At 62.5% G+C, this 57,671-nt stretch carries 51 protein-coding genes and 2 riboswitches (1 of these 53 running past the window's edge); of the genes, 26 read left to right on the top strand and 25 right to left on the bottom strand.

What is annotated here, in order from left to right:
* The 8 genes from AC07VF_RS03360 to AC07VF_RS03325 form a co-directional block, all read right to left on the bottom strand.
* On the bottom strand, positions 1-1,685 hold the 5' portion of the coding sequence (locus tag AC07VF_RS03360; RefSeq protein ID WP_495008062.1) for a PAS domain-containing hybrid sensor histidine kinase/response regulator. Its footprint begins 256 nt before the window's first position; 1,685 of the gene's 1,941 nt are visible here — the first part of the coding sequence; it begins with the start codon at positions 1,683-1,685; its stop codon lies beyond the left edge, outside the window.
* The gene (locus AC07VF_RS03355; protein WP_192172048.1) at positions 1,675-2,568 is read right to left on the bottom strand and encodes a sensor histidine kinase; all 894 of its coding nucleotides are present in this window, start codon (positions 2,566-2,568) and stop codon (positions 1,675-1,677) included. The genes AC07VF_RS03360 and AC07VF_RS03355 overlap by 11 nt, the downstream gene beginning before the upstream one ends.
* On the bottom strand, positions 2,561-3,598 hold the full coding sequence (locus AC07VF_RS03350; protein WP_282373119.1) for an ATP-binding protein: 1,038 nt from the start codon (positions 3,596-3,598) through the stop codon (positions 2,561-2,563). The genes AC07VF_RS03355 and AC07VF_RS03350 overlap by 8 nt, the downstream gene beginning before the upstream one ends.
* A complete protein-coding gene (locus AC07VF_RS03345) occupies positions 3,589-3,993 on the bottom strand; it encodes an anti-sigma regulatory factor (RefSeq protein ID WP_192172050.1) in 405 nt (134 codons plus the stop codon). The genes AC07VF_RS03350 and AC07VF_RS03345 overlap by 10 nt, the downstream gene beginning before the upstream one ends.
* Complete coding sequence (locus AC07VF_RS03340) at positions 3,990-4,352, bottom strand: STAS domain-containing protein (RefSeq protein WP_192172051.1); 363 nt, start codon at positions 4,350-4,352, stop codon at positions 3,990-3,992. The genes AC07VF_RS03345 and AC07VF_RS03340 overlap by 4 nt, the downstream gene beginning before the upstream one ends.
* A gap of 4 nt (positions 4,353-4,356) precedes the next feature.
* Positions 4,357-5,208 carry an STAS domain-containing protein gene (locus AC07VF_RS03335; protein ID WP_192172052.1) on the bottom strand — a complete coding sequence of 284 codons (852 nt, stop codon included), beginning with the start codon at positions 5,206-5,208 and terminating at the stop codon, positions 4,357-4,359.
* Positions 5,209-5,475: 267 nt separating this feature from the next.
* Positions 5,476-5,955: a hypothetical protein gene (locus AC07VF_RS03330; RefSeq protein WP_192172290.1), complete on the bottom strand. Its 480-nt coding sequence runs from the start codon at positions 5,953-5,955 to the stop codon at positions 5,476-5,478.
* A 156-nt stretch (positions 5,956-6,111) separates the two neighbouring features.
* Positions 6,112-7,233: a DUF1615 domain-containing protein gene (locus tag AC07VF_RS03325; RefSeq protein ID WP_495008061.1), complete on the bottom strand. Its 1,122-nt coding sequence runs from the start codon at positions 7,231-7,233 to the stop codon at positions 6,112-6,114.
* Positions 7,234-7,415: 182 nt separating this feature from the next.
* On the opposite strand from AC07VF_RS03325, the gene AC07VF_RS03320 reads away from it, so the two are divergent.
* The 5 genes from AC07VF_RS03320 (at position 7,416) to AC07VF_RS03300 (ending at position 11,998) form a co-directional block, all read left to right on the top strand.
* Positions 7,416-7,958: a cysteine hydrolase family protein gene (locus AC07VF_RS03320; protein WP_346626262.1), complete on the top strand. Its 543-nt coding sequence runs from the start codon at positions 7,416-7,418 to the stop codon at positions 7,956-7,958.
* Positions 7,959-7,972: 14 nt separating this feature from the next.
* Positions 7,973-8,926, top strand: a complete 954-nt coding sequence (locus tag AC07VF_RS03315; protein ID WP_495008060.1) for a 2-hydroxyacid dehydrogenase — start codon at positions 7,973-7,975, stop codon at positions 8,924-8,926.
* A 231-nt stretch (positions 8,927-9,157) separates the two neighbouring features.
* Complete coding sequence (locus AC07VF_RS03310; RefSeq protein ID WP_346626264.1) at positions 9,158-9,802, top strand: HAD family hydrolase; 645 nt, start codon at positions 9,158-9,160, stop codon at positions 9,800-9,802.
* 82 nt (positions 9,803-9,884) lie between these two features.
* The gene (locus AC07VF_RS03305) at positions 9,885-11,105 is read left to right on the top strand and encodes a putative DNA modification/repair radical SAM protein (protein WP_495008059.1); all 1,221 of its coding nucleotides are present in this window, start codon (positions 9,885-9,887) and stop codon (positions 11,103-11,105) included.
* Positions 11,102-11,998 (top strand): TIGR03915 family putative DNA repair protein, encoded by an 897-nt coding sequence (locus AC07VF_RS03300; RefSeq protein WP_495008058.1) that lies wholly within the window; start codon positions 11,102-11,104, stop codon positions 11,996-11,998. Before AC07VF_RS03305 ends, AC07VF_RS03300 begins: the two co-directional genes overlap by 4 nt.
* Before the next feature lie 33 nt (positions 11,999-12,031).
* Here AC07VF_RS03300 and AC07VF_RS03295 read toward each other — a convergent pair whose 3' ends face one another.
* From AC07VF_RS03295 to AC07VF_RS03285, 3 genes are all read right to left on the bottom strand, one after another.
* Entirely contained in the window at positions 12,032-13,099 is a 1,068-nt protein-coding gene (locus AC07VF_RS03295) for an alpha/beta hydrolase family protein (RefSeq protein WP_192172059.1), read from the bottom strand.
* A 396-nt stretch (positions 13,100-13,495) separates the two neighbouring features.
* The gene (locus AC07VF_RS03290) at positions 13,496-14,101 is read right to left on the bottom strand and encodes an FMN-dependent NADH-azoreductase (protein ID WP_495008057.1); all 606 of its coding nucleotides are present in this window, start codon (positions 14,099-14,101) and stop codon (positions 13,496-13,498) included.
* Between the two features lie 745 nt (positions 14,102-14,846).
* Positions 14,847-15,782 (bottom strand): LysR substrate-binding domain-containing protein, encoded by a 936-nt coding sequence (locus AC07VF_RS03285; RefSeq protein WP_495008264.1) that lies wholly within the window; start codon positions 15,780-15,782, stop codon positions 14,847-14,849.
* A 55-nt stretch (positions 15,783-15,837) separates the two neighbouring features.
* Here AC07VF_RS03285 and AC07VF_RS03280 point away from each other — a divergent pair, with 55 nt between their 5' ends.
* The 3 genes from AC07VF_RS03280 to AC07VF_RS03270 are packed head-to-tail and all read left to right on the top strand — an operon-like array spanning position 15,838 to position 19,003.
* Positions 15,838-18,210: a heavy metal translocating P-type ATPase gene (locus AC07VF_RS03280; protein ID WP_495008263.1), complete on the top strand. Its 2,373-nt coding sequence runs from the start codon at positions 15,838-15,840 to the stop codon at positions 18,208-18,210.
* On the top strand, positions 18,207-18,614 hold the full coding sequence (gene cueR, locus AC07VF_RS03275; RefSeq protein WP_282372326.1) for a Cu(I)-responsive transcriptional regulator: 408 nt from the start codon (positions 18,207-18,209) through the stop codon (positions 18,612-18,614). The genes AC07VF_RS03280 and cueR overlap by 4 nt, the downstream gene beginning before the upstream one ends.
* A 44-nt stretch (positions 18,615-18,658) precedes the next feature.
* Complete coding sequence (locus AC07VF_RS03270; protein ID WP_495008056.1) at positions 18,659-19,003, top strand: MmcQ/YjbR family DNA-binding protein; 345 nt, start codon at positions 18,659-18,661, stop codon at positions 19,001-19,003.
* A gap of 27 nt (positions 19,004-19,030) precedes the next feature.
* Here the strand turns inward: AC07VF_RS03270 and AC07VF_RS03265 are convergent, their stop codons facing one another.
* The gene (locus tag AC07VF_RS03265; RefSeq protein WP_495008055.1) at positions 19,031-19,474 is read right to left on the bottom strand and encodes a DUF1294 domain-containing protein; all 444 of its coding nucleotides are present in this window, start codon (positions 19,472-19,474) and stop codon (positions 19,031-19,033) included.
* A 7-nt stretch (positions 19,475-19,481) separates the two neighbouring features.
* Positions 19,482-20,312 (bottom strand): undecaprenyl-diphosphate phosphatase, encoded by an 831-nt coding sequence (locus AC07VF_RS03260; protein ID WP_192172066.1) that lies wholly within the window; start codon positions 20,310-20,312, stop codon positions 19,482-19,484.
* A gap of 356 nt (positions 20,313-20,668) precedes the next feature.
* On the opposite strand from AC07VF_RS03260, the gene pnuC reads away from it, so the two are divergent.
* Positions 20,669-21,232 (top strand): nicotinamide riboside transporter PnuC, encoded by a 564-nt coding sequence (pnuC, locus tag AC07VF_RS03255; protein WP_192172067.1) that lies wholly within the window; start codon positions 20,669-20,671, stop codon positions 21,230-21,232.
* Between the two features lie 5 nt (positions 21,233-21,237).
* Positions 21,238-21,762: an AAA family ATPase gene (locus AC07VF_RS03250; RefSeq protein ID WP_346629825.1), complete on the top strand. Its 525-nt coding sequence runs from the start codon at positions 21,238-21,240 to the stop codon at positions 21,760-21,762.
* A 51-nt stretch (positions 21,763-21,813) separates the two neighbouring features.
* On the opposite strand, the gene AC07VF_RS03245 is transcribed toward AC07VF_RS03250, so the two are convergent.
* Complete coding sequence (locus AC07VF_RS03245; RefSeq protein ID WP_495008054.1) at positions 21,814-23,151, bottom strand: sigma-54 dependent transcriptional regulator; 1,338 nt, start codon at positions 23,149-23,151, stop codon at positions 21,814-21,816.
* A gap of 398 nt (positions 23,152-23,549) precedes the next feature.
* Between AC07VF_RS03245 and AC07VF_RS03240 the strand changes: the two genes are divergently transcribed.
* Positions 23,550-23,816 (top strand): hypothetical protein, encoded by a 267-nt coding sequence (locus AC07VF_RS03240; RefSeq protein WP_062381945.1) that lies wholly within the window; start codon positions 23,550-23,552, stop codon positions 23,814-23,816.
* Between the two features lie 36 nt (positions 23,817-23,852).
* Here AC07VF_RS03240 and AC07VF_RS03235 read toward each other — a convergent pair whose 3' ends face one another.
* The 4 genes from AC07VF_RS03235 to cobW form a co-directional block, all read right to left on the bottom strand.
* The gene (locus AC07VF_RS03235) at positions 23,853-24,479 is read right to left on the bottom strand and encodes a vWA domain-containing protein (RefSeq protein WP_423574761.1); all 627 of its coding nucleotides are present in this window, start codon (positions 24,477-24,479) and stop codon (positions 23,853-23,855) included.
* 53 nt (positions 24,480-24,532) lie between these two features.
* The gene (locus tag AC07VF_RS03230) at positions 24,533-25,573 is read right to left on the bottom strand and encodes a magnesium chelatase ATPase subunit I (protein WP_495008053.1); all 1,041 of its coding nucleotides are present in this window, start codon (positions 25,571-25,573) and stop codon (positions 24,533-24,535) included.
* Positions 25,574-25,661: 88 nt separating this feature from the next.
* Complete coding sequence (cobN, locus tag AC07VF_RS03225; RefSeq protein WP_495008052.1) at positions 25,662-29,426, bottom strand: cobaltochelatase subunit CobN; 3,765 nt, start codon at positions 29,424-29,426, stop codon at positions 25,662-25,664.
* A 2-nt stretch (positions 29,427-29,428) separates the two neighbouring features.
* Positions 29,429-30,502 carry a cobalamin biosynthesis protein CobW gene (gene cobW, locus AC07VF_RS03220; protein ID WP_495008051.1) on the bottom strand — a complete coding sequence of 358 codons (1,074 nt, stop codon included), beginning with the start codon at positions 30,500-30,502 and terminating at the stop codon, positions 29,429-29,431.
* 127 nt (positions 30,503-30,629) lie between these two features.
* A riboswitch (cobalamin riboswitch) is annotated at positions 30,630-30,861 on the bottom strand.
* Between the two features lie 124 nt (positions 30,862-30,985).
* Positions 30,986-31,218: riboswitch (cobalamin riboswitch) on the top strand.
* Positions 31,219-31,315: 97 nt separating this feature from the next.
* Here cobW and AC07VF_RS03215 point away from each other — a divergent pair.
* From AC07VF_RS03215 to cobM, 4 genes are all read left to right on the top strand, one after another.
* The gene (locus tag AC07VF_RS03215; protein WP_282372316.1) at positions 31,316-31,525 is read left to right on the top strand and encodes a CbtB domain-containing protein; all 210 of its coding nucleotides are present in this window, start codon (positions 31,316-31,318) and stop codon (positions 31,523-31,525) included.
* A gap of 11 nt (positions 31,526-31,536) precedes the next feature.
* Positions 31,537-32,256 (top strand): CbtA family protein, encoded by a 720-nt coding sequence (locus AC07VF_RS03210; RefSeq protein WP_495008050.1) that lies wholly within the window; start codon positions 31,537-31,539, stop codon positions 32,254-32,256.
* Positions 32,253-32,669 carry a cobalamin biosynthesis protein gene (locus tag AC07VF_RS03205; protein WP_495008049.1) on the top strand — a complete coding sequence of 139 codons (417 nt, stop codon included), beginning with the start codon at positions 32,253-32,255 and terminating at the stop codon, positions 32,667-32,669. The genes AC07VF_RS03210 and AC07VF_RS03205 overlap by 4 nt, the downstream gene beginning before the upstream one ends.
* Positions 32,670-32,854: 185 nt before the next feature.
* Entirely contained in the window at positions 32,855-33,601 is a 747-nt protein-coding gene (gene cobM, locus AC07VF_RS03200; protein ID WP_495008048.1) for a precorrin-4 C(11)-methyltransferase, read from the top strand.
* Between the two features lie 95 nt (positions 33,602-33,696).
* On the opposite strand, the gene nfuA is transcribed toward cobM, so the two are convergent.
* The 3 genes from nfuA to AC07VF_RS03185 form a co-directional block, all read right to left on the bottom strand.
* Positions 33,697-34,290, bottom strand: coding sequence for a Fe-S biogenesis protein NfuA (nfuA, locus tag AC07VF_RS03195; protein WP_133771305.1), 594 nt, complete (start codon positions 34,288-34,290; stop codon positions 33,697-33,699).
* 104 nt (positions 34,291-34,394) lie between these two features.
* A complete protein-coding gene (locus AC07VF_RS03190; RefSeq protein WP_495008047.1) occupies positions 34,395-35,414 on the bottom strand; it encodes an acyltransferase family protein in 1,020 nt (339 codons plus the stop codon).
* A gap of 229 nt (positions 35,415-35,643) precedes the next feature.
* Positions 35,644-37,944, bottom strand: a complete 2,301-nt coding sequence (locus AC07VF_RS03185) for a fatty acid cis/trans isomerase (protein ID WP_495008046.1) — start codon at positions 37,942-37,944, stop codon at positions 35,644-35,646.
* A 169-nt stretch (positions 37,945-38,113) separates the two neighbouring features.
* On the opposite strand from AC07VF_RS03185, the gene metH reads away from it, so the two are divergent.
* From metH to AC07VF_RS03170, 3 genes are all read left to right on the top strand, one after another.
* Positions 38,114-41,824: a methionine synthase gene (gene metH, locus AC07VF_RS03180; RefSeq protein ID WP_495008045.1), complete on the top strand. Its 3,711-nt coding sequence runs from the start codon at positions 38,114-38,116 to the stop codon at positions 41,822-41,824.
* Between the two features lie 599 nt (positions 41,825-42,423).
* Positions 42,424-44,082 (top strand): nitrite/sulfite reductase, encoded by a 1,659-nt coding sequence (locus AC07VF_RS03175; RefSeq protein WP_282372309.1) that lies wholly within the window; start codon positions 42,424-42,426, stop codon positions 44,080-44,082.
* Positions 44,066-44,560: a DUF934 domain-containing protein gene (locus AC07VF_RS03170; protein WP_133771327.1), complete on the top strand. Its 495-nt coding sequence runs from the start codon at positions 44,066-44,068 to the stop codon at positions 44,558-44,560. Before AC07VF_RS03175 ends, AC07VF_RS03170 begins: the two co-directional genes overlap by 17 nt.
* Positions 44,561-44,703: 143 nt before the next feature.
* Here AC07VF_RS03170 and sohB read toward each other — a convergent pair whose 3' ends face one another.
* A complete protein-coding gene (gene sohB, locus AC07VF_RS03165) occupies positions 44,704-45,726 on the bottom strand; it encodes a protease SohB (RefSeq protein ID WP_495008044.1) in 1,023 nt (340 codons plus the stop codon).
* Positions 45,727-45,933: 207 nt separating this feature from the next.
* Between sohB and AC07VF_RS03160 the strand changes: the two genes are divergently transcribed.
* From AC07VF_RS03160 to AC07VF_RS03135, 6 genes are all read left to right on the top strand, one after another.
* Positions 45,934-46,644 (top strand): histidine phosphatase family protein, encoded by a 711-nt coding sequence (locus AC07VF_RS03160; protein WP_495008043.1) that lies wholly within the window; start codon positions 45,934-45,936, stop codon positions 46,642-46,644.
* Positions 46,645-46,701: 57 nt separating this feature from the next.
* A complete protein-coding gene (locus AC07VF_RS03155; RefSeq protein ID WP_495008042.1) occupies positions 46,702-47,016 on the top strand; it encodes an SCP2 sterol-binding domain-containing protein in 315 nt (104 codons plus the stop codon).
* Positions 47,017-47,221: 205 nt separating this feature from the next.
* Positions 47,222-48,289 (top strand): phosphotransferase family protein, encoded by a 1,068-nt coding sequence (locus tag AC07VF_RS03150; RefSeq protein WP_495008041.1) that lies wholly within the window; start codon positions 47,222-47,224, stop codon positions 48,287-48,289.
* Between the two features lie 25 nt (positions 48,290-48,314).
* Positions 48,315-49,082, top strand: a complete 768-nt coding sequence (locus AC07VF_RS03145; protein ID WP_495008040.1) for an SDR family oxidoreductase — start codon at positions 48,315-48,317, stop codon at positions 49,080-49,082.
* A 125-nt stretch (positions 49,083-49,207) separates the two neighbouring features.
* Positions 49,208-50,347 (top strand): Gfo/Idh/MocA family protein, encoded by a 1,140-nt coding sequence (locus AC07VF_RS03140; RefSeq protein WP_495008039.1) that lies wholly within the window; start codon positions 49,208-49,210, stop codon positions 50,345-50,347.
* A 310-nt stretch (positions 50,348-50,657) separates the two neighbouring features.
* A complete protein-coding gene (locus AC07VF_RS03135; protein WP_495008038.1) occupies positions 50,658-51,431 on the top strand; it encodes a TSUP family transporter in 774 nt (257 codons plus the stop codon).
* Here the strand turns inward: AC07VF_RS03135 and nudC are convergent.
* Together nudC and AC07VF_RS03125 are read right to left on the bottom strand one after the other, a co-directional pair.
* Positions 51,393-52,247 (bottom strand): NAD(+) diphosphatase, encoded by an 855-nt coding sequence (gene nudC, locus AC07VF_RS03130; RefSeq protein ID WP_423574758.1) that lies wholly within the window; start codon positions 52,245-52,247, stop codon positions 51,393-51,395. The genes AC07VF_RS03135 and nudC overlap by 39 nt on opposite strands.
* Before the next feature lie 90 nt (positions 52,248-52,337).
* Entirely contained in the window at positions 52,338-53,150 is an 813-nt protein-coding gene (locus AC07VF_RS03125) for a crotonase/enoyl-CoA hydratase family protein (protein ID WP_282373334.1), read from the bottom strand.
* 284 nt (positions 53,151-53,434) lie between these two features.
* Between AC07VF_RS03125 and AC07VF_RS03120 the strand changes: the two genes are divergently transcribed.
* A complete protein-coding gene (locus AC07VF_RS03120) occupies positions 53,435-54,919 on the top strand; it encodes an ATPase domain-containing protein (RefSeq protein ID WP_192172089.1) in 1,485 nt (494 codons plus the stop codon).
* Complete coding sequence (locus tag AC07VF_RS03115) at positions 54,916-56,946, top strand: response regulator (protein WP_495008037.1); 2,031 nt, start codon at positions 54,916-54,918, stop codon at positions 56,944-56,946. The genes AC07VF_RS03120 and AC07VF_RS03115 overlap by 4 nt, the downstream gene beginning before the upstream one ends.
* 70 nt (positions 56,947-57,016) lie before the next feature.
* Here the strand turns inward: AC07VF_RS03115 and AC07VF_RS03110 are convergent, their stop codons facing one another.
* Entirely contained in the window at positions 57,017-57,394 is a 378-nt protein-coding gene (locus AC07VF_RS03110; protein ID WP_074885442.1) for a response regulator, read from the bottom strand.
* Between the last annotated feature and the right edge of the window lie 277 nt (positions 57,395-57,671).

Here is a 57,671-nt window from a genome sequence, read left to right as displayed (position 1 = left end):
GTGCCGACATCGGCAACCGGGGTGCAGCGATAACCGGCATCGGTGAGGATTTCATTGACGAACATGCGCACCGAGGCCGTGTCTTCAACGATCAGTACGTGCTCCCCTGCCCCCTGCGCGACGACGGCGGCAGGCTGCTGCGGCTCGACGCGCTGCTCGTCCGCCGCCGGCAGCAGCAGCGTAACCTCGGTGCCGTGGCCGACAACGCTGCGAATCTGCACGTCGCCACCCGACTGGCGGGCGAAACCATAGATCGTCGACAGGCCCAGGCCGGTGCCCTGGCCGATGGGCTTGGTGGTGAAGAACGGGTCGAACACTTTATCGATCAGATGGTGCTCGATGCCGACGCCGTCATCGCGCACGGTCAGGGCAATGTACGCGCCGTCCGCCATGCGGGAATGACCCTGGGAATAGGTCTCGAAGGTACTGATCCAGATGTTTCCGCCCGCGGGCAACGCGTCACGGGCGTTGATCACCAGATTGAGCACGGCGCTTTCGAGCTGGCCGGCGTCGACCATCGCCACAGCGCTGCGCGACGTCAGCTCAAGGGTCAGGCAGATACCTTTGCCGATGGTGCGGCCCAGCAGGTCTTCAAGGGAGCGCACGTACTGATTGACGTCCGCAGCGCGGGTGTCGAGGGGCTGCTGGCGAGCAAAGGCCAGCAGACGATGGGTCAATGCCGACGCGCTTTTCGCCGACGCCAATGCGGCATCGGCGTAGGTCATGACTTTTTCGGTGCGACCGTCTTCGGTGCGCTTCTTGATCAGCTCAAGCCCGGTGACGATGCCCGTCAAGAGGTTGTTGAAGTCGTGGGCGATGCCGCCGGTGAGCTTGCCGATGGCGTCCATTTTCTGCGCCTGCAGCAACTGCTCTTCGGTCCGGGCGCGCTCGGCAACTTCGTGGGCGAGCCGGCTGTTGACCGAGTCCAGCTGCTGCAGATGCGACTGTTCGCGGCGGCGGTGCTCGGTGACGTCTTCGATGAAGACCAGGCTCATGCCGCTGACCCGATACGGCGACACCTGCCATTCGGTTTCGCGCAGCTCGCCCTTGACCCGCATGCTCAGCGTGCCCATCCAGCGCTCGCCCGCTTCCAGCGCTTCACGCAGCCCGTCCAGCGCCGAGCCCTGGTCTTCGATGAAGCTGCGCAGCACCGAGTTGTCGCCAGCGGCCTGCCCCAGCAACTGGGCAAAGGCATGGTTGGCTTCGTGGACTTTCAGATGGCCGTCCATCACCGCAATCGGCGCCGAGACGTTGGCGAAAATTTCGCGAAAGCGCTCTTCGCTGTCGCGCAACGCGTATTCGGTGTCACGCACCCGCAGCAGTGTGCGCAGGGTGGCGAGCAGCACGTCGGGGTCGACCGGGTGCACCAGATACGCGTCCGCGCCGGCTTCAAGGCCGGTCACGATGTCGCCGGTCTGGATCGAGGCCGCAGAGACGTGGACCACCGGCAACAGCGCCGTGCGGGGCGCAGCGCGCAACTGCCGAACGATGTCGAAGCCGCTCATGTCCGGCAGGTTGACGTCGAGAATCAGCGCGTCGGGGATCCGCTCGGCGATCAGCGCAAGGCCTTCGGTGCCGGTGCCGGCTTCCGAGACCACAAAGCCCTGGCGCTCCATGCGTCGACGCAGGGCGTAGCGGGTCGCGGTGTTGTCATCAACGATCAGCAGCCGGGTTTCAGGCTTCATCCGCAGGCTCCTGGGCCAGTGCCAACGGGATCACCACATAAAACGTCGAGCCGACACCGGGCTCGCTCTCCACGCCCACGTGGCCACCGAGCAATTCGGCGAAGCGTTTGCACAGGGACAAGCCCAGCCCCGTCCCGCGCAGGCGTTTTTGCAGCGGCGAGTCGACCTGAATGAAATCTTCGAACAGCGCGCCGTGGAGCTCCTGAGGAATACCGATGCCGGTGTCGGTCACCGCAAAGCGAATCGAGTCCTCAGACTCCAGCCGCGCCGACACCCGTACTTCGCCGCGCTGGGTGAATTTCAGGGAGTTGGAAATGAAGTTGCGCAGGATCTGCCCGAGCTTCTGATCATCGGTGTAGAGCCTCGGCAGACCCGCGGGCTCTTCGAAGATGAGGTCCACGGCCGAGGTGTCGACGATAGGCCGGAACATCCCGCGCAGCGCCGAAAACAGATCGAACATGTCAAACCACGCCGGCGAGATGGAAATGCGGCCCGCTTCGATCTTCGCCAGGTCGAGCAGGTCATCGACCATGTCGCTCAATTCCCGCGCGGCGTTGCTGACAAAGGCGACCTGCTTGTGCTGTTCCGGGCTCAACGTGCCGTCCAATTCGTCGGACAGCAGGCTGGCGATGCTCAGGATCGAACCCAGCGGCGTGCGGAACTCATGGCTCATGTAGGCCAGAAAACGGCTCTTCAGGTCAGACGCCTGGCGCAGCTGCTCGGCCTGCATGTCGAGCTCGCCGTACAGGGCAAGTACGCCCTGGTTCGTCTCGTCGAGCTCGGCGCGAAGGGCTGCCGCTTCGGCTCGCACGCGCTGGAGCTCGAGTTCGGTCGCCAGTGCGGGGGAGCCCTCGAGCGTCTCGCGGGCAGTGTTGTCAGTCATCGAGCGTCTCCAGAGCCATCACCAATACCGTTACGTCGTCCCTGCCCCGGCAATAATCGCGGTGTAACACCGCTGCAATGATCGCCGGGTGTCGGTACATCAGACCCGGATAGTCGCGAAGATTCCAACGCGATTGCAGGCCGTCGCTGAACATGATCAGCAACTGACCGGTGCAGTCGGCGTAGTCGATGGGCGGAATCTTCCGGTATTGCAGGCCGACAATGCCCGGGTGCGAGGGTATGCCCCGGGTTTTGTCGTCGCCGATCAGCGTCGCGCCGATATTGCCGATGCCGATGAAGCGCAGCTTGCCCGACGCGCCATCAAACAGCGCCAGCGCAGCCGCGCCGCCCCGGCTGCCGCGCATGTCGAAGTGCAGGTCTTCCAGCAGCACGCCAGGATCAGCGAAGGGATTTCTCATGAACGCCCGGGCACCGGCCATCCCGGCCTCTTCCGCCTCAGGGCCATGGCCCAGGCCGTCGATCATCATGATCGCCACCTGTTGGCCCTTGACCGCAACTTCCCACACATCGCCACAGGCCGGGTCATCGTGCAGCGACTGCTGCGTGATGCCCAAGCGCAGGTCCTTCACCACGCTTTTGCGCGGAAAGAAACGCGCCAGAAGCGCGCTGCCGCGAGCGTCGCTGTGCACGTCGAACACTTGCGCCTGACGCAGAATCGACCCCAGGCCGATGCCCTGGGTGCCACGGCTGGAAAAGCCGTCGGCCATGCAGTTCTGCACGTCGAACCCCTTGCCCCGGTCGATGGCAATGATCTCGACGCCCGGCACCGCAGCCGATGCGTCGCCGGAGACATCGCCGGGCAGCACACGCACGTGCAATTCGCCGCTCTGCGCGTGCTTGAGAATGTTGCTCGCCAGCTCCGTGGTGACCAGCGCAACGCGGCCGCAGTCGGCCTCGTCGAAGCCGGCCTGTTCGGCGAGCTTTTGCGCGGTGCGTCGGGCGTGGCCGACCTGACTGATGTCCTCGATCGGCAACACCTGAGTCAAGTGGCTGTGCAGGCTCACGTCCATTTGCAGATCGTCACACGGGTGCCTGCGCCGGGCGCGGTGTCCAGCTCGAAGTCGTCCACCAGCCGCTTGGCACCGGTCAGGCCAAGGCCCAGACCGCCGCCGGAGGTCCAGCCGTCGGTCATCGCCAGCTTCAGGTCGGGAATCCCCGGACCTTCGTCGCGAAAGGTCAGGCTCAGGCCAACGCGCACGCCGTCCTCGATGATCTGCCAGTCCATGTCACCGCCGCCGCCATAGACCATGGTGTTGCGCGCCAGCTCGCTGACCGCTGTCACCAGTTTGGTCAGGTCGATCAGGCGCATGCCGCATTCCTGGGCCAGCTTGCGAGTGGTCTGGCGGGCGAGTACGACATCCTGCTCGATGCGAATGGGTTGAGTGCCGCTGCTGCGCACGCTCATTGGGAATAGGCTCTCTCGCGCAGCAGTTTCATGCCGCGCTCGACGTTCAGCGCAGTGCTGACGCCCGGCAGGGTCATGCCCAGTTCGACCAGGGTGATGGCGACAGCAGGCTGCATGCCCACCAGCACGGTTTCGGCGTCCATGATCCGCGACAGGCCGGAAATCATGCCGATCATCCGGCCAATGAACGAATCGACCATGTCCAGTGCGGAGATGTCGATGAGCACGCCACGGGCCGAGGTACGGCTGATGCGTTCGGACAAGTCGTCCTGCAGCGTCATCGCCAGTTGGTCATGCATGTCCACCTGGATAGTGACGAGCAGAAAGTCGCCCATCTGCAGAATCGGGATGCGCTCCATGGGCTCATACCGCCTTGGTAATGGTGACGCCGAGACGGCGCAGGGCCAGTGCCAGCGCGTCGGCGAGGTTGGCTTTGGTGACCACGCCTTGCAGATCCAGGCCCAGGTGCACGATGGTCTGGGCAATCTGCGGACGCACACCGCTGATGATGCAATCGGCGCCCATCAGGCGAATCGCCGTGACGGTCTTGAGCAAGTGCTGGGCCACCAGGGTGTCGACGGTCGGCACACCGGTGATGTCGATGATCGCGATTTCCGCGCCGGTGTCGACGATGCGCTGCAACAGGGATTCCATGACCACTTGGGTGCGCTGCGAATCCAGCGTGCCGATCATCGGCAACGCCAGAACGCCGTCCCACAGTTTCACCACGGGGGTGGACAGCTCAAGCAGCTCTTCCTGCTGACGCTTGATCACCGCCTCGCGGGACTTCTGATAGGTGCGAATGGTGTGCAGGCCAAGCCCGTCGAGCAGTTCGGAGATCTGCATCACTTGCTCGGCGACCAGCGCGGGCTGGTCGGCGAAGTCGCGCTGCAGTTGTGTGAACAACGGGCCTTTGAGGGCGAAGATGAAGCTGGCGGTCTGCTGGGAATCCTGACCGGCCAACGCACGCTGGCTGGAGAGTTTTTCCAGGAAGTGGCGAACGTCATCCCACTCGGTGGTGGTGATGTTGACCGAGCCACCCTTCTCAAGGGTCGACGTCAGCAGGCGCAGGAAGTCGGTAACTTGCTGGCGAATCTCTTCGGTTTTGAGATTGCGGGTCGCGCCGCTGGCTTCCAGGTCGGCGTGCCACTGAACGGCAAGCTGGGATTCCGAGCGCTTGAGCGCGTCAACGGTGATTTGTTGCAATGCTGCCATGAGGGTGGCTCCAGTGAGTGCACGTCGAGAGTTAGAGTTGGTCGACTTGAGCGGGCCTGTGAAATATGCGGAATGGTCAAAAAAACAGCACGGAACGTTGAGCGGCAAGTTGTTGCAAGGCGCGGACCAACAGGCTGTCTGGCTAACGGGTTTGCAGGCGCTGCAACGGGCGTGAACCGGGCAGACGAAATACGCCTGCCGTGACTTGGTGTCAAGGTAACATCAGTCCGTTTTCGCTGTTTCTGTATCAGCGCGAGCGTCACGGCCTTAAAACACGCTGTCCACCACTTGAACATAGATGGAAAAGGCCCCCAGCAAAAACCAGAACACAGTGAACAACCACGGCGTGCGCATGGAGAACATCAGCGATTTACGATAGCCCTTCTCGCTGGATTCGTGCTCGCTGAACAGGGGCGAGTCGTCGTAGGCGAGCCCCATGGCCGGCTGGCTGCTGAGCAACTGAGCCTGCTTGAAATGCCAGTGATCGATGATTTCGTAAGCGGCGCGGATGCCGGGCCAGGCGTGCATGGAGCTGATCAGCCCGAGCAGTGTCAAAAATGGGGGAACCACCAGCGTGAACATCTTGCCCCACTCCGGATTAAGGTTAGCCATCGACGAGGCGAAGGCGATCACCAGAAACGATTGCGCGGACAAATAGGCGTTGGTGCGGTTGGAGAGGATGGCCGTCTCGTACTGGATTTCCTTGCGGTAGAAGTCCAGCCGGTCTTTCGGCGATCCGAACAGCATGGCGTCAGCGACCTGAGCATCCGCGGCCTGCTCTTCGGCCACCGGGTTGCTGCTGGTGATGATGATCGGTGTTTCGATGTCACGGCTCACAAGGGTGCCTCCTGCAAATTGAATGTGGGACCGGCTTTAGCCGGGAAGCTTTTGACAATCACGCCCTCACTTCAATGACCCGGACGCCCGCGCCATGCAGCGAACCCGCCGCTCTTCCACCCGCTGGGCGAACCAGGCCGTGGTCAGCTTGCGGGTGATCTTCGGACTTTCCAGCACGATGCCCGGCAAAATCGCCCTCGGCAGCGGCTTGCCGGCGGCCTTGTCGGCCATGGCGAAAATCTTCGCGTACAGCTCGGTGTCTTCGAAGGCCAGGGTTTCGCCCTTCTCCAACTGGCTGCGGATGGTCGTGTTGCGCATGTCCAGCTGCGGGTAGAGGCTGCGAACCGCCAGTTCGGTCTGCCCCAGCGCCGGGCCGAAACCATAGCTGATCAGGTCGCCATCCAGCGCCAGGCGTTTGCCGGACACCCGCGCCAGAGCGCTCTGGAATGCCGCATTGCGGCTGGCGTACCAGCCGGCGTTGAAGTCGGCGAAGCGGTACAGCGGCCTGTCATAGCTCACCGGATAACCCAGCAGGTGGGCGATGCCGAAGTACATGCCGCCGCGACGGCTGAACACTTCATGGCGAATAGACCCCTCGACCGGATACGGATAATCCCGGGCCTGCCGCTCGGCAAATTCGATGCTGACCTGCATGGGCCCGGCGGTGTGCACGGGGTTGAAATTGCCGAACAGGGTACGACCCAGCGGCACCATGCCGATGAAGTCATCGAAGATCGCGCTCAGGTCTTTTTCCGTGCGGGCGGCGCTGAGGCGTTCGTTGAAGGTCTTGCCGGTCGAGGAGCGGATGTCCAGTGCGCTGCGCACCAGCAGGTTGGGGATGTGCGCCTTGCTGGCGCGACGGTCGATTTCATCCTGGGCGATCTTGCCCATACCGGGGACGGCCGGGTCGACCTGGAAGTTGGATTCCTGCTCGGTCACGGCCAGCACGGAACAGAGGTTTTCAACGCTGGGGCTGATGTGCTGCGCCTCGAATGCCCGCTGAATATCCTGGGCCCAGCCCTGGCGGTCGGCGACAGTGGCGGGCAACAACCGCACGATTTCACTGCGCACCACCGAGGGTTCCGGCGCGGGTTCCTGGCTGCGTTGCGAACTGCAACCGGCGAGGACCGCCAGCAGGATCAGGCTGGCTAGGGCATAGAGGTGGCGGCTGATTCCATTCACGGGCATGACTTCTCGCTGGTTACTCAAACGGGGTGGCGGGCTATGGACAGCGGGGAGCGCTGCTGATTCAAACAGGGCTGGATACGGCCCTACAAAAAGCATTGCGTTCAAGCTGCGAAGCGGGAGTGGCCCTACGCTCGGGCAGGCATTACTCTGACCCACCCTACCCATTCAACAAGGAAGCCCGAATGTCCACCACAGCGCTCATCGTAGTCGATATCCAGAACGACTACTTTCCCGGCGGCAAATGGCCCCTCGCAGGCGCCGATGCCGCCGCCGACAACGCCGCCAAGGTGATTCAGGCCGCTCGGGACGCCGGGGATCTGGTCGTGTTCATCCGCCATGAATCAGGCGCCGACGCCCCCTTCTTCACCCCTGGCTCCGATGGCGCAAAGCTGCACCCCAAAGTCCTGAACCTCGAAAGCGAAACGGTAGTGCTCAAGCATTTCCCCAACTCGTTCCGCGAAACCGGGCTGCAAGCGCTGCTCAAAGACAAAGGCATCGAGAACCTGGTCATCATCGGTTCCATGAGCCACATGTGCATCGACGCCACCACCCGTGCGGCGGCGGACCTCGGTTACACCGTCAAAGTCATCCACGACGCCTGCGCCAGCCGCGACCTGGAATTCGAAGGCAGCGTAGTGCCTGCCGCCCAGGTTCACGCCGCATTCATGTCAGCGTTGGGCTTTGCCTATGCCGAGGTGCTGAGCACCGACACCTATCTGGCCTGACGAAGGAGAACACAATGAGTGACAAGAAAGCCGACATTCTGGTCTGGGGCCCGATGCACGCCTCGCTGATGCAAAACCTCGAGCGCGATTACCGCGTGCACAAACTCGCCGACATCAACGACATCGACACCTGGGCCGACCAGCACGGGACCAAGGTGCGCGGCGTCGTCACCAGCGGCGTGTTCGGCACCGACAACGCTATTCTCGATCGCCTGCCGAATCTGGAGGTGGTCAACAGCTTCGGCGTCGGCTATGACGCGGTCGACACTCAGTACCTGGCGCGCCGTGGCATCAAACTGAGCAACACCCCCGACGTGCTCAACAACGCCGTCGCAGAAACCGCCATGGCGCTGATGCTCGGCGTGTCCCGGCGCATCAGCGAAGCGGAGCGCTTCGTGCGGGCCGGCCAGTGGCCCAACGGCAAATTTCCCTTGGGCAACGACCTGTGCGGCAAGACCTGCGGCATCGTCGGTCTGGGCAAGATCGGCAAGACCATCGCCAAACGCGCCGCCGCGTTCGAGATGAACATCGCCTACTTCCGCCGTGGTCGTGCCTATGAAGATGTGTCCTACCAGCACTACGACAACCTTCAGCACCTGGCTCAGGACTCGGACTACCTGATTGTCATCGTCCCCGGTGGCCCGGACACCCAGCACCTGATCGACGCCGAAGTGCTTAGGGCGCTCGGACCCAAGTCTTTTCTGATCAACGTCGCTCGCGGCAGCGTTGTCGACGAGAAGGCCCTCGTAGCTTCGCTGCTGGCCTCGGAAATCGCCGGCGCCGGCCTCGACGTGTTCGAAGACGAACCCAACGTGCCAGCCGAGCTGTTGAAGCTGGACAATGTGGTGCTGACCCCGCACATCGGCTCGGGGACCTACGAAACGCGCCAGGCCATGGCCGATCTGGTGTTCGCCAACGTCAATGGTCATTTCGAGAAAGGGACGCTGGTCACGCCGGTCGAGCTGTAACCGGCGCTTCATGTGCAGGCCTGACGATCAAGCCGTCGGCCTGCTCGCACTACTGTTCAAAGGCCTGCACTGCCGTAGGGTGGACCGAACGGGCCGTACCGTAAGTCAGTGCCCGGACATCAATGCCAACTTTTCGGGATAATGCCGGTCGAACAGCCCCTACCCGGATTCCAGACATCTGCACATGCATTCCGATCAAGCAACCTGATCGAGAAACAAGGAGAACCCTGTTTGAATATTGCCGGCGTCATTTTTGACTGCGACGGAACCCTGGTTGACAGCGAACGGCTCGCCGCCGGCTTGCTGCGCGACATCCTCAATAAACACCAGGTGTTGCTGACCGTTGACGAGGTGCTGCAACGCTTTCGTGGCGTGCAGTTTGCGCTGTGCCTGGAAGGCCTGTGCCGCGACTATCCGTGGCTGCCCAGCGACGACATCGAAACCGAATTCCGCGCGCGCACCCTGCCGCTGCTGAGGGAGCGGCTGGAAGAAATGCCCGGCGCGGTCGAGTTCGTGCGCAACCTGTCGCTGCCTAAATGTGTCGCCTCCAACGGCCCGCGCAGCAAGATCGAAACCTGTCTGAGCACCGTCGGCCTGCTGGACGTGTTCCATGGCCTGATCGTCAGTGCCTATGAAGTGCAATCGTGGAAACCGTCCCCGATACTGATCGAACACGCTGCAGAATTGCTGGGCCTGCCGCCCACTCAGTGCCTGCTGGTGGAAGACAGCATTCCGGGCGTCGAGGCCGGACTGGGTGCCGGTGCGCAAGTGGCGGGGTATGGCGATACGGATTTCTCGGCCTTCATGGGGAATGCCAACTTCCATCGCGTCAAAGATTTTGGTGAATTGAAGGAATTGGTACAGCGCATCAGTTGATCGACCGGCCATCCATCCGATCGGCCCTTGTTCATCCCCGGACAACTCGATACTGTACATAAAAACAGTATCGAGAAAATCCATGCAGCTGATCGACAAGCTGAGCATCCTCGCCGACGCGGCCAAGTACGACGCTTCCTGCGCCAGCAGTGCCGCACCCAAGCGCAGTTCCGAGGGCAAATCCGGCCTCGGCTCAAGCACCGGCATGGGCATCTGCCACAGTTACACCCCTGACGGGCGCTGTGTCTCGCTGCTGAAAATCCTCCTTACCAACTTCTGTCTGTACGATTGCCAGTACTGCGTCAATCGCCGGTCCAGCGACGTGCCCCGCGCACGCTTCAGCCCCGAAGAAGTGGTCACGCTGACCATGGACTTCTACCGCCGCAACTGCGTCAGCGGTTTGTTTCTCAGTTCCGGGATCATCCGCTCGGCGGACTACACCATGGAACAGCTGATTCGCGTGGCCAAACTGCTGCGTGAAGACCACGAGTTCCGTGGCTACATCCACCTGAAGACGATCCCCGAAGCCGATCCCGCGCTGATCGAAGAGGCCGGCCGCTACGCCGATCGCCTGAGCGTCAACATCGAGCTGCCGACCCAGCTGGGCCTGCAGACCCTCGCGCCGGAAAAGGAAATGGGCTCGATCAAGCAGGCCATGCAAATCATCTACACCGGCCAGCAAACCATTCTCAACGAGCCGCGGGCGCCGAAATTCACGCCGGCCGGGCAAAGCACGCAGATGATTGTCGGTGCCGACGAAACCGATGACAGCACCATCCTGCACACTGCTGAATCGCTGTACGGCGACTTCCGCCTCAAGCGCGTCTACTACTCCGCGTTCAGTCCGATTCCCAACAGCCCGAAAAGCGTGCCCCACGCCGCGCCGCCGTTGATGCGCGAGCACCGCCTGTATCAGGCTGACTTCCTGCTGCGCAGCTATGGCTACAGCGCCAACGAGTTGCTGCAAGGCCCGGGGCATCTGGCGCTGGACATCGACCCGAAACTGGCCTGGGCGCTGGAGCACCGCGACATCTTCCCGCTGGACCTCAACCGCGCGGAGCCGGCGATGATCGCGCGGATCCCCGGCATTGGCATCCGCACCACCAAGCGTCTGGTCGAGTTGCGCCGCCAGCGCCGCATTCGCTATGAAGACCTGACCCGTCTGCGCTGCGTGCTGGCCAAGGCCAAGCCGTTCATCATCACCAGCGACTACCATCCGCGTCAGGCCGAGAGTTCAAGCATCGATCTGCGCGAGCAACTGCGGGACAAACCGCAGCCGCAACAAATGGCGCTGTGGGGATGATCATTCTTGATTGCGCCGACTCATTCGACACCTGGCGGCAGCAGGCGCGCTGGCTGATGAGCCATCAGATCAACCCGGACCAAGTGAGCTGGAGCGTGCAGCAGGACGCCGACCTGTTCGCCAGCGACACCGATTACCCCGACGAACCCGGTCCGTTCCGCGCGCGCATTCCGCTGGAATTGCTGGAGCTGCTGCAAAACGCGGCGCAATTCTGCGGCGATCAGCGCTGGACGTTGTTGTATGAGGTGCTGTGGCGGGTCAGTCACGGTGATCGCACGGCCATGTTGGCCGGCGACAAACTCGGCAGCGAACTGCACCGGCGCCTGAAACAGGTCAGCCGTGAAGCCCATCATCTGCATGCATTCTTGCGCTTCGTGGCGCTGCCGGTGATCGACAATGCCGAAGACGTCGCGGCCAAGGCGGCGTTGCTGGAGATGACCTGCCTGCCGGAATACGTCGCATGGCACGAGCCCGCCCACGACATTCTGCGCACCGCCAGTGAGCATTTCATCGGGCGCATGGGTCGTCATCGCTGGATGATCGCGACGCCCAAGGACGGTGTGTTCTATGACGGCAAACAGCTGATTCACCAGCCTGTGTGCCCAGAGGCGTGGCAGTCGCTGGCGCGCAATGCCGACGATCCCCATGGCAATCTCTGGTTGACCTACTACAGCCATATCTTCAATCCGGCGCGGCTCAATCCGAAAGTCATGCAGGGCCATCTGCCGGCGCGGTTCTGGAAAAATCTGCCGGAAGGGCCGCTGATTCCGGCGTTGATCAGCGAGGCACGTACCGGCGGGCAGCGTGATGGTCAGGCGCGGGAGATTGCCGAGCGACGCGGCAAAGTGATTCGTGGCAAACCGATGCCCTCACCCGCGGCGGACACCCAGTAGGCGGCGCGGGTGGGCTGAGGTTCTAAGTGAGCCTTACTGATCCAGGGTGTTGGCAGGTTCGAACTCGCGATGGGCGGCGGTCTGCATCCCGGCGGTGCTGGTTGGCGAGCCCAGAGCGGTGCCGAAAAAGCGCACGGCTTCCGTGCTCAGGTCGCGGTGAATGCTTTCGCGGTTGACGCCAATGGCGTCGGTGCACAGCCCGGGCTGGGTGGCGCGTTGCTCGTCATCACAGGGCGCCATGAACACAAAGTGCCCCGCCCCGGCGAACAGTTTGAAATCCGAGACATCGGGCAGCTTGCGCGCCAGCGCTTCGGCGTTCTTGTCGATGGCGAGCAGTTCGTCGCCGTCGCCGCTGTACAGCAACACCGGCACGTGCACATCCGCCAGGGTCTGCCGACCAAACATCAACCCCAGCGGCGCCATCAACATCAATGCGCCTACCCGGGGATCGGCCTGGGCGTGCAGGTCATCACGGTCCGCCACCAGTTCGCCCTGGGTCTTGCAGGCATCCCGGTCCTGCGGGCGCTCGGTGCAGTAATGGCGCAGACGCTGCAGATCAGGCTGGGCACCGGCGAGAATCAATGCCGTTTCGCCACCCGCCGAATAACCGATCACCCCAACCCGACGCGCGCTGATGTACGGCGACAGCATCGGGTCGATCAATGCGGCACTGATGGCTTCGGATATTTGCAGCGGGCGGCCGTAGAGATTGCTCAGGCTGCCCAGACGGCTGTGGTCCATGTAGTTGTCGCCCGGATGGAACACCGCCACGACGACAAACCCCTTGCGCGCCAAGGACGTCGCCAAGTCATGTTGCGCCAGCGGCGTGCCGGTGTTGCCGTGAGACAGCATCAGCAGCGGGAAACGGCCCATGGCAATGGTCGCGTCTTCCGACGCCTCAATCGGATAACCCTGAACGCGGGTGACGTGCTCATCGTCGGTGGAGGGGTAAAAGGCGTAGGCGTGCATGGGCCGGGAATCCAGCGGATCGAGAAACGTCAGCTCGTGAAAGCCCACGCTCCAGCTCTGCAGCTCACTGGCCTGCACCGAAATCAGGCTGCCCAGCAGGCTGATCATCATCACTGCACAAAGACGCATCATTGCAATGCCCCTCACCTTATCAACCCATGCCTGGCCATTCAGACGCTCAAGGGCCAAAGCCCCGCGAAAACGGCGTCTGTCGCTATCTGACCCGTGGGGTTCGATAACATTCCGAAACGTTTGAGGATCAATGGTGCACAAGGCGGGCCAAGCTCGATGAATTGAAGACGTCGGCCGCCGTTTGACGCAGAACCGACCGGATGGGCCGGCATTCTACGGTGCTTCGAAGAGGTTACGCGCAAAGAAGTCATAAAGGCTGTCGCGGGGCTGAACGTGCGGCCGCAAAACGACGAAAGCCCCGTCAAAAGACGGCGTGCAGGCCGGTGATGACAGGGCTTTCGGGTGGCGCTTTTTTATCGCTTCGAGCCCCTCGCGGGAACGCTCGACGGGTCGGGCTTACGCGAACAGCGTTTCGCTGATGTGCTTCTGCGCGGCAGCCATGGCAGCGGCACGGGGCTCGTCGCCATAAGCCAGACCTTCGGCGACGACAAAGTGCAGGTCGGTGACGCCAATGAAACCGAACACCACCTTGAGCAGGTCGTCATGGCCGGCACCGCTCGGCAGCCCCTGATGCAGACCGCCGGTGGTCGACACGACGATCACTTTCTTACCCTTGCACAGCCCTTCCGGACCGGCTTCGGTGTAGCGGAAGGTGCGGCCGGCCACACAGATGCGGTCAATCCACGCCTTCAACTGGCTCGGGATGCTGAAGTTGTACATCGGCGCACCGATGACCACCACGTCCGACGACAGAAACTCTTCCAGCGTCGCTTCGTTGGTTTCCACTTCCAGCCTCTGCGCCGCGTCACGCCCTTCCACCGGCGTACCGGCAGCGGCCAGCGTGGCGCCGGAGAAATGATTGAGTGGCTCATTCGCCAGATCGCGGTAAACCACCTGAGTATCAGGGGTGATAGCGGTAAAAGACTGAACGACACTGCGGCTCAACTGACGCGAAGCGGAGTGATCGCCGAGGATGCTGGAATCGATGTGCAAGAGTTTCATAAAGTGCTTCCCAAGGTGAGAATCGCCGCCTGGCGATCAAGTGGCGTCATCCTACCCTGTGAGGTAATGCGTGATTAGAGGGTGCAAACGCGATAGATCGTCCCACTTACAGGACAATCAGAAATGTGCGATCGATGTTGGTTCGAGGCATCTGCGGAAAATCCCGACATGGATATCGCTCCTTCCTGCCCCTTCCCGGCTAAAGCCGGTCCCACTAACAGCAGCGCGTTCAGTCAGTAGATCCGGATTTTGCCGTGAATGGACGCAGAGCGTCCCAGGATGCATACCCACGCAGAGCGTGGGCACGATCATAAATTGATGGCGTCTGCACCGGCCTCTTCCCGGCTAAAGCCGGTCCCACTAAAAGCAGCGCGTTCAGTCAGTGGGATCGGCTCCGACTGTAGGACCGGCTTCAGCCGGGAAGCCCTTGATCTGCTCTTGATCTTGATCTTCAAACACAAAAGGTCCAGACACCGCCAATCGCGACTTGGGTGCAGGCTGAACGCAGGTCTCGCGGAGTGGGCCGAGCGGCATGGATGCCGCGAGAGCCGCCCCCCGCCATGGATGGCGGATGGCGGCGGGCCCACGGAGCGAGACCGGAGTGAAGGAACCCTGAGGAACGAAGGGCCCAACCAGGAGCAAGCACCCTTGGTTACTTGGGGTGCTTTTCCAAGTAACTCGCCGAAGGCGAAACAGTCTGCCCCCAGGCAGACGCCCTTGATCTTGATGTTGATCTTGAAAAAGCCTACAGATGCCCCGCCAACTCACACGCCTCCCGATCCGCCTTCTCATTCGCCCCAAAATCCTCCGCCAGCAAATCCACCAACCCCCGCACCGACGGCAACAACCCCCGCCGAGAAGGAAACACCGCATGAATCAACCCACTCGGCGGACGAAACCCCGGCAACAACTCAACCAGCCGCCCCTCATGCAACGAATGCCGAACCATAATCTCCGGCATCTGCACCACCCCCACACCCTCCACCGCCGCCCGGTGCAACGCATCCAGATCCGACGTCACCAAGCGCGGCTGATGAGCAACCTCGATCCGCTCACCCTCCGGCCCGATCAACACCCAACGGTGCTCACGGTTCGCCGGCGCCAGATCCATACTCGGCAGCCCCACCAACTCCTGCGGCGTTCGAATCGTCCTGCCCTCCAGCAACGAGGGGCGAACCACCAACCGCTGATGGCTCTCGCCCAACACCTTCATCACCAGATTCTCATCGTCCAGCGGCGGAAAACGCACCCTCAGCGCGATGTCATACCCCTCCCCCAACACATCCACCCGACGGTTAGTGCTCTCCACCTGAACCTGCACTTTCGGGTGCAGCACCAGAAACTTCGCGATCGTGTCACTCACCCCCATCGAACCCAGCGCCGGCGGGCAACTGATGCGCACGATGCCCTGGGGCTCGGACCTCGACTGCTCGACCACCTTCTCGGCGGCATCGGCCTCCACCAGCATCGCCACACAGTGCCGGTAATAATCCAGCCCCACCTCGGTCACCGTGAATTTGCGCGTGGTGCGCTGGATCAGCCGCACCCCCAGACGATCCTCCAACTGAGCAATGCGCCGGCTGAGCTTGGTCTTCGGCACCTCGATCTTGCGCGCGGCGGCCGCGAACCCCTTGTTCTCGACCACCTGCACGAAGTAGTACAAATCGTTGAAGTCGTACACGGTTTGCCGCTCGCCTGGCCGAAAGGGGCTGGGATTGTCGCAGGTTGCCAATGGGCTGTCCTGCGTGGGAGCGTGCAAACGATCCAGTCAACACATTCAACGCTGTGCACCTCTTGACCTTGCCAGAAGGGCAAGGTTGATCCTTACTGGCAATCGACTTGCCGGAGTGCCCGCGATGCCCAGTGCCCACACATTTGATCTGCCCATTACCGGCATGACCTGCGCCAGTTGCGCCGGCCGGGTCGAGCGCGCACTTCGCAAAGTGCCCGGCGTTCAAGTTGCCACGGTCAACCTCGCCAACGAACGCGCCCACGTCGAGGTCAGCAGGCAGATCGACCCGGCTGTGCTGGTGGCCGCCGTCGACAAGGCCGGCTACAGCGCCAGTCTCGAACAGGACCCAGCCACCCAGCACGCCGACCAGCGCAAACGCCACGACACCGAGCGCTGGCAGTTGATCGTGGCCATCGTGCTCGCACTGCCGCTGGTCTTGCCAATGCTGCTGCAGCCGTTCGGCGTCCACGGGATGCTGCCGGCATGGTTGCAGTTTGCTCTGGCCACCCCCGTGCAATTCCTCCTCGGCGCGCGCTTTTATGTCGCCGCCTGGAAAGCCGTGCGCGCGGGTGCTGGCAACATGGACCTGCTCGTCGCGTTGGGCACCAGCGCCGGTTACGGTTTGAGCGTGTACCAATGGCTAAGCGCTGGCCCCGGCACGATGCCGCACCTGTATTTCGAGGCCTCGGCGGTGGTCATCGCCCTGGTCCTGCTCGGCAAATACCTGGAGAGCAACGCCAAGCGCCAGACCGCCAGCGCGATCCGGGCCCTGGAAGCCTTGCGCCCAGAGCGGGCGATCCGGTGGGTGGACGGGCAGGAAGTGGACGTTGCCATCAGCGAATTGAGCGTCGGCGATACGGTGGTGGTAAAACCCGGCGAGTGCTTTCCGGTGGATGGCGAGGTGCTCGAAGGCCAGAGCCACGCCGACGAAGCCCTGATCAGCGGCGAGAGCCTGCCGGTGCCGAAACAGCCCGGCGACAGGGTCACCGGCGGCGCGATCAATGGCGAGGGCCGGCTGCTGATCAGCACCCAGGCGCTGGGCGCGGAAACCGTGCTGGCCCGCATCATCCGCCTGGTGGAAGACGCACAGTCTGCCAAGGCGCCGATCCAGAAACTGGTCGACAAGGTCAGTCAGGTGTTCGTGCCCGTGGTCCTTTTGATTGCCGTCGCGACGCTGGCAGGGTGGCTGATGGCTGGCGCGTCACTGGAAGCTGCGCTGATCAACGCCGTCACCGTGCTGGTCATCGCCTGCCCCTGTGCCCTCGGGCTGGCGACGCCGACTGCGATCATGGCCGGCACCGGCGTGGCCGCACGCCACGGCATTTTGATCAAGGACGCCGAAGCCCTGGAACGCGCCCATGAAGTCACCACGGTGGTCTTCGACAAGACCGGCACGCTGACTTCCGGCAGGCCGCGCATTGCCCACATGGCCGCGCTCGACGGTGATGAAAACACCTTGCTGCAACTGGCCGGTGCGCTGCAGCGTGGCAGCGAGCACCCATTGGCCAAAGCAGTGCTGGACGTGACCGCCGAACGCGGGCTGAGCCTGGATAACGTCGGCAATAGCCGCGCGCTGGCCGGACGCGGTATCGCCGGCACCCTTCGAGGCCGCGAGTTGGCGCTGGGTAATCACCGCTTGCTGCAGGAAAGCGGCTTGCTGGACGAAGGCGGCTTGGCCGGGGACGTTCTGAACGAGCGCGCTCAGGCATGGGAAGCCGAAGGCCGTACGCTGTCCTGGCTGATCGAACTGAGCCCGCAGCGTCGGGTGATTGGCCTGTTTGCTTTCGGCGACACGCTCAAGACAGGCGCTGTTGAGGCCATCGCGCAACTGAACGCCCGGCACATCAGCAGCCACTTGCTGACGGGTGACAATCCCGGCAGCGCCAGGGTGGTGGCCGAGGCGCTGGGCATCCGCGACGTGCACGCCGAAGTGTTGCCTGCCGACAAAGCCGCGACAGTCATGGCGCTGAAGAAAACCGGCGTGGTGGCGATGGTTGGTGACGGCATCAACGACGCCCCTGCCCTGGCCGCCGCCGACATCGGCATCGCCATGGGCGGCGGCACGGACGTGGCCATGCACGCCGCCGGCATCACCCTGATGCGTGGCGACCCGCGGCTGATCCCCGCCGCCCTCGACATCAGCCGCAAGACCTACGCGAAGATCCGCCAGAACCTGTTCTGGGCCTTCGTTTATAACCTGATCGGCATTCCGCTGGCGGCGTTCGGCCTGCTCAACCCGGTGCTGGCGGGCGCAGCCATGGCCTTGTCCAGCGTCAGCGTGGTGAGCAACGCCCTGCTGTTGAAAACCTGGACACCCAACAACGAATCCAAAGACGACCCCAAAGACACGCCCAACGACACGGGAGACGCCTCATGAACATCGGACAAGCCGCCAAACGCAGCGGCCTCAGCGCCAAGATGATTCGCTATTACGAATCCATCGGCCTGCTTCCGGCCGCCACCCGCACCGACAGCGGCTATCGCCTGTATGGCCCGAACGAGCTGCACACCCTGGCGTTCATCAAACGATCGCGAGACCTGGGGTTTTCCCTGGAAGAAGTCGGCAAACTGCTGACCCTCTGGCAGGACCGCGGGCGCGCCAGCGCCGACGTCAAGGCGCTGGCCCACAAGCACATCGTCGAGCTCAACCAGAAGATTGAGGAACTGGCCGGCCTGCGTGACACCCTGCAGAACCTGGTCAGCCACTGCCAGGGCGACCGCCGCCCGGACTGCCCGATTCTGGCGGACCTGGCGTCGAATGGCGGTCGTTCAAATGGTTAACGCAGGCTGCCGGTCACCCCTCACCCGCATTCAGGAACACTCCCATGCAGATTGAAGACGTCGCCGCGTTCTGCCTGAATCTTCCGGGCGCGCGGGAGGATTACAAATGGGGCGGCGTCAGGGTGTTCTCCATCGCGGACACCAAGATGTTCGCGGTGATGGGCCTGGCGGGCAACGACCTGTCGTTCAAGGTCGGCGCCGAGTTGTTTCTCGGCTACGTCGACCGTCCGGGCATACGCCCTGCGCCATACCTGGCCCGCGCCCACTGGATCACCCTCACCTACCCGTTCGCCATGGGCGAAGACGAGCTGAAGGACTTGCTGACCCGCTCCCATCAATTGGTGGTCGGCAAACTGTCGAAGCGCAGGCAGGTGGCGTTGAAGCTATAACCGTCGCCGCGTCTGCTTAAAAACGGCTCAGAACAGATGCCGCGAGATCAGGCGACCGCCGAACAGCAGACGGTCCATCCAGAACAACTCGTGCAGCAGGACAATCAGCCAGAACACCAACTGGTAGGAAAACTTGCGCGTCTTGTGGCGAAACACCTGCTGAGCCAGCAGCGCGCCGGGCCAGCCACCGAGCAGTTCGATCCCGTGCAGCAGCTTTTCCGGCGTGCGCTGTCCGCTGTGCCGGGCCTGCTTCTTGTCGTAGCCATACAGGGCAAATGCGACGACGCTCATCAGTGCGTAGATCGCCGCGGGCAGCCAGCTGACGCCGCTCGTCCAATACGTGACGACCCCGTAAACCGGAAGGCCGCACAGCAACAGCAGCGCCAGCAGCTTGAGTTTCAGAAAGCGCACGGCGACGGGTTTAGCAGCGGCCGGGCGACCCGGGTTTTGCGGTTCGAAGCGTTGAGTCATCGGAAGATCAGCCCTGCACGCTGGACCAGTCGACCCAGCCGAATTGCCAGGTCGCCAGGATCAGCAAGCCAAACGCGATGCGGTACCAGGCGAACACGTCATAGCTGTGGGTCGCGATGAACTTGAGCAAACCGCGCACGGCGATCATCGCGAAGATGAACGCGGCGATGAAGCCGATGGCGAACACCGGCAGGTCGTCGGGCTGGAACAGGTGACGGTATTTGTACCCCGAGTACACCGAAGCCGCGATCATGGTCGGCATCGCCAGAAAGAATGAAAACTCGGTGGCGGTCTTGCGTGACAGACCGAACAGCAGCCCGCCGATGATGGTCGAGCCCGACCGCGAAGTTCCCGGAATCATCGCCAGGCATTGCGCGAAGCCGACCTTCAGCGCATCCACCCAGGTCATCTCATCCACGGTCTCGGCGTGAATCACATGCTCGCGGCGCTCGGCCCAGAGCATGATGAAACCGCCCAGCACCAACGCAACGGCGACAGTGATCGGGTTGAACAGGTATTCGTGGATCAGATCGGAAAACAGCACCCCGAGGACCATGGCGGGCAGCACGCCGACGATGAGGTTGGCGGTGAACCGCCGCGCTTCGGGCCGGGTCGGCAGCCCGGTGACCACGTCGAGGATCTTGCGACGAAACTCCCACATCACCGCCAGGATCGCCCCCAACTGAATAATGATATTGAACGCCATCGCGCGCTCGCCGCCAAAACCGATCAGATCCGCAACGATGATCTGATGGCCCGTACTGGAAATCGGCAAAAACTCCGTGAGCCCTTCTACAACTCCAAGTATCAGTGCCTGTGCGGCGGTCCAAAGATCCATCATTCCCCCGGCTGGAGCCCGCTCATGGCAAGGCTCTCTTGATTTGTATTACAAACTGTTGCGCGAACGATAAACGGTCGAGCGTAAAAAAAGCATGAACGCAGGCTGTCTGGCTCGGGCATGAGCGCGGCGATGCTAGCAGACCTTTTTGACGAACGCGCTAGCATGAATACTGGCGCGAAGGCTTTGACGTTTGTCTCATCGTCGTTACATTTCCTCTATGAATCACGCAGGTTGCCCGGGCTGTTTTTCCAGTGCCTTTTCAGACGCATCCGACGCATCATCGCGCCCCACCTCGGGCGATAAAGCGCCTACAATCGCCGACCCGTTTTTTCATCGTTTCCTCAGGAGTCGCCATGTCAGGGCTTGAACTGTTCGCCGCCGCACTCGGTGTCATTGCCGTCTGGCTGACAGTCAAACAAAACCCGTGGTGCTGGCCGATCGGCCTGGTCATGGTGTTGCTCTACACCTGGATCTTCTTTGACGTGAAGCTCTACTCCGACATGCTCCTGCAGGTGGTGTACGCCGGGCTCCAGGTGTATGGCTGGTGGCAATGGACCCGCCGGGGCGCGGCGGACAACGGCCGCATCGTCACCTCGCTGGGCAGTGGCAGCCTGCTGCTCAGTCTGGTGGCCGGCGCGCTGGTCAGCCTTGTCCTCGGCGCGGCCATGGCCCACTTCACCGACGCCGCTCAACCCTGGCTCGACGCCACACTGACCGGCTACAGCCTGGTGGCGCAGGTATGGATGGCGCAGAAGCGCGTGCAGTGCTGGCCGCTGTGGATCCTGCTCGACGTAATTTTCGTCGGCCTGTTTCTCTACAAAGCGCTGTACCTCACCGCCGGCCTGTACGCGCTGTTCACCCTGCTCGCCGTGCAAGGCTGGCGTGACTGGCGCGCCGACCCCGCGCTGGCGCGTTGACCGGGATGAAAGTGCTGGTACTGACAGGGCCCGAATCCAGCGGCAAGAGCTGGCTGGCGGAAGAGATTCAACGGCAGTTCGGTGGCGTGCTGGTGGGCGAATACGTGCGCCAGTTCATCGATGAGGTGCAGCGGGACACCGTTTACGCAGACATCGATGTCATCGCCCATGAGCAACTGGCCTGGGAAGACGCCGCCCGTTCGCTGAAACCGGCGCTGCTGATTCTTGACACTCACCTGCTGAGCAACACCCTCTGGAGTCGCGCGTTGTTCAACGACTGCCCGGCGTGGCTCGAAGCCGCACTAGCCGAGCGCCATTACGATCTGCACCTGTTGCTCTCGCCGGAAGGCGTCGAATGGATCGGCGACGGCCAGCGTTGCCAGCCAGACCTGAGCGAGCGCCAGGCATTCTTCGAGGCCAGCCGGCAGTGGCTGGTGGCCCATGGGCAGACCTTCGAAGTGATCGGCGGGAGCTGGAGCTACCGCAGTGAGCGAGTGTTGCAACGGGTTGCCCAACTGATTAACGACTGAATGCCTACCAGCCGGACGTAAGCGCCGCCGGACAACTCGCCCGACGCGTGATCAGCGAATCTGGTGTTTGTGCAGCAGGCGATAAAACGTTGGGCGAGAGATGCCCAGCACTTTGGCCGCCACGCTGAGGTTGTCGCTGTGACGGGTCAACACATCGCACAGCGCCTGCCGTTCCGCCCGAGACTTGTACTCATCGAGAGTGGCCATGCTGGAGCTGATCTCTTCTTCGCCCAGCAGCCCGAGGTCAAACGCTTCGATCTGCCGCCCTTCCGCCAGTACCAGCCCGCGGCGCACCCGGTTTTCCAGCTCTCGCACGTTGCCGGGCCAGTCGTGCTTGCCCATGGCGACCAGCGCGTCCTGACTGAAATTACGCACCCGCCGGCCGGTCTCCCGGCTGTAGAACTGGGCGAAGTGATTGGCCAGCAAGGCCAGATCGCCGTGCCGCTCGCGCAGCGGCGCGGTGCCCACCTGCAAGACGTTGAGCCGGTAATACAGGTCTTCGCGAAAACGCTTCATGCGAATCGCCGCTTCCAGGTCGACATTGGTCGCCGCCAGCACCCGCACATCGACCGGGATCCGCTCGCCTGCCACCTCGATGTGCGGATCCTGCAGGAACCGCAACAGATTGGCCTGGACCTCCAGGGGCAGATCGCCAATCTCGTCGAGAAACAGCGTGCCGCCGTTGGCTTCTTCGATGCGCCCCGTCCTGCGCTGGCGTGATGCATCGACGTCCTCCCATGCCTCGCCGAAGAGTTCTTCCTGCAGCAAATGCTCCGGCGTCGCCCCGCAGTTGATCGAGATGAATGGCTGCTCGCGGCGCTGGGACTGCGCGTGCAGCGTGCGCGCGATCAGCTCCTTTCCCGTCCCGCCTTCGCCACGGATCAGCACCGGCGATTCGGTGGGCGCCAGCTTGCTCAGCAATCGCCGCAGTTCGCGCATGGGCCGGCTTTCCCCCAGCAGTTGCGGACCCGGGCTCTCTCCGTACGGGGCGCCTTTGGCATAACTGGCACCTTTGGCACGCAGCCGTGCCATGCCGTAGGCGCGGCCTAATGTCACCTGCACCCGGGCTACATCGAAGGGCAAGGTATGGAAATCGAAAAACCACTCACAGACCAAATCACCGATGTGTTCGCGGCGCAGGTCCTCGCTGGTCAGGACTGCGATCCATTCTGTATTGCTTCGGGAGATAAGGGATTTGACCACTTCGGGGTGTTCGAAATGCTCGGGCAGCAGGCGGATAAGGCCCACGTCACAGGGACGCAGCGCTGCCTCTTCAAGGGTGCAGCTGTCGACATCCCAACCCGCGATGCGCAAGCCGGGGACCAACTGCAGGCATTCCTCGCACGGTTCGACGATCAGCAAGCGGCGGATGGAGGCCAGATCATGCATGTGAGTTTCCTTGGCGCCGGGGTCGCATAGTGATCGTGGGAAAACGTTTTTTAAACAGTAGCTTGTGAAGGCCGATTGACACCATAGCAAGATTTTTGACGCGTCCTTGGATCGATTATCTATAAGCCTAAGATCGAAACGTGCTTAGCAGCGTGGCCTGAGATAGACGGCGATCGGGCGTGCGCTGCCAAGGCATTGCAGGAGTTTGGCCCAAGCGCGGCGAGGAAGCGCGATCGGACCGACGCTTAAAATAAATCAAGAAATTTCAGAAATGGGTGTGACTCAGCCGTGGGGGACGGTCATCAGTACAAGTAGCAACACAAGTAGCAATACGCGTAACCACCGAGCGAAACGCCCGCCGCCGGTGCCAACGGATACGGGCACTTTGAGGACAGTCCATGAACGCCCCCTTGCGCTTCAACGATGCTTTGCTGATTGCCGGTCACGCCTTTGAACCCTTCCAGTGCGTGGCCTGGGCCCCGCAGGACGGCAATGGCGAACTGAGCCTGACCGTCGTCGACCGCACCAGCACCCGCATTGGCCGCAAACAGATTCCCAGCAGCGCCTACTCCGATCCGAAACAACTGGCGCAGTTCCTGGAACAGGCCCGTGCCGAGATCAGCGGCGAAGGCTACAGCCTTGAGCCGTGGACCATGCCCGCCTGAAGACCTGCTGATCTAACCCCTGCCGACGACGCGCGCTCAGCACTCGTCGATGTGACGGTAGTCGGCGTCCAGCTGCGCGGCGATGTCCCGGGCGCGGCCCAGTCGAATGGGCCCGCGCTCGATATCGATCAGCAGCACGGGGCCGCCGAACAAGGGAAGCGGCTGCGCCGGTCGTGCTGATAGCGTCGGCATGTCTTTGACGCGCCCGTCCGTGAGAATCAGCACCCGTTGCTGTTCCGCCGGGCAGCGCTTCTGCCGTTTTGCAGACCAGTCCGCCGCCTGATTGATCGCGTCGAACAGCGGCGTGCCGCCCCCAGCACCCAATGCATCCAGCCAAGGTTGCAACGCGGCGCTGGCTTTCAAGCCCTGATGCTGCCAGCGCGCGCCCTTGCCGCTGGCGGTGAGCAACGCCAGCCTGGCACGCTGCCGATACGCATCATCGAACAATTCCGCCAATAAACCCTTCGCCTGACTCAACGCCTGATTGCGCCGGGTCGATGCCGACGCGTCGACGATCACCAGCCAGAGCTGCTCCGGCCGGCGACTGCGGGGCTGACGTACCAGATCGTCACGAACCCGAGGGCGGCCGCGCAGCAAGGTCGGCAGCCAGGCAATGGCGCCCTCCGCACCGGGGCGGGCAGCGCCGTTTCTACCCCCGACCAGTGCGCCCGGTCGAGGGCTGGCATTCGCCCCCTTTGACAGGCGGGGGCGAATGCCTAGGGCTTTTTTGGCCAGTGGGGTACTTCTTTACGACTGCCCGTCTGCACGCTGCGGGCGGGTAACTCACCCCAACTGCCCTCGCCGGTTTCTGGCGCGTCATGCTGCGGCTGAGCGCCGTTGTCGGGTCTCGGCGGGCTTTGCTCTGATGACGCAGGCGGCGGGGATTGAGACTGATGCGGCGGTTGCGGCTCCCGACGACGATGGCGCAGAGCGAAATCGGCCACGGCGTCGATGTCGGTTTCGGTGATCTGAGCACCGCCGCGCCAGGCGGCATGGGCACGGGCCGCGCGCAACCAGACCAGATCCGCACGCAAACCGTCGACCCCGGCCGCAAAGCAACGCTCGGTGATCAGGCCCAGACTGACGTCATCCAGCTCGATGGTCGGCAACAGGCTCCGGGCGGTTTCACACCGCGCCTTTAACGCCTGCTGCTGCGGGGCCCAGTGCTGACAGAACGCCTCAGGCGCGGCGTCGAAATCCAGACGGCGGCGAATGATCTGCCCGCGCTGTTCCGGCAATGTCTGCCCGCTCAACGCCACGTTCAGGCCGAAACGGTCGAGCAACTGCGGGCGCAGTTCGCCTTCTTCCGGGTTCATGGTGCCGATCAGCACAAAGCGCGCGGCATGGCGATGGGAAATGCCGTCGCGCTCCACCAGATTGACCCCGCTGGCGGCCACGTCCAGCAGCAGGTCGACCAGATGGTCCGGCAGCAGATTGACCTCGTCGACGTACAACACGCCGCCGTCCGCCTTGGCCAGAACCCCCGGCGAGAATGCCGCGCGGCCCTCGCCCAGCGCCGCGTCGAGGTCCAGCGTGCCGACCAGGCGCTCTTCGGTTGCACCCAGTGGCAGCGTGACGAACTGACCGCTGGCCAGCAGATCCGCCAGCCCTCGGGCCAGGGTCGATTTGGCCATGCCCCGCGGGCCCTCGATCAGCACGCCACCGATTTTCGGGTCGATGGCGGTCAGGCACAGGGCGAGCTTCAGGTCATCGGCACCGACGACGGCAGCGAGGGGAAAATGTGGGGTGTCGGTCATGGTCGGTTCTCGTAAAGCCGCGGGTCAATCACAGTGTTCAATCCAGTCAGGCGTTTGCACAGGCTGCTGTGCAGGCCCTCATTCACGCTCATGACTCTTCGATGTCCAGCAACAGATTCTCCAGCGCCTCGCGGTACTCGCCCGGTTCCTGCCACAGGCCGCGCTGCTGCGCCTCGAGCATGCGCTCGGTCATGTCCCGCAGCGCATCCGGGTTGTGCTGCTGGATGAAATCACGGGTCGAGGCGTCCAGCAGATAGGCATCGGCCAGCAGCGCGTATTGGTGATCGTCGATCAGCTCGGTGGTAGCGTCGAAGGCGAACAGGAAATCCACCGTCGCCGCCATCTCGAACGCACCCTTGTAGCCGTGGCGCTTGACCCCTTCGATCCACTTCGGGTTGGCCGCCCGGGAGCGCACCACCCGGTTGAGCTCTTCCTTCAGCGTACGGATCTTCGGCAGATCAGGCTGGCTGTGGTCGCCGTGATAACTGGCGACTTTCTCGCCGGACAGGCTTTCCACTGCCGCCAGCATGCCGCCCTGGAACTGGTAGTAATCGTTTGAATCCAGCACATCGTGTTCGCGGTTGTCCTGGTTCTGCAGCACCGCCTGAACCTGGCTCAGCCGCTTGGCAAAACCGTCACGGGCCGGCGTGCCTTCGTCGCTGCCGCCGTAGGCGTAGCCGCCCCAGGTCAGGTAGACCTCGGCGAGGTCTTCGCGGCTCTGCCACAAGCGCCCGTCGATGGCGTTCTGTACCCCTGCGCCATACGCGCCTGGCTTGGCGCCGAAGATGCGCCAGCCAGCCTGCTTCGCCGCTTGCTCGACATCCAGACCGTCGCGCTGCAATTGCTCGCGCTCCTGGCGCACGCGGGCGGCCAGCGGGTTCATGTCGTCGGGCTCGTCCAGCGCCGCGACGGCCTGCACCGCGGCGTCGAACAGGCGGATCAGGTTGGCGAACGCGTCGCGGAAGAAACCGGAAACCCGCAGGGTGACATCGACCCGCGGCCGGTCGAGCAGGCTCAGGGGCAGGATCTCAAAGTCATCGACGCGCTGACTGCCCGTCGCCCACACCGGACGCACGCCCATCAGCGCCATGGCCTGGGCGATGTCGTCGCCGCCGGTGCGCATGGTCGCCGTGCCCCAGACCGAAAGCCCCAGTTGACGTAGATAATCACCATGATCCTGTAAGTGCCTCTCCAGCAACAGATTTGCCGACTGGAAACCAATGCGCCACGCGGTCATGGTCGGCAGATTGCGCACGTCCACGGAGAAGAAGTTGCGCCCGGTCGGTAGCACGTCCAGCCGTCCTCGGCTGGGGGCGCCGCTCGGGCCGGCCGGGACGAAACGCCCACTTAGCGCGCTGAGCAGATTCGACATTTCGGCTGGACCGCAGGCGTCTAGGCGAGGGATAACCACTTCATGCAGAGACTGAACAACATCGGACAAGCTGTTGTTTGCAAAGGTATTACTGATAGGCACGCCGCTGGCAATCTTCTCAATCATCTGCGCAGCCAAAAGCTCCAGCCGCTCGCGGGTATCACCCGTCGTGCGCCATGGTTCAGCGCTGACTTCATGTAATGCGTGAGGTTTGTCGCCGGTCCATGGCGCACCGAGATCACAGTCCAGCGGGTCGAAATCCAGCGCCAGCGCCTGACTCAATGCCCGCAGCAGACTGGCCTGACCGCCGCGACCATCGCCGCGAGGCACGCGCACCATGGCCAGCAGCGTGTCGATGCGCAGCCGGCCGGTGGGCGACTCGCCGAATACGTGCAAGCCGTCGCGGATCTGCGATTCCTTCAGGTCACACAGGTAGGTGTCCAGGCGCGGCAGCCACACGGCGGCGTCGGCCTCGCTGTTGGCGTCCCCGTCCATCGCCAGTTCGCGGTCGATGTGGGTCTCGCGCACCAGCCTGAGAATGTCTTTTTGCAGCTCCCTGGCGCGGCGCGGATCAAGCAGCTGCGCTTCGTAATATTCGTCCGCCAGCAGTTCAAGGTCGCGCAACGGACCGTAGGTTTCGGCGCGGGTCAGCGGTGGCATCAAGTGGTCGATGATCACCGCCTGGGTGCGGCGCTTGGCCTGGGCGCCCTCGCCCGGATCGTTGACGATGAACGGGTAGATATTCGGCATCGGGCCAAGGATCGCGTCCGGCCAGCAATACTCGGACAGACCGACGCCTTTGCCCGGCAGCCATTCCAGATTGCCGTGCTTGCCGACGTGGATGACAGCATGAGCGCCATAGCGTTTGCGCAGCCAGAAGTAAAACGCCAGATAGCCGTGGGGCGGGACCAGATCAGGGTCGTGATACACCGCGCTGTGGTCCACGTTGTAGCCCCGCGCCGGTTGAATGCCGACGAAGGTCATGCCGAAACGCAGGCCGGCGATCATCATCCGCCCGTCCCGACACATGGGGTCGGTGTCAGGGGCGCCCCATCGCGCGATGACTGCATCGCGATTGGCTTGCGGCAGCGCTTGAAACGCCGCCTTGTACTCGTCCATGGCCATGCTCTGGTGGCACGGCCGTTGATCGAGGCTGTCCGGATCGTTGGTGACGCCGCCGAGCAAGGCGTGAATCAGCGCAGTACCGGTCTCGGGCAGGCCTTCAACCGGGTAACCCTCGGCCTGCATGGCCTTCAGGATGTTCAGCGCGGCCGCCGGGGTGTCGAGGCCGACGCCGTTGCCAATGCGCCCGTCGCGGGTGGGGTAGTTCGCCAGAATCAGCGCTACGCGCTTGTCGGTGTTGGCGGTGCGGGCAAGCAGCACCCAGCGCCGGGCCAGTTCGGCGACGAAATCCATGCGTTCCGGCTGGGCGCGGTAGCAAACCACGTCGGACTGACTGCGCTCGCTGTGCCAGGCCAGGTCCTTGAAGCTGATTGGCCGGCTGATGATGCGCCCGTCCAGTTCCGGCAGCGCGATGTGCATCGCCAGGTCGCGGGGGCCCAGCCCTTGGGCGCTTGCCTGCCAGGCGGGTTCGTTGTCCTGGGCGCAAATGGCCTGAATGACCGGGATGTCTCGGCGAAACGGCCGAACATCTGGCGCTTCCGGGCTGGATTGGGCGAAGCCGGTGGTGTTGAGAATGACCTCGCAATCAACCTCGTCGAGCCAGTCCTGTATCGCGCTCATGCAGCCGGCTTCCTTCAGGCTGGCGACGGCAATCGGCAACGGGTTCAGGCCCTGGGCCGACAAGCGCTCGCAGAACACATCGATGAAGCCGGTGTTGGCTGCCTGCAGGTGGGAGCGATAGAAAAGCACGGCCGCGACCGGCTGATCGGCGCGCCAGTCGGCCTGCCAGCGGGCCAGGTCGGCGTTGGCGTTCTGCGGGTGATAAATCACGGTGCGCGGCAGGGTTTGCGGCTCGGCCCACGGGTAGTCGCCACCCAGCCAGCGTGTGGCGATGAAATTGAACAGCGCCAGCGCGTTGTGCTTGCCGCCCTGACGCAGGTAATGCCAGAGACGCTCGCGGTCTTCGACGGATTCCGTGCTCAGGCCGCTCAGCTCGGGGTCTGGCCGATCACAGCCCGGGACCAGAATCAGCTTCACGCCTTTCGCGGCCAGCTCCACCAGCCGCTCGACGCCGTAACGCCAGTAGCCGATGCCGCCGTGCAGGGAAATCAGGATGACTTTCGCGTGGCGCAGCACCTCGTCGACGTACAAATCCACCGACGCATGGTTTTGCACCTGCATCGGATTGGCCAGGCGCAGGCTTGGGTAGCTATCCGGCAATTGCCGCGCGGTTTCAGCCAGCAGCGCCAGATTCGAGTCGGCGCTGCACAGGATCACCAGCTCGGCGGGCGTCTGGCCCAGGTCAGCGATGCTGTCGTCGGGGACGAAGCCGCCGGGCTGTGTACGCAGCAGGTGCATGGTTAGCCTTTTATGCCTGAGACTGCATCGCGCAATTGCGCTTCAAGGACGCCGGCGTCCAGTTCCTGGCCGATCAGCACCAGGTGGGTTTCCCGAGCTTCGTCTGGCTTCCAGGCGCGGTCGAAATGCTTGTCGAAACGCGTGCCGACGCCTTGCACCAACAAGCGCATGGGTTTGCCGGGAATGGCGGCGAAGCCTTTGACACGCAGGATGCCGTGCTGGACGACGGCCTGGGTCAGCGCGTCGAGCAACAGCGATTCGTCGGCCTGGGGCAGCGTGATGGAAATCGAGTCGAAGGCGTCATGGTCGTGATCATCATGATCGTCGCCTTCGTGGTGATCGTGGTGGGTCTTGCGCCCGTCGATGTGCAGCTCGGATTCGGCGCCCAGGCCCAGCAATACGCTGATCGGCAGCTGGCCCCGGTTCGCTTCGACGATCTTCACCGCCGGCGGCAGTTCTTCGGCGACTTCGGCACGCACGGCGGCGAGAGCATCCGCGTCGAGCATGTCGGCCTTGTTCAGCACGACGAGATCGGCGCTGGCCAGTTGGTCGGCGAACAGTTCGTGCAGCGGCGATTCGTGATCCAGGTTCGGGTCAAGCTTGCGCTGGGCGTCGACTTGGTCCGGGAACGCGGCGAAGGTGCCCGCGAGCACGGCCGGGCTGTCGACCACGGTGATCACGGCGTCGACGGTGCAGGCGTTGCGAATTTCCGGCCACTGGAAGGCTTGAACCAGCGGTTTCGGCAGGGCCAGGCCCGAGGTTTCGATGAGGATGTGATCGAGGTCGCCGCGACGGGCGACCAGTTCCTGCATCACCGGAAAGAACTCTTCCTGAACAGTGCAGCACAGGCAGCCGTTGGCCAGCTCGTACACACGACCGACGGCTTCTTCTTCGGTGCAGCCGATGGTGCATTGCTTGAGGATGTCGCCGTCGATGCCCAGTTCGCCGAACTCATTGACGATGACGGCGATGCGCCGGCCTTCGGCGTTGTCGAGCATGTGCCGCAACAAGGTGGTTTTGCCCGAGCCGAGAAAGCCGGTGACGATGGTGACAGGGAGTTTGGCCAGTGTTTTCATCGGTTGCCCTCAGGCGTGCGGCGGGGCAACGAGGACGAAAACAGCGCAGGCCGGTGGAAGCAGGCGCGCGGTTAAATTCGCCACCGGATCACCCCGCCCGGTTGTAGTGGAATTCCTCGGCCGCTTGCAGGCGGTCCGATTCGAGGCAGGTCTCCTGGCTCACGGCGGCCGGTCGCTGACAGGCATCATCAGGCGACTGGCATTCATTGCGCCTTCCCGCTCGCGCAGTGGCTGTGCAATGAAGCTGTCCGTTTACAGTTGCGGGGGCAGCTGCGGCTTGAAACCGCATTCCCTTCTTAGCGCCGGTGGCCTTGGTAGTTGATAAAGGCGCCCGGCGAACCTCAAGTGCGCAAGGCTACGCAGTGACTGGAGGCCGGTCAATCGTGCTTTGCAATGAGTGCCGCGCCAATTGACGCACCGATCGCTGCATTGATTGACGCATCGGCTGAAGGGCCGATTGACGAGCCAAACAGCCCGTGGTCTGCTACACACCTTGTTACGGGTGCCCTTCACAGGGTGAAACGGGAAACCGGTGCGTACAGACCTTCGGGTGTGTATCAGTCCGGTGCTGCCCCCGCAACGGTAAGCGAGTGAAGAGTCAGATCCACTGTGTCGGCATCGATATGGGAAGGCGATTCTTGAAGGCACGTCGGCTGTAACGGCTGATGCATGTGCCCCTCGCGAGCCCGGAGACCGGCCCGATAACGCACCATAACAACCCGCGGTGGGCGGGCGCTGTTGATCACTGCCGGCCTTCGTCTGCGGTGTCTTCGCGCCTTTCCGTCCGCTGAATCCACTTCAGAGGGAAGCGCCATGTCCATCAGCACACCCCGCCAGACGTCCGGCACCAGCACAAACACCACAACAGCCGTGACCGCCACCCAAAGCCAGCGCCTTGTCGCCGCCGTCAGCGCGATGTTTCTCGGTGCGTTTCTAGTGTACTTCGCCGGTTTCTCCCACATCGATGCGGTGCACAACGCGGCACACGACACCCGTCACAGCTCCGCCTTCCCGTGCCATTGAGACCCGCCGCCATGTTCAAGCGAATTGCGCAAACGGCCGGGTTCACCGGACTGCTCGCCGCCCTGCTGTTGACACTGCTCCAAAGCTTCTCGGTGGCGCCACTGATCCTGCAGGCGGAGACCTACGAAAAGGCCCCGGCTGCCGAGATGCACGAGCACGCCGAGGGTGCGATGGCCGGCCACGTCCATGACGCCGAAGCCTGGGAGCCGGAAGACGGCTGGCAGCGCGTGCTGTCCACCACCGGCGGCAATCTGGTGGTCGCGGTCGGCTTCGCCCTGATGCTGGCGGCGCTGTACACCCTGCGTACGCCGACCAGTGCCCGCGAAGGCGTGCTGTGGGGGTTGGCCGGTTATGCGGTGTTCGTGCTGGCGCCCACTCTTGGTTTGCCGCCCGAGCTGCCCGGCACTGTCGCGGCGGATCTGACCCAACGGCAGATCTGGTGGGTCGGCACCGCCGCCTCCACGGCTGCAGGCCTGGCATTGATAGTGTTTGCACGGCACTGGGTGTTGAAGGCCTTGGGCGCGGTGATCCTGGTGGTGCCGCATATCGTCGGCGCGCCGCAACCGGCGGTGCATTTGGCACTGGCGCCGGAAGCCCTTGAAGCGCAATTCAAGATCGCGTCGCTGCTGACCAATGCGGTTTTCTGGATTGCCCTGGGCTGGATCAGCGCTTGGTTGTTTCGGCGCAATGAAGCGACCGAGACGCACGTCGGTTTGAAGCCTGCTCTGTGAATGAAGTGCGCGATCGGCCGCTGTGGGTGGTCGGTCTGGGCTGCCAGCGCGGCTGTTCGGCGTTGGAGCTTCGACAGTTGATGGAGGATGGGTTGCGGGAGGGTCGTCTTGAGCTGAAAGACGTTGCCGCCCTCGCCTCCATTGACGGCAAGTCGGCTGAGGTAGGGCTGCTGGAACTGGGTCATGAGCTGGGGCTGACGATCGGGTTTTTCAGCGCGGATGATCTGGCGGCTTACGAGGCACAGCTGACTTACCGTTCGGACATCGCCTTCGAACGCACCGGCTGCTACGGCGTGGCAGAAAGCGCGGCGCTGGCGATGGTGACACGGTTGACCGGCGCGCCCGCGACCTTGGTCATCCCCCGCCGAAAAAGCCCCCACGGGACCTTTGCTCTGGCAACCGCAATCTTGTAGGACCGGCCAACCCTTGTAGGACCGGCTTTAGCCGGGAAGACGTCAGTAGTCACACCGCAGATTTTGATGGTGTGCCCTAGGGCCCCTTCCCGGCTAAAGCCAGTCCTACAAAGTCAGACCGAGTGCGCTCAGGGAGAATGCATCCGACGAGCCACTGCTCAAATGAACTCCAATCAGGACACCCCATGACTGTTTTTTTCATCGGCGCCGGCCCCGGCGATCCGGACCTGATCACTGTCAAAGGCCAGCGGCTGATCCGCTCCTGCCCGGTGATCATCTACGCCGGTTCCCTGGTGCCTGAAGCAGTGCTGGAAGGTCATCAGGCGATCCAGGTCACCAACAGCGCTCCATTGCACCTTCAGCAGATCATCGAGCTGATGAAATCCGCTCATGCACAGGGCCAGGACGTGGCGCGTGTGCATTCCGGCGATCCGAGCCTGTATGGCGCGGTCGGCGAACAAATCCGCTGCCTGCGCGAGCTGCAGATCCCCTTCGAAATCATCCCCGGCGTCACCGCCACCGCCGCCTGCGCCGCGTTGCTCGGGACAGAGCTGACGCTGCCGGACATCTCCCAGAGCGTGATCCTGACCCGCTACGCCGACAAAACCGACATGCCCGAAGGCGAAAGCCTGGGCGATCTGGCACGGCACCGGGCAACCATGGCGATCCATCTGGGGGTCAATAACCTCGGCAAGATCGTCGCCGAGCTGACGCCGCACTATGGCGCCGACTGCCCCATCGCCGTAGTGCATCGCGCCAGCTGGCCCGATCAGGATTGGGTCACCGGCACACTGGCAGATATCGAGGAGAAGGTGCGGATCAAGGGATTTCGTCGCACCGCGCTGATCCTGGTGGGTCGGGTACTGGGCAACGACGTGTTCAGCGAGTCATCGCTGTATCGCGCGGGCCATGCCCATGTGTTCAGGCCCTAGCGTGCGCCTCTAGACCTTGGCGAGCGCCCACAAAAAAGCCCCGAACTCGTCGGGGCTTGCCTGCAACACCATACTTCCTGGAATCACACGTTGACTCAGTAGTACGCGTTTTCTTTCTGGGTGTGGTCGGTCACGTCACGCACACCGGTCAGCTCGGGGATGCGCTCCAGCAATGTGCGCTCGATGCCTTCCTTGAGCGTCACATCTGCCTGACCGCAACCCTGGCAACCACCGCCGAACTGCAGAATGGCGACATTTGCCTCATCTTCTTCCACCACCTCGATCAAGGTCACCTGGCCGCCGTGACTGGCGAGACCCGGGTTGATCTCGGTCTGCAGGTAGTAATTGATACGCTCGTTGATCGGGCTGTCGGCGTTGACCATCGGCACTTTGGCGTTTGGCGCCTTGATGGTCAGTTGACCACCCATGCGGTCAGTCGCGTAATCGACAACGGCGTCGTCCAGAAACGCTTCGCTGAACGCGTCGATCCAGGCGGTGAAACTTTTCAGGCCGATGGCCGTGTCTTCAGGTTTCTCTTCGCCCGGCTTGCAGTAGGCAATGCAGGTTTCAGCGTATTGGGTGCCAGGCTGGGTAATAAACACGCGGATGCCGATGCCGGGGGTGTTCTGCTTTTCCAGCAGATCGGCCAGGTAATCGTGGGCGGCATCAGTAATCGTAATAGCGGTCATGAAAATTCCTCGCAGACGTGGGGCGCAGTTTACGCCAATCAACTGCGCCTGACAAAGCCCTAGTGTTTTAGTCAGGTAAGCGGTTCGCCTCGACTAAAAACCCGTCATGACAGAGCTGCTTCCTTGCTCGCCCTTCTCTGATCCAGCCAGCCCTTCATGCGTCGGTACAGGCCCTTCTCAATCCACTCATAACTGAGCCACGCCCCCAGGGCGATGACCGGAACACAGACGGCGAACACCACATACGGATTAACGCCATAACGTTCGCTCACCAGCCAGCCCGCGTACAGCACCAGCACGTGGAGCAAATACACCGAATACGAGCAATCGCCCATGACTTTGAGAAGGCGGTAGTTGCGCAGATAGGGTTCGAGGGAGATGCACGCCACCACGATCACCGCGCTCGGCAGGCCCCAGTTGATGATGCGAGGCGCCGGTTGCAGGTGGTCGATGGTGAACAGCGCGGCGCCGATCGCGATCAATGGCAACCACAACCGCTCGCTGATCCAGCCCCGGCGATACATCACGCCGACGAAAATGCCGAGCAGGAATTCGTAAACGATGTCATTGGCGTAGAACCGGCTGACCAGCCCCGACCGACCCAGCACATCGGTAATGGCGAACAGCGCCGCCGCCAGGATCAACGGGCGCAGCCGTTGCTGAAACAGAAAAACCATCGAAAACAGCACGTAGAACAGCATCTCGTAGTTCAGCGTCCAGCCCACGTTGAGAGTGGGATAGAGGCCGTAACCGCCGGGATTTTCCGAAGGGATGAACAGCAGCGACAGCACGAAGCTCTGCCAGTCGACCACCTGGTGGGGCAGCAGCGGTTGGGCGACCACGACCAGAAGACCCATCACCAAGGTGTACAGCCAGTACGCCGGGACGATACGAATAACCCGGTTGAGCATGAAACGGCCGGCGGGGATGTCCTTGTCCACGGTTGACAGGTAGATGACCAGACCGCTGATGACAAAAAAAATGTCGACGCCGACCGCGCCTTTTTCAGTGAAAAAGCGGCCGACGGGCCCACTCGGATGGAAGTCGAAAAAAATCTGCATGAAGTGGTGACACACAACAGCCCACGCGGCGAGTGCCCGCAGGGCCTGAACCGAAATCAACATCTGCAACCTCTTGCTTCGTCTGGATTGACCCCAGGCGCCATACCGGCAAGGCACGGCGTCGGAGAGCGACTCACAGGGTCCGACTTCGAAAATTGCAAAAAGGTTCGGCGCCACTGACGGGCTGCATAATGGCTGCACGCCATGTCCAATAAGGGTTTCCCCTTTGAAGCGGCCTCAGCGGGGCCGCCGCCAAATGTGAAGATTCCTTAAATAACGGCGCCCCTGCGACTCACAGATTCTCGTACCGGTTCATGTCCAGCACCCCTGCCTCGCGGGGTTCGGTTTCCTGAAGGTAGCGGTCCAGGTCGTGGAAGTAGGTCCAGAATAATGGATGGCTGCGGCGCACGCCCCAGCGCTGGACGATGGCGTCAAACGCCTGCTTGTGATCATGGGCCTGCTCCATCGCGTCAACAAACGCGCCGACTTCACTGGCCGGGATATTGAACATGAAATTCGGGTAGCTGCTCAGCACTCCCGGGTAGATCGTCAGCGTGTCCAGGCCCGGCTGGTAGCGGTAATCCTCACCCATCAGAAAGGCGACGTTACTGTGGGCGCGGTTGCGCAGCATGCTGTAAATGATGCGTTTGCCGCTGCCGTCCTGGATTCGCAGCATCGTCGCCTCCGGCAACTGGTGAATGACCTTCAGCCCCGCCGCAGGGCGCGAGGTTAGCCGGCTCAGTGCCTGCTCCACTCCGCTGAACACCGGGTCCAGTCCCTCACGCGAACAATAGGCGCCGTCGCAGCGATTGATCGGGTCCGGCGTCACGTTCAAGGTGCCCGCACGCTCGATCAACTTGCGCTCGAAGTCACGCTTGGGGTTGTGCTCATCGAGCTTCAGGCCGGTCGGGGTGTGATCGTCGATGGCCTGATAATCCAGCCACATCTTCACTTTGCCGCCGTTCTGGTACCAGTCACCGAGGATGTCGTCACGCTTGTCCGCCGGCATCAGGCGCAGGAAATTGACCTCGGCGCCGTTGCGGATCAGGTCGAAATACAGACGCGTCTGCACCTGATGGGAAACGTTGCCGTAGACGTCGAAATTCACCGCCAGCTGGTAATAGGTGCGCTCCAGCAAGGGGTAGTCGAACAGCCAGACGCTGTTGGGAAGCGCGCCGATCAGGCCTTTGTTTACCGAGGCGCTGTCGAAGTGGCGGAAGATGGTCAGCAGCCCATTGTCGTTCCCCGCCCACAGGGTCGCCCATCCCGGCGGCGGCATGTGCGCGTAGGCATCGCTGCGCAGGTCTTCGTATTGATTGCGCTTGTCGCGGTAGTCGTGCCACAGGGTCAGAACACTGCCGATGTCATCGTCCTGCCCCGGCATCGCCAGCAACGGCGTGGCCTTGGCCCGATAGGCCGCATCGGTGATGTAACGGTCGTGGCCGGGCTCCTGGAACAACGCCCAGAAATGATCGCGAATCACGTCCGTAGCGATCTCGCCCCGACACACCGGGCCGCGAATGAAGGTGCGCACGAAGTATTCGGCGTTATCCAGCATGAACTGGTAACGCGCGACGGCGGGGATCTGCTGGAACGTTTCAAACGGGTTGGCCCGATGCTGCGGACCATAGCCGGGCAGCTCGGTGGCATGCCAGGTCCCGCTGTAGAACAGTTGCTTGACCCGGGCCAGCTTCTGCGGGCCCATCGGGTAGGTGATGTGGGTCTTGTGGACGATAACGCCCTGCACCGGCATCAGGCGGTAATAGAAGGTGGTGCCAGGATCATCGTCGGGGCGGCGCGTGGCGATCAGGTCGACGGGTTGGCCGCTTGGCGTGCGCGAGCGCACCCACTGGAAGAAATGCCCCGGCTCGCCGTCGCTGAAATACACGTGGGCGAGAAACAGATGTTCGTACAGCCAGCGGCCGACCAGCGCTTCGCTCGATCCGGGACGATTGAGCAGGCTTTCCCATTCGTTGATCTGCACCGTTTCCCGCGCACTCGGTTGCAGCGGCGTCTGTTCCACCGGCGCCCCGGCTGCCAGCCAGCGTTGCAGCGTGCTGTATTGAGCGTCGGTGAGGCCGGTCACCGCCAGGGGCATGCCCTGCCCCGGACGCGCCTTGGCATAGGCGGCGAACTCGTTGGGCAACGGGCACATGTTCTGGCGATTCAAGCCCAGCACGATGTCGTCCGGCAGCCGCGCGTTGGGCACCAACGGCGCGCCGTGCCCGAACTCGAGCATCTTTGCCATCAGCGCCGCCTGATTGCTCTGCCCGTCCAGCACTGAATAAAAGCCTTTTTTGCGCCAGGCGTCAGGGCCCTGCGCGTCGACGAAAATCCGGGTGGGTGCGACCGCCTTGCTGCGGTCGCCTTCGTAAACCGGCACCTTCGATGCACCGCGCAGCACACCTTCGCCGCTGCCCAGGTTCAGCTGGCAGGCAGCGTCATTGCACGCATGGCAGGCAACGCACTTCTCGGTGAAGATCGGCTGGATATCACGGCTGTAGGAAATAGCCGGAGACTGAAGGGGTGACTGCGCGAACGCTGCACCGCAAAACAACAAGGCCAGGGAACTGGCGAGCACGCGATGCAACATGGAACGGGCGTCCTGAAAATGATTCGGCCGAATTCTACCTGTGGCTAATGGCCTGCAACATGAACAGAATTCATGTAAATCCCGGAATGATTTAAATCCGCGCAGGTTTGCTATTATTTCGCTCTTTTCAGCGCCACCTTATTTCGTACTTCTTCATCCGGGTAACCTCATGTCAGATCGCAGCGCGCGTCTTCAAGCACTCCAGCAGGCTCTTCAACAGCGAATCCTGATCCTCGATGGCGGCATGGGCACGATGATCCAGAGCTATCGGCTGGAGGAAGAAGACTACCGCGGCAAGCGTTTCGCCGACTGGCCGAGCGACGTCAAGGGCAATAACGACCTGTTGATCCTGACCCGGCCCGACGTGATTGGAGCGATCGAGAAGGAATACCTCGACGCCGGCGCCGACATTCTCGAAACCAACACCTTCAACGCCACCCAGGTGTCCCAGGCCGACTACGGCATGGAAGCGCTGGTCTATGAACTGAACGTGGAAGGCGCGCGCCTGGCCCGCCAGGTCGCCGACGCCAAGACCCTGGAAACCCCCGACAAGCCGCGTTTCGTCGCCGGCGTGCTCGGCCCGACCAGCCGCACCTGCTCGCTGTCGCCGGACGTCAACAACCCCGGCTACCGCAACGTGACCTTCGACGAACTGGTGGAGAACTACACCGAGGCCACAAAAGGCCTGATCGAAGGCGGTGCAGACATGATCCTCATCGAAACCATCTTTGACACGTTGAACGCCAAGGCAGCGATCTTTGCCGTTCAGGGCGTGTTCGACGAGCTGGGGTTCGAGCTGCCGATCATGATTTCCGGGACCATCACCGACGCCTCGGGCCGAACCCTCTCCGGCCAGACCACCGAAGCGTTCTGGAACTCGGTACGCCACGCCAAGCCGATCTCCGTGGGCCTCAACTGTGCGTTGGGCGCCAGCGAGCTGCGCCCGTATCTGGAAGAGCTGTCCAATAAAGCCGAAACCCACGTGTCGGCGCACCCGAACGCCGGCCTGCCTAACGAATTCGGTGAATACGACGAAGCCCCGGCAGAGATGGCCAAAGTCGTGGAGGAGTTCGCCCAGAGCGGCTTCCTGAACATCGTCGGCGGTTGCTGCGGCACCACCCCGGCGCACATCAAGGCCATCGCCAACGCCGTCGCCCCGTACGCGCCGCGGCCGATTCCGGACATCGCGAAGGCCTGTCGCCTCTCGGGTCTGGAGCCGTTCACCATTGATCGCAGTTCGCTGTTCGTCAACGTCGGCGAGCGCACCAACATCACCGGTTCTGCCCGCTTCGCTCGCCTGATCCGCGAAGACAACTACACCGAAGCCCTGGAAGTCGCCCTGCAGCAGGTCGAAGCCGGCGCCCAGGTGATCGACATCAACATGGACGAGGGCATGCTGGACTCGAAGAAGGCCATGGTGACCTTCCTCAACCTGATTGCCGGCGAGCCTGATATTTCCCGCGTGCCGATCATGATCGACTCGTCGAAATGGGAAGTCATCGAAGCCGGCCTCAAGTGCATCCAGGGCAAGGGCATCGTCAACTCGATCAGCATGAAAGAAGGCGTCGAGCAGTTCATTCATCACGCCAAGCTGTGCAAGCGCTACGGCGCGGCGGTGGTGGTGATGGCCTTCGACGAAGCTGGCCAGGCCGATACCGAGGCGCGCAAGAAGGAAATCTGCAAGCGCTCCTACGACATTCTGGTCAACGAAGTCGGCTTCCCGCCGGAAGACATTATCTTCGACCCGAACATCTTCGCCATCGCCACCGGCATCGAGGAGCACAACAACTACGCCGTCGACTTTATCAACGCCTGCGCGTACATCCGCGACGAGCTGCCGTACGCGTTGACATCGGGCGGCGTGTCCAACGTGTCGTTCTCGTTCCGCGGCAACAACCCCGTGCGCGAAGCGATTCACTCGGTGTTCCTGCTGCACGCGATCCGCAACGGCCTGACCATGGGCATCGTCAACGCCGGCCAGCTGGAGATCTACGACCAGATCCCGGCCCAGCTGCGCGACGCGGTGGAAGATGTGGTGCTCAACCGCACCCCGGAAGGCACCGACGCCCTGCTGGCCCTCGCCGACCAGTACAAAGGCGACGGCTCGGTCAAGGAAGCGGAAACCGAAGAGTGGCGCGGCTGGGAGGTCAACGAGCGCCTCAAGCACGCGCTGGTCAAGGGCATCACCACGCACATCGTTGAAGACACCGAGCTGTCGCGGCAATCGTTCAAGCGCCCCATCGAGGTCATCGAGGGCCCGCTGATGGCTGGCATGAACGTGGTCGGCGACCTGTTCGGATCGGGCAAGATGTTCCTGCCCCAAGTGGTTAAATCCGCCCGCGTGATGAAGCAGGCCGTGGCGCACCTGATTCCTTTCATTGAAGAGGAGAAAGGCGACAAGCCCGAAGCCAAGGGCAAGATCCTCATGGCGACGGTCAAGGGCGACGTCCATGACATCGGCAAGAACATCGTCGGCGTGGTGCTGGGCTGCAACGGTTACGACATCGTCGACCTCGGCGTGATGGTGCCGGCCGAAAAAATCCTGCAGGTGGCCCGTGAGCAGAAGTGCGACATCATCGGGCTGTCCGGCTTGATCACGCCTTCCCTGGACGAAATGGTTCACGTCGCCCGCGAGATGCAGCGTCAGGACTTCCACCTGCCATTGATGATCGGCGGTGCGACCACCTCCAAAGCCCACACGGCGGTGAAGATCGAGCCCAAGTACAGCAACGACGCGGTGATCTACGTCACCGACGCTTCACGCGCCGTGGGCGTGGCGACGCAGCTGCTGTCCAAGGAGCTGAAAGCCGGTTTCATCGAGAAGACCCGCGCCGAATACGTTGAAGTGCGCGAGCGCACGTCCGCCCGCAGCGCCCGCACCGAGCGCCTGAGCTACGGCGCGGCCATCGCCAAGAAGCCGCAGTTCGACTGGGCCAGCTACCAGCCGGTGAAGCCGACGTTCACCGGGGTCAAGGTGCTGGAAGACATCGACCTCAACGTGCTGGTGGATTACATCGACTGGACGCCGTTCTTTATTTCCTGGGACCTGGCCGGCAAGTACCCGCGCATTCTGACCGACGAAGTGGTGGGCGAAGCAGCCACCTCGCTGTTCAAGGACGCCCAGGAGCTGCTGCGCAAACTGATCGACGAGAAGTTGATCCGCAGCCGCGCCGTGTTCGGCTTCTGGCCAGCCAATCAGGTTGACCACGACGACATTCAATTGCTCGACGATAACGGCGCGCCACTCGCCAAGCTGCATCACCTGCGCCAGCAGATCATCAAGACCGACGGCAAGCCGAACTTCTCCCTGGCCGACTTCGTCGCGCCCCAGGGCAGCGGCGTGACCGATTATGTCGGCGGCTTCATCACCACCGCCGGCATTGGCGCGGAAGAGGTGTCGAAGGCGTATCAGGACAAGGGCGACGACTACAACGCGATCATGGTCAAGGCGCTGGCGGACCGGCTGGCCGAGGCCTGCGCAGAATGGCTGCACCAGCAGGTGCGCAAGGAATATTGGGGCTATGCCCACGACGAGCAGTTGGGCAACGACGAACTGATCAAGGAGCAATACACCGGCATCCGCCCTGCCCCCGGCTATCCGGCCTGCCCGGACCATACCGAGAAAGGCGTGCTGTTCGACCTCCTCGACCCGGCCCAGGGCGACGGCAAACCCGGGGTCAGCGGCGTGTTCCTCACCGAGCACTACGCGATGTTCCCGGCGGCGGCGGTCAGCGGCTGGTACTTCGCCCACCCGCAGGCCCAGTACTTTGCCGTGGGGAAAGTGGACAAGGATCAGGTGGAAAGCTACACGGCGCGCAAGCAGCAGGATCTGAGCGTGACCGAACGCTGGCTGGCGCCGAACCTGGGGTATGACGAGTAAGCGCGGCAGATGTGTTATTGGCCGACTTGATCGTTCAGGCATTACAGAACCTGTGGGAGCGAGCTTGCCCGCGAATCCGGCACTCCAGACGCTGAAATATTCAGCGGATTTGCCAGGCCCCATCGCGAGCAAGCTCGCTCCCACTGGCTGGAGGTCCTGGCTACTGGTGCGTCACCCAGAACACCGCCGCCCCCACCACCAGCACAATGATGAACAGAATGGCCCATGCATCCACATGGCTCTCGGATTTGGCAACTTTCGGGTGATTTCGCATTGCATCGCCTTTTGTCTGTTTTATGGGTGATCGCAAAACTCGCGGACCAGCGACGAGCGTCGTTGGCCATTGCCAGAGTAAAGTCGAGCCATGCCCTTATCACAAGTGAGGTTATGCCGGTCCGACGTGCTGCTTAGCACTTTTGGTTCTGTGCATATACTCAAACATCACTTTTGCGCATATCTGCAAACTGGTAACCTCCCCCGGCTCCGCAAGGAGTGCGCGGCCGTGCGCGCAGATTTGTTCGGTAGCCCGAAAGCAGACGACAACGCATCGCCTTTCGGGCTGGCCCAGCAGCAGTGAACCGCCTGAGAACAGGACCACCATGTACGTATACGACGAGTACGATCAGCGGATCGTCGAGGACCGCGTCAAGCAGTTCCGCGACCAGACCCGCCGCTATCTGGCCGGCGAGCTCAGCGAAGAAGAGTTCCGCCCGCTTCGCCTGCAAAACGGCCTCTACATCCAACGCTTCGCCCCGATGCTGCGCGTCGCTGTGCCTTACGGCCAGCTGACTTCACGCCAGGCTCGCATGCTGGCGAAAATCGCCCGCGATTACGACAAGGGCTACGCGCACATCAGTACCCGCCAGAACGTGCAGTTCAACTGGCCGGCACTCGAAGACATCCCCGACATTCTCGCCGAGCTGGCCACCGTGCAGATGCACGCGATCCAGACCAGCGGCAACTGCCTGCGCAACGTCACCACGGACCAGTTCGCCGGCGTCGCCGCCGACGAACTGGTAGACCCGCGCCCCTGGTGTGAAATCGTCCGTCAGTGGACCACCTTCCACCCGGAATTCGCCTACCTGCCGCGCAAGTTCAAGATTGCGATCAACGGCTCGACGTCCGACCGCGCCGCCATCGAAGTGCACGACATCGGCCTGGAGCCGGTCAAGAATGCTGCCGGCGAGCTGGGCTTCCGCGTGCTGGTCGGCGGCGGCCTCGGCCGTACGCCGGTGGTGGGTGCGTTCATCAACGAGTTTCTGCCGTGGCAGGACCTGTTGAGCTACCTCGACGCCATCCTGCGTGTGTACAACCGCTACGGCCGTCGTGACAACAAGTACAAGGCGCGCATCAAGATTCTGGTCAAGGCGCTGACGCCTGAAGTGTTTGCCGAGAAGGTCGAGGCCGAGATGGCCCACCTGCGCGGCGGCCAGACCACCCTGACCGAGGCCGAAGTGCATCGCGTCGCCAAGCACTTCGTCGACCCGGACTACAAGGCGCTGACCGATTACAGCGCCGAACTGGCTCAGCTGGATCAACAGCACCCCGGTTTCGCCCGCTGGCGCTCGCGCAACGTCCTGGCCCATAAAAAGCCGGGCTACGCAGCGGTGACGCTGTCGTTGAAACCCACCGGCGTTGCGCCGGGCGATCTCACCGACAAGCAACTGGACGGCATCGCCGACCTCGCCGACACCTACAGCTTCGGTCAACTGCGCACGTCCCACGAGCAGAACATCATCCTGGCCGACGTCGAGCAGAGCCAACTGTTCACGATGTGGGGCGAACTGCGCGAGCAAGGCTTCGCGACGCCAAACATTGGTCTGCTGACGGACATCATCTGCTGCCCGGGTGGCGACTTCTGCTCCCTGGCCAACGCCAAGTCGATCCCGATTGCCGAGTCGATCCAGCGCCGTTTCGACGACCTTGATTACCTGTTCGACATCGGCGAGCTGGACCTGAACATCTCCGGCTGCATGAACGCCTGTGGCCACCACCATGTTGGCCACATCGGCATCCTGGGCGTGGACAAGAAAGGCGAAGAGTTCTACCAGGTGTCCCTGGGTGGCAGCGCCAGCCGTGACGCCAGCCTGGGCAAGATCCTTGGCCCGTCGTTCGCACAGGACGTCATGCCGGATGTGATCGAGAAGCTGATCGACGTCTACGTTGAGAAACGCAACGAAGACGAGCGCTTCATCGACACCTACCAGCGTATTGGCATCGACCCTTTCAAGGAGCGCGTCTATGCAGCGAATCATTAAGAACAACGCGGTCATCGACGAGACCTGGCACCTGCTGCCCAAGGACACGACGTTCGACAGCCTGTCCAACTGCGACGACCTGATCGTGCCGCTGAACCTGTGGCGCGAGCATGCCCATGCGTTGAAGGCCCGCGACGGCGGTCTGGGTGTCTGGCTGGACAGCGACGAGGAAGCCGAGGAAATCGGTGACGACGCGGATCAGTTCCAGGTCATCGCCCTGAACTTCCCGGCCTTCACCGACGGCCGCAGCTACTCCAACGCCCGCCTGTTGCGTGATCGCTACGGTTACAAGGGCGAGCTGCGGGCGATTGGCGATGTGTTGCGCGATCAGTTGTTTTACCTGCACCGCTGCGGGTTCGATGCGTTCGCGATTCGTGCCGACAAAGACCCGTACGAAGCGCTGGAAGGGTTGAAGGACTTTTCCGTGACGTATCAGGCTGCCACTGATGAGCCGCTGCCGCTGTTCCGGCGGCGTTGATCCGAGACGGATCAATATCCAACAAAAAGCCCCGGTTTCGTGAGAAACCGGGGCTTTTTAATTCAGCTGGGTCATGGTGCAGACGCCGTCAACCTTGCGGTGTGGCGTCCGACGTCTTCCCGGCTAAAGCCGGTCCTACGAAATCACCAGAATCGCTGCTGCGTGAGCTTGCCCCACCACCCTGTCACCAACCGGTCAACCGACGTGCTAGCGGCGATGCCTACACGCTGCTGCAGGCTTTTGCGCTCGGCGTAGTGCAGGTGGAACACCTCGGCGGTCTTGGCCTTCTCCGACAGGTATTCATCGCTGGTCTTTAGCTCATCCACCAACAGTTTGTCCTTGGCCGCGATGCCCAGCCAGATTTCGCCGGTGGCGACTTCGTCGATCTGCAACTGCGGGCGGTAGCTGGCGACGAAGTTCTTGAACAGCTCGTGGGTGATGTCCAGGTCCTCCTGAAACTTCTCACGGCCCTTCTCGGTGTTTTCGCCAAACACCGTCAGCGTGCGCTTGTACTCGCCGGCAGTCAGCACTTCGAAATCGATGTCGTGCTTCTTCAGCAGGCGATTGACGTTGGGCAGCTGGGCCACCACGCCGATCGACCCCAGAATCGCGAACGGCGCACTGATGATCCGGGTGCCGATGCACGCCATCATGTAGCCGCCGCTGGCCGCGACCTTGTCGATGCAGATGGTCAGCGGAATCCCCGCTTGACGAATCCGCGCCAGTTGCGACGACGCCAGGCCGTAGCTGTGGACCATGCCGCCGCCGCTTTCGAGGCGCAGCACCACTTCATCCTTGGGCGTGGCGAGGGTCAGCAGCGCGGTGATCTCGTTGCGCATGTTCTCGGTGGCCGAGGCCTTGATGTCGCCATCGAAGTCCAGCACGTAGACCCGAGACTTGACCTCGGTGGACTTCTTGTCCTTCTTCAGCTCCTTGGCCTGAGCCTTGCGCAGCGCCTTGAGCCGGGCCTTGTCCAGCAGCGAGCCTTCGAGGCGATCACGCAGCCCTTTGTAGAAATCATTGAGCTTGGTGACATGCAGCTGGCCTCCTGCGCTGCGACGCCCGCGACCGCGCATCGAACCGATGACCACCAGCACCACAATGATCGCGATCACGATGGTGACGGCCTTTGCCAGGAAACTGGCGTAATCGAAAATGAACTCCACAGAAACTCCTTACCGGTACAGCAGATCCTCGGCAGAGGATCGCGAGTGGGGCCAAGCATACCGGCGCGCCGGTGGCCGGGCCAGTGACGAGACGGGTGAATACGGGACAGATCGGCCAATTCAAACGAGCGTATGTTTTTTCATTGACAGACCGCGGGCCGTCCTCATAACCTCCCAGCACTTTCAACGTGCCAGGGTGACGCGGTCGTGGGCAGCATCTATCTCATACGACATGGCCAGGCCTCGTTTGGTGCGGACGATTACGACGTCCTGTCGCCCACCGGTTTTCGTCAGTCGGAAATCCTCGGCGCGCACCTGGCGCAGCTGGGCCTAACCTTCGATCGCTGCATCAGCGGCGCCCTGTTCCGCCAGCGCCACACGGCCGACACCGTGATCGCCCAGCTCAATGCCGCCGGCCTCGCTACACCCGAACTCGAAACCGACATCGCCTTCAATGAATTCAACGCCGAAGGCGTGATCCGCGCGCTGCTCCCCGCGATGCTGGATGAAGAACCCGAAGCCTTCGAGATCATGCGTGACGCCGCCAACAACCGCGCCGAGTTCCAGCGCCTGTTTGCCGCGATCATTCGTCGCTGGCTGGTGGGCGATCATGACGCCGCCGCGCTGCAGAGCTGGCAGGCCTTCGTCGAGCAGGTTGAAGCGGGCCTGAGCGGCATTCTCGACAGCGCCGGGCCGACTGATCGCATTGCTGTGTTCACCTCGGGCGGCACCATCACTGCCCTGCTCCACCTGATCACGCAAATTCCGGCCACCCAGGCCTTCGAACTCAACTGGCACATCGTCAACACCTCGCTCAACCTCCTGAAGTTTCGTGAGCGCGAGGTGACCCTGGCTTCCTTCAACAGTTACGCGCACCTGCAACTGATGAAGGCGCCGGAGCTCATCACCTTCCGCTGAGCCCGGCCAATCGCACTCGCAAAGTGCTCGTCATCACTCATATAAAAGGATCACACCATGAGCTCCGTAGAAAACGCCGTCCAAGCCATGAAAGCCAAGTTCAACCCAGCCGCTGCTGCGGGCCTGGACCTGGTGTTCGGTTTCCGCATCGACGAAACCAAGAACTTCTCCCTGATCGTCAAGGACAGCACCTGCCAATTGCAGGAAGGCGAAAACCCGGACGCACAGGTCACCCTGGTGATGGACGGCGAAACCCTGGAAGGCATCGTCAGCGGCGAGACCGACGGCATGCAGGCGTTCATGGGCGGTAAACTGCGCGCTGAAGGCGACATGATGCTGGCGATGAAACTGAGCGAGCTGTTCCCTTCCTGAGAACGCCTTGCCTTTCGAAAGAACCGAAGCCGCCCGGCTTCGGTTTTTTTTCGTCCGGACTGTGCGCAAGACAACGCCCCCGTCCGTGAATCAGGGCGGCTGATTGCCCCGTAACACCCACGCCAATAGCCCTTGTTCGCCAGTGCCGGGGCGCATTAGATTAGCCAATGATCCTGGCCCACCAAAATAATCTGCAGGGATACGCATGGCTCTCACCGACCAGTCCACCCAGGTTCGATCCGGCGAAGAACTCGACGCCGGGTTGATCGACCCTTACCTGAAAGCCCATATCCCCGGCCTGAGCGGCAGCGCGCAGATCAGCCAGTTTCCCGGTGGCGCGTCGAACCTGACGTACCTGCTGAAGTACCCCGAGCAGGAATTCGTTCTGCGCCGCCCGCCGTTCGGTCACAAGGCGAAAAGCGCCCATGACATGGGCCGCGAATTCCGCATTCTCAACCAGTTGCGCGATGCCTTTCCTTATTGCCCCAAGGCCTATGTGCACTGCACCGACGAGACGGTGATCGATGCCGAGTTTTACGTAATGGAGCGGGTCAAGGGCATCATCCTGCGCGCCGAATTGCCCGCCGAGCTGAACCTCGACGCCGCGCAAACCGAAACCCTGTGCAAGAGTTTCATTGATCGGCTGGTCGAGCTGCATCAAGTGGATTACACCGCCTGCGGGCTCGGCGATCTGGGCAAGCCCGAAGGTTACGTTGAGCGGCAGATTCGCGGCTGGACCGAGCGCTACGAGAAGGCACGCACCGACGACGCGCCCAGCTGGGAAAAGGTCGCGCGCTGGCTGGACGAGAAAAAGCCCGCGGACCATCCCGTTTCAAGTCTGGTGCACAACGATTACCGCTTCGACAATGTGATCCTCGACCCCGACAACCCGATGCAGATCATCGGCGTGCTCGACTGGGAGCTGACCACCCTGGGGGATCCGCTGATGGACCTGGGCAACAGCCTGGCGTACTGGATTCAGGCGGACGACCCGGCGCCGGTGCAACTGATGCGGCGCCAGCCCAGCCATGCGCCCGGCATGCTCACCCGCGAGCAGTTCGTGGCGTACTACGCCGAGCGCTCGGGCATTGCCATCGACAATTTCGACTTTTACTACACCTACGGGCTGTTCCGTCTGGCCGGCATCGTCCAGCAAATCTACTACCGCTTCTTCCACGGCCAGACCCGGGACAAGCGCTTCGCTCAGTTCATTCACATGAACGCGCTGCTCGAGCGCATGGCCCTGCAAGTGATTGAGCGTTCCAGCCTCTGATTGCGACACGACAAGGAAAACAACAATGTCCAAGACTCAACTGTTCGACCTCGATGGCAAGATCGCTTTCGTCTCCGGCGCCAGCCGTGGCATCGGCGAGGCGATTGCCAAGCTGCTGGCCCAGCAAGGCGCCCATGTCATCGTCTCGAGCCGCAGGATCGACGGCTGCCAGCAAGTGGCGGACGCGATCATCGCCGACGGCGGCCAGGCCACGGCCATTGCCTGCCACATCGGTGAAATGGAACAGATCACAGCAGTGTTTGCGCAGATCCGCGAACAGTTCGGTCGGCTGGACATTCTGGTGAACAACGCGGCGACCAACCCGCAGTTCTGCAACGTGCTGGACACCGACCTCGGCGCGTTCCAGAAGACCGTCGACGTGAACATCCGCGGCTATTTCTTCATGTCCGTGGAGGCCGGCAAGCTGATGCGCGAACACGGCGGCGGCAGCATCATCAACGTCGCGTCGATCAACGGCGTCTCGCCGGGCGTGTATCAAGGCATCTATTCGGTGACCAAGGCGGCAGTAATCAACATGACCAAGGTGTTCGCCAAGGAGTGCGCGCAGTTCGACATCCGCTGCAACGCCCTGCTGCCCGGCCTGACCGACACAAAATTCGCCTCGGCGCTGGTGAGCAACGAGAAGATCCTCAACACCGCGTTGGCGCAGATTCCCCTGAAGCGGGTGGCGGCGCCGAGCGAAATGGCGGGGACGGTGTTGTACCTGGCCAGCGATGCCTCGAGCTACACCACCGGCGTGGCGTTGAATGTGGACGGAGGGTTCCTGTCCTGAGCCTCTTGAGCACACTTGAGCCGCTGAGGTAAACCTGAGGCGTTCCTGATGGAATAAAGATTCCATCGGGAACCCCAACCGCCTACATTTTCCGCACAACAACAGGTCTTAAAGGACACGCTGTCATGCGCGGGAATTCTCTTCCAGAACTGGGCGTCGGCCTGATCGGCACGGGCTTCATGGGTCGGGCTCATGCCCTGGCGTTCCACAACGCACGCACCACCTTCGATCTTCCCTTCAACCTCAAGCTCGTCGCGCTGGCCGATGCGGATGTTGCGCGCGCGGAGCAGTGCGCAGGCAGTTGGGGGTTCCAACGCAGTCATGGCAACTGGCAACAGTTGATCAGCGATCCGGCGGTCAGTCTGGTGGCGATCACCACGCCGAACCTACTTCATTTCCCCATGGCGATGGCCGCTCTTGAAGCGGGCAAAGCGGTGTACTGCGAGAAGCCGCTGGCGGTGAGTCTGGAACAGGCGCGGGAGATGCAGGCGGCGGCGCTTAAAGCAGGCGTCGTGACGAGGGTGGGCTACAACTATCAGCACAATCCGATCATCGGGCTGGCGAAGCAGATGATCGAAAGCGGCGAGCTGGGGCGGATCGTCAGTTTCCAGGGGGAATTCAGCGAGGACTTCATGGGCGATGGGCGGTCGCCCTGGTCCTGGCGCTGTGAAGAGGCCCATGCCGGCGGCGCCCTGGCCGACCTCGGCAGCCATTTACTGGCAATGGCGCGGTACCTGCTCGGCGACGTAGAGGCGGTGTGCGCGGACTCGCAAACGGTGCACCGACAACGCCCGGCCACCCACGGCAGCGAAGAGCAACGGGCGATCAGCATCGATGACCAGACCTACGCCCTGCTGCGCTTTGCCAACGGCGCGCGGGGTACGTTCGGCAGCAGTTGGCTCAAGCACGGGTACAAGAATCACCTGAGCTTCGAGATCGGTGGCACCGAAGGCACGTTGTCGTTTGATCAGGAACGCTTGAACGAGCTGCGGCTGTACCAGGCCGGCGCCCCGGGGCGGGACGGCTTCCAGCGGATTCTGGCGGGACCTGCGCAACCGGGCTATGCGTCTTTTTGCCCGGCGCCGGGGCATCAGTTGGGCTACAACGAGCTAAAGACGCTGGAGGTTTTTGAACTGATTCAGGCGCTGGGTGGGCAGGGTTCGAACGGGACGGACTTCGCCGAGGCCATGGAGGTCGAGCGCCTGGCCACAGCGATTCGCATTGCGGCGAAGGAGATGCGCTGGGTGAATGTTTCGGATATTTGAGTCAATTGTCAGACCGGAAATTAAAGGTGTTCACGCCGGCCTTTTCCCGGCTGAAGCCGGTCCCACAATAAAGAGCGCGTACGCCCTGACACACCGCATACGCTGTGAGTGGGACTGGCTTTAGCCGGGAAGGCGTCGGGCGCCACACCGCGAAATTGAGGGTGTTCACGCCGGCCTCTTCCTGGCTGAAGCCGGTCCTACACCGTGTGCCCCAAGTCCCAATCAACCATTCACCGCTGCCACGCCTTGCAGGTAGAATGCTGCGCTTCCGGGCAGCCCTTCTGCCCATCTGCCCGATAAGCGCCTTCCCATGCCGTTCGAACTCACCGTTGAACCCACCACCCTGCTGGTGCTGGCTGTCGTTGCCTTTGTCGCCGGTTTCATCGATGCCATTGCCGGCGGCGGCGGTCTGTTGACCACGCCTGCCCTGCTCACTGCCGGTCTGCCGCCGCACCTGGTGCTGGGCACCAACAAGCTCAGCTCGACCTTCGGCTCCGCCACCGCCGGCTACACCTTTTACCGCCGCAAGCTGTTTCATCCGGCGCAGTGGAAACCCGCGTTGATCGGTACCGCAGTGGGCGCGCTGATCGGTGCGGTGGTCGCGCATTATCTCCCCGCCGAACTGCTGAACCAGATGCTTCCGGTGATCGTGTTCGGCTGCGGGCTGTACCTGCTTTTCGGCGGCACGCCCAAGGCGCCGCTGGACAGCAACGCGCCGATCAGGACCAAATGGCAACTGCCCCAAGGCCTGGGGCTGGGCTTTTACGACGGCGTGGCCGGTCCCGGCACCGGAGCGTTCTGGACTGTCAGCACGCTGCTGATCTACCCGGTCGATCTGGTGAAAGCCAGCGGCGTCGCCCGCAGCATGAACTTCATCAGCAACGCCGCCGCGCTGATGATCTTCGCCATCAACGGCTCGGTGGACTGGGTCATCGGGTTGACGATGGGCGTGGCGGTAATGGCCGGCGCCTTTATGGGCGCTAAAACAGCGATCAAGGGCGGCGCCAGGTTCATCCGCCCTGTGTTCATCACCGTGGTGCTGGGGTTAACCGTCCGCCTGGCCTGGCAGCACTGGTTCAACTGAGCCTGAGCGCTGGGCCAGATACAGGTCGATCAGGTAGCGCGCAATCGAGCGACTGGCCGGCAATGGCGGCAGGTCGTGGATGCTGAACCACTGTGCGTCTTCGATTTCGTCCGCCTGGGGCACGATGTCGCCGCTGTCGTATTCGGCGTGAAAGCCCAGCATCATCGAGTGCGGAAACGGCCAGCACTGGCTGCCCTTGTACTGGATGTTCTTGACCGTGACCTGCACTTCCTCCATCACCTCCCGCCGCACACAGTCCTCGGCCGACTCACCCGGCTCGGCGAACCCGGCCAGGGTGCTGTAGACCCCGGTCACAAAACGCGGCGAGCGCGCCAGCAGCACCTCATCGCCGCGGGTGATCAGCACGATCATGCTCGGCGAGATCCGCGGATAGGCACGCAGATCGCAGGGCGGGCAATACATCGCCCGCTCCCCCGGCACCTGCCGGGCCGGCTGGCCGCAACTGCCACAAAAACGGTGTTCACGGGCCCAGGTGCTGATCTGCGCCGCGTAGCCGAGCATCTGGAACACATCGGCGTCATCGGCGAGCATGAACTGGCGCAGGGTCTGCCACTGCGTGCCCTCCAGCGCCAACGCCTGAGCATCGCGAAGGGTCTGCACGTACACCGGCTCGCCATCGAAATGGCCAATGCCGTGTTCATGCATCAAGGGCAGGTCCTGCCGCTTCAACCATTCGCGGGGGAACAGCACGCCGTTGCTGTCTTTCAAAAAGCCCTGGTCACTCTGAACCAAAGCCCAACCGCCGGGGGCCTGAACATCTAGCACGGCGGTGGTCCAACGCTTCGGGCGCGTCATGCCTCAACTCCTCTGCTCACCGGCCTGGCCGTCTGCGGCCCGGTAGAGAGGCTCAGAAACGGCAGGTGGCTACGGATTCAAATAGGTCAGTCAATTGTCGAAGACCGGCTTCTGTTTGCTCATGTGAGCCACCATCGCCAGCTTCAGGTCGGCCGATTGCAACATGGCAGCGTTCCAGGTGGCAACGTATTCGAGGCCGTCATCCACGCTGTGATCGCGCATGTAGCCGATCATGCGCTTGCTGCCGCTGATGGCGATGGGTGATTTACCGGCGATGTCCCGGGCGATGGCGAACACGCCTTCGAGCAACTGCGACAGGTCGGCGAAGGTGCGATTGACCAGGCCAATGCGCAGCGCTTCTTCGGCGCCAACGTTGCGACCGGTGTAGGCCATCTCGCGCATCATGCCGTCGCCGATCAGTCGCGGCAGGCGCTGCAAAGTGCCGACATCCGCCGCCATGCCCATGTCGATTTCGCGAATGGAGAACAGCGCATCGTCCGCCGCGTAGCGCATGTCACAGGCGCTGATCAGGTCGATGGCGCCGCCAATGCAATAGCCCTGAATGGCAGCGAGCACCGGTTTGCTGCAGCGGTCGACCACGCTGAACGATTCCTGCATCTGCAGGATCTTGCGCCGCAGCAGGCGCGCATTGCGGCCCACGTCCTTGCCCAGTTCACTGGCCACCGACGCGAGCAGTGTCAGGTCGATACCGGAAGAGAAGTGCTTGCCTGCGCCGCTGAGCACCACCACGCGGACGTCGTCGGTGTCCTCGACCCAGCGGAAAATCTCGATGATCTCCAGCCAGAACGCTGCGTTCATCGCGTTGATTTTTTCCGGACGATTGATCTGGACGTGGGCAATGTGGTCGGCCAGTTCGACCTTGAACGCACTGTAGTCAGACACGGCTTGGGATCCTTGTAGGGGGCCAGACGAGGGTAATTGCTTGACGCCGGATCATAGCAAGTCACTATGTGCGCCCGCAGGCCACGGTTGCGCCATTTGCCGGACAGCGAACCCGCAGAAATCCACGGGAATGCCATCGGTCGGCCGGCAATAAACTGAACGGTCTCAGCCCGGCACGGTCCAGAGTGATGGCTGCATGGAATCGGACTTCCCGACCATGACGGCCTGGGCAGTCGAACCCGTTTCGGCGCCCGACCCTTTCTCAGGTCGCAAGAGGGCGATTCTTGACTACATCAAAAGCGGCAACCGGTATCGTGGGCCTGGATGACATCCTTACGGGTGGCCTTTCGCGCAGCCACGTGTTTCTCCTCGAAGGAGAGCCCGGCACCGGCAAAACCACCGTCGCGCTGCAGTTTCTGCTGGCTGGCTCGGCGGCGGGCGAACGTGGTCTGTATATCACGCTGTCTGAAACCGAACGCGAATTGCGCGACGGCGCACGCTCCCACGGCTGGGATCTGGACGAGAACATCTCGGTGTTCGAACTGACGCCCCCTGAAAATTTGCTGGACGCTGCCCATCAGCAGAGTCTGCTGTATTCCTCGGACCTTGAACTGGGCGAGGCGACCAAGCAGATTTTCGAAATTGTCGAGCAGGTCAAACCTTCGCGGGTGATCATCGACAGTCTTTCGGAAATCCGCCTGCTGGCGCAGAGTTCGTTGCGTTATCGCCGGCAGATCCTGGCGATCAAGCATTACTTCGCGCGCTACGACACCACGGTTGTCCTGCTGGACGACCTCACCACCGAGTCCCTGGATAAAACCGTGCACAGCGTTGCCCACGGCGTCATCCGCCTGGAAGGCCTGACGCCGACCTATGGCGCCGAGCGTCGACGCCTGCGGGTGGTGAAATACCGCGGCCAGAAGTACCGCGGCGGCTACCACGACTTCAACATCATGGACGACGGGATCCAGGTGTTTCCGCGTCTGGTGGCGGCCGAGCACCGCACCGGGTATGTCAGCCGCCAGATGAGCAGCGGCATCAAGGAAATCGACGCCCTGCTCGGCGGCGGGCTGGACAGCGGTTCGAGCACGGTGATTCTGGGGCCAGCCGGGACCGGTAAATCGCTGATTTCGCTGATGTTCGCCGCTGCAGCGGTAGAGCGTGGCGAGAAGGCCGCGCTGTTTATCTTCGATGAAGAGCTCGGCCTGCTGTACACGCGCATGAGCAAACTCGGCATTGACCTCCGTGCACTTGAAGCGACCGGCAATCTGCTCATCGAGCAGGTCGATGCGGCAGAATTGTCCCCGGGTGAATTCGCTCACCGCGTTCGCCGCTGTGTCGACGACCTGGGCATCCAGACCGTGGTGATCGACAGCCTCAACGGCTATCAGGCGGCGATGCCTGAAGAAAACGCGCTGGTCCTGCACGTGCACGAATTGTTGCTCTACCTCAACCGTCATGGCGCCTCGACGTTCATGACCGTCGCCCAGCACGGTCTGGTCGGCGACATGCAGACGCCGGTGGACATCACCTACCTCGCGGATTCGGTAATTCTGCTGCGGTACTTCGAAGCAATGGGTCAGGTCCGTCGGGCCATTTCCGTCATCAAAAAACGCACAGGCACCCATGAGTCAACCATTCGTGAATACCGCATCAGTGGGTCCGGCATGACCATCGGCGAACCGCTGGAAGCCTTTCAGGGCGTATTGCGTGGCATCCCTCAGTACAACGGCGATAACAATCCGCTACTACCGGACACCGACGCGTGAGCACTCCGGGACAGTTATCGGAGCGGGCGATTATCCTCGCCCCCCTCGGACGCGACAGTCAGCTCGCGCTGACCATGCTGCAGGAAGCCGGCTACCCGGCGATCATCACCCACGATCTGCCGCAGCTGTGCAGTGAACTGATGTCCGGCGCGGGACTTGCGATCATCGCTGATGAAGCGTTGCGCAGCGCGGACATCAACCCGCTGCTCAGCCTGCTGGCCAACCAACCGGCCTGGTCTGACTTCCCCATCGTGTTGCTGACTCATCACGGCGGCCCGAAACAGAACCCCTCGGCGCACCTGGGCAAGATGCTCGGCAACGTCACGTTTCTGGAGCGGCCGTTTCACCCTGCCACGCTCATCAGTCTGGTGAGCACCGCCGTGCGCGGGCGTCGACGACAATACGAAGCACGGACTCGACTGGAAGAACTGCTGGAAAGCGAGCAGCGCCTGCAACATGCGCTGAAAGCCGGACGGCTGGGGTCGTGGCAGCTGGACACCGAGTTCCTCGATCTGGATTGCTCGGATATCACCAAGGCGCACTTTGGCCGGGATGAGCGCGATCCGCTCTCCTATCCCGAGTGGCTGAGCTCGGTGCACCCCGAAGACCAGCCGCGCATGCAATCCGTGTTGCAGCACACGCTGGACAGCGGCGCCGATTTCATCATCGAGTTTCGCAACGTCTGGCCGGACGGCTCGGTGCACTGGATCGACATCCGGGCCCGGGCGATCCGTGCGCGCAATGGCCGCGTCAGCCTGCTGTCCGGCGTGACCTCCGACATCACCGAGCGCAAGCTGGCCGAACAGCAGCTGCGACAGCTCAACGAAACCCTGGAGCAGCAGGTCGAGGAACGCACCTCCCAGCTGCGCCACAACGAAGAAGTCCTCCGCCAGTCGCAGAAGATGGAAGCGGTGGGCCAGCTCACCGGCGGTATCGCCCACGACTTCAACAACATGCTCACCGGCATCATCGGCAGCCTCGAACTGCTGAGGCGTCGTCTGGCGCGGGGTCGCACCGACGATCTCGATGGCCTGATCGACCTGGGCGTGACCTCGGCCAATCGAGCCGCCGCCCTGACCCACCGCTTGCTGGCGTTCTCGCGCCGTCAGTCCCTGGACCCCAAGCCGGTCTTGATGAACGATCTGGTCAATTCCATGGGCGAACTGCTGAACCGCAGCGTCAACGAAAGCATCCGCCTCGACATGTGCCTGGACCCGGAACTGTGGACCGCCGAGGCTGACCCCAATCAGCTCGAAAGCGCCCTGCTCAACCTGGTGCTCAACGCCCGCGACGCCATGCCTGATGGCGGCATGCTGATGATCGAGACCTTCAACCGCCGCCTCGATCGCGACTTCACCAACGCCTACGAAAACCTGCTGCCCGGCGACTACGTGGTGCTCAGCGTGCGCGACACGGGCTGCGGCATGCCGGAGAACGTCATCAGCCGGGCATTCGATCCCTTTTTCACCACCAAGCCGATCGGCCAGGGCACCGGCCTGGGGTTGTCGATGATCTACGGCTTCAGCAAGCAGTCCCACGGACACGTAGCGATCGAGAGCCAGGTTGGCCACGGCACCACGGTTCAGCTGTTCCTGCCGCGTTATCACGGGGTGTCGCAGCAAGATGCTCCCGCCCCCCCCAACGACACGGCGCAGGCCCGTGAGGGCGAAACCATCCTGCTGGTCGAAGATGATCCAGCGGTGCGCGCGCTGGTCAGTCAGGTGTTGAGCGAGTTGGGTTATGCGTACGTCGAGGCTGGTGATGCGGTCGGGGCGATTCCTATTCTGGAATCCGGCCAGCGTATTGATCTGATGATCAGCGATGTTGGCCTGCCGGGCATGAATGGCCGGCAGCTGGCCGACATTGGCCGCCAGCTGCGCGCGGACCTGAAAGTGCTGTTCATCACCGGCTACGCGGAAAACGCCAGCGCCCGCTCGGGGTTCCTTGAAGAAGGGATGCAGATGATCACCAAGCCGTTTGCCTTTGACCAACTGACGGCCAAGGTGCGGGAGATGATCGAGGGCTGACGCGAGACAGGTGCAGACACAAAAGCCGGCGATTGCCGGCTTTGTTGTTTGTATCCGAGGGGCGGCAGGATCAGTTGAGCAGGGTCTGGATCTGCGAATGCAGGGTTTCCATGGTGAACGGCTTGGCCAGGATCGGGGCCTTTTTGGTGATCGGGCTGCCGCAATCGACGATCTCTGCCGGATAGCCGCTGATGAAGATCACCTTGAGTTCCGGTCGCAGCTTGACGGCGGGCTCGGCAATCATCACGCCAGACACCCCGCCGGGCAGGCGGTAATCGGTGATCATCAAATCGAGGTGGGGTTTGGTGGCAAGAATTTCGAATGCCTGCTCCCCGTTCTCCGCCTGCAACACCCGATAGCCTTCGCCCGACAGGTAGTCGGACAGCAGCATCAGAATGAGCGGCTCGTCTTCGACGATGAGTACGACATTTTCTGCATCAGAGCTCATTTGAACGCCTTTGATCTTATAGATAGCTGCCATTACGACCATGGCCCGCGCTGGAGGTTGCGCAGAGTGATCAGTTATTTGATTGATCACCAGATGGGTCGGCCTAACGGCCTCCCGTTTCGCCTTCGGCGAGTTACTTGGAAAAGCCCCAAGTAACCAAGGGCTTGTGCTCCTGGTTGGGCTCCTCCTCCGTCGGAGTACCCTCACTCCGACGACGCTCCGTGGGCCCGCGCCGAACGGACATCCATGTCCTGACGGCGCTCTCGCGGCATCCATG

The organism is Pseudomonas sp. GW821-FHT02H06 (assembly GCF_059421525.1).
The sequence above is the reverse complement of the archived record's forward strand: the minus strand, read 5'-3'. Positions and strand labels throughout refer to the sequence as shown.

Excerpts from the sequence above, each read along its gene's own strand:
- AC07VF_RS03355 (WP_192172048.1), bottom strand. The coding sequence starts at position 2,568 with ATGACTGACAACACTGCCCGCGAGACGCTCGAGGGCTCCCCCGCACTG.
- AC07VF_RS03350 (WP_282373119.1), bottom strand. The coding sequence starts at position 3,598 with ATGGACGTGAGCCTGCACAGCCACTTGACTCAGGTGTTGCCGATCGAG.
- AC07VF_RS03345 (WP_192172050.1), bottom strand. The coding sequence starts at position 3,993 with ATGAGCGTGCGCAGCAGCGGCACTCAACCCATTCGCATCGAGCAGGAT.
- AC07VF_RS03340 (WP_192172051.1), bottom strand. The coding sequence starts at position 4,352 with ATGGAGCGCATCCCGATTCTGCAGATGGGCGACTTTCTGCTCGTCACT.
- AC07VF_RS03335 (WP_192172052.1), bottom strand. The coding sequence starts at position 5,208 with ATGGCAGCATTGCAACAAATCACCGTTGACGCGCTCAAGCGCTCGGAA.
- AC07VF_RS03330 (WP_192172290.1), bottom strand. The coding sequence starts at position 5,955 with ATGCTGTTCGGATCGCCGAAAGACCGGCTGGACTTCTACCGCAAGGAA.
- AC07VF_RS03325 (WP_495008061.1), bottom strand. The coding sequence starts at position 7,233 with ATGCCCGTGAATGGAATCAGCCGCCACCTCTATGCCCTAGCCAGCCTG.
- AC07VF_RS03320 (WP_346626262.1), top strand. The coding sequence starts at position 7,416 with ATGTCCACCACAGCGCTCATCGTAGTCGATATCCAGAACGACTACTTT.
- AC07VF_RS03315 (WP_495008060.1), top strand. The coding sequence starts at position 7,973 with ATGAGTGACAAGAAAGCCGACATTCTGGTCTGGGGCCCGATGCACGCC.
- AC07VF_RS03305 (WP_495008059.1), top strand. The coding sequence starts at position 9,885 with ATGCAGCTGATCGACAAGCTGAGCATCCTCGCCGACGCGGCCAAGTAC.
- AC07VF_RS03300 (WP_495008058.1), top strand. The coding sequence starts at position 11,102 with ATGATCATTCTTGATTGCGCCGACTCATTCGACACCTGGCGGCAGCAG.
- AC07VF_RS03295 (WP_192172059.1), bottom strand. The coding sequence starts at position 13,099 with ATGATGCGTCTTTGTGCAGTGATGATGATCAGCCTGCTGGGCAGCCTG.
- AC07VF_RS03290 (WP_495008057.1), bottom strand. The coding sequence starts at position 14,101 with ATGAAACTCTTGCACATCGATTCCAGCATCCTCGGCGATCACTCCGCT.
- cueR (WP_282372326.1), top strand. The coding sequence starts at position 18,207 with ATGAACATCGGACAAGCCGCCAAACGCAGCGGCCTCAGCGCCAAGATG.
- AC07VF_RS03270 (WP_495008056.1), top strand. The coding sequence starts at position 18,659 with ATGCAGATTGAAGACGTCGCCGCGTTCTGCCTGAATCTTCCGGGCGCG.
- AC07VF_RS03265 (WP_495008055.1), bottom strand. The coding sequence starts at position 19,474 with ATGACTCAACGCTTCGAACCGCAAAACCCGGGTCGCCCGGCCGCTGCT.
- AC07VF_RS03260 (WP_192172066.1), bottom strand. The coding sequence starts at position 20,312 with ATGGATCTTTGGACCGCCGCACAGGCACTGATACTTGGAGTTGTAGAA.
- pnuC (WP_192172067.1), top strand. The coding sequence starts at position 20,669 with ATGTCAGGGCTTGAACTGTTCGCCGCCGCACTCGGTGTCATTGCCGTC.
- AC07VF_RS03250 (WP_346629825.1), top strand. The coding sequence starts at position 21,238 with ATGAAAGTGCTGGTACTGACAGGGCCCGAATCCAGCGGCAAGAGCTGG.
- AC07VF_RS03245 (WP_495008054.1), bottom strand. The coding sequence starts at position 23,151 with ATGCATGATCTGGCCTCCATCCGCCGCTTGCTGATCGTCGAACCGTGC.
- AC07VF_RS03240 (WP_062381945.1), top strand. The coding sequence starts at position 23,550 with ATGAACGCCCCCTTGCGCTTCAACGATGCTTTGCTGATTGCCGGTCAC.
- AC07VF_RS03230 (WP_495008053.1), bottom strand. The coding sequence starts at position 25,573 with ATGACCGACACCCCACATTTTCCCCTCGCTGCCGTCGTCGGTGCCGAT.
- cobN (WP_495008052.1), bottom strand. The coding sequence starts at position 29,426 with ATGCACCTGCTGCGTACACAGCCCGGCGGCTTCGTCCCCGACGACAGC.
- cobW (WP_495008051.1), bottom strand. The coding sequence starts at position 30,502 with ATGAAAACACTGGCCAAACTCCCTGTCACCATCGTCACCGGCTTTCTC.
- AC07VF_RS03215 (WP_282372316.1), top strand. The coding sequence starts at position 31,316 with ATGTCCATCAGCACACCCCGCCAGACGTCCGGCACCAGCACAAACACC.
- AC07VF_RS03210 (WP_495008050.1), top strand. The coding sequence starts at position 31,537 with ATGTTCAAGCGAATTGCGCAAACGGCCGGGTTCACCGGACTGCTCGCC.
- cobM (WP_495008048.1), top strand. The coding sequence starts at position 32,855 with ATGACTGTTTTTTTCATCGGCGCCGGCCCCGGCGATCCGGACCTGATC.
- nfuA (WP_133771305.1), bottom strand. The coding sequence starts at position 34,290 with ATGACCGCTATTACGATTACTGATGCCGCCCACGATTACCTGGCCGAT.
- AC07VF_RS03190 (WP_495008047.1), bottom strand. The coding sequence starts at position 35,414 with ATGTTGATTTCGGTTCAGGCCCTGCGGGCACTCGCCGCGTGGGCTGTT.
- AC07VF_RS03185 (WP_495008046.1), bottom strand. The coding sequence starts at position 37,944 with ATGTTGCATCGCGTGCTCGCCAGTTCCCTGGCCTTGTTGTTTTGCGGT.
- metH (WP_495008045.1), top strand. The coding sequence starts at position 38,114 with ATGTCAGATCGCAGCGCGCGTCTTCAAGCACTCCAGCAGGCTCTTCAA.
- AC07VF_RS03175 (WP_282372309.1), top strand. The coding sequence starts at position 42,424 with ATGTACGTATACGACGAGTACGATCAGCGGATCGTCGAGGACCGCGTC.
- AC07VF_RS03170 (WP_133771327.1), top strand. The coding sequence starts at position 44,066 with ATGCAGCGAATCATTAAGAACAACGCGGTCATCGACGAGACCTGGCAC.
- AC07VF_RS03155 (WP_495008042.1), top strand. The coding sequence starts at position 46,702 with ATGAGCTCCGTAGAAAACGCCGTCCAAGCCATGAAAGCCAAGTTCAAC.
- AC07VF_RS03150 (WP_495008041.1), top strand. The coding sequence starts at position 47,222 with ATGGCTCTCACCGACCAGTCCACCCAGGTTCGATCCGGCGAAGAACTC.
- AC07VF_RS03145 (WP_495008040.1), top strand. The coding sequence starts at position 48,315 with ATGTCCAAGACTCAACTGTTCGACCTCGATGGCAAGATCGCTTTCGTC.
- AC07VF_RS03140 (WP_495008039.1), top strand. The coding sequence starts at position 49,208 with ATGCGCGGGAATTCTCTTCCAGAACTGGGCGTCGGCCTGATCGGCACG.
- AC07VF_RS03135 (WP_495008038.1), top strand. The coding sequence starts at position 50,658 with ATGCCGTTCGAACTCACCGTTGAACCCACCACCCTGCTGGTGCTGGCT.
- nudC (WP_423574758.1), bottom strand. The coding sequence starts at position 52,247 with ATGACGCGCCCGAAGCGTTGGACCACCGCCGTGCTAGATGTTCAGGCC.
- AC07VF_RS03110 (WP_074885442.1), bottom strand. The coding sequence starts at position 57,394 with ATGAGCTCTGATGCAGAAAATGTCGTACTCATCGTCGAAGACGAGCCG.